This is a genomic window from Trinickia mobilis (genome assembly GCF_017315705.1).
GTDB lineage: Bacteria > Pseudomonadota > Gammaproteobacteria > Burkholderiales > Burkholderiaceae > Trinickia_A > Trinickia_A mobilis.
On record NZ_JAFLRF010000022.1, the window covers coordinates 1 to 56702 of the forward strand.

The following is a 56702-nucleotide window of genomic DNA, read 5'->3' on the forward strand; positions in this document are numbered from 1 at the left end:
TGAGGCCCTATGCACGGCAGTTGGGTACCACAGAGGAGTTGGCTCGCACATACCTGGAAAATATCCGCGACGGTCGCGATGCCGAAAACCATCTGGCGCAGAACTCGCCGCTCAGCACAAACGCTGTGCCGATCAACGACGACGGACTCGCAGTCGACGCTTCCCCAGAAGTTGTGGCCGCCGCATCAGCTGCAGTCACGGCTGCCGCAGAGGCAGCGTCAATCGAAGGTCTGATCCGGCAAGGTAAGTCGAAAGCCGAGTCTATCGATGCTGGTGATGGTGTGATCCGTCAGGCGTCGCCGCAGGAGCGCAAAACGGTTGAAGCGAAGCCGAAGTCGCTCCTCGGTGGTCAGTTCGTTGGCAACGAAAAAGGCGAGTACACGCGAGTGGGCGAGAAGCGCGTGGCGTTGTTTGACGACGGGTCGCAGATCCAGTTGAAGGATCGCGAGCTCGACACGTTCGCTGCCGGCGTGGAACTGGCCAAGGCCAAAGGCTGGACCGCAATCGAAGTCGAGGGTAGTGAGAAATTCCGCCGGGAGGCGTGGTTGACGGCCAGCGAGGCAGGCCTTGAGGTCCAAGGCTACGAGCCGAACCAGAAGGACAAGCAGGAGCTAGAAAAGCGGCTCGCCAAGCGCGGTGGCGAGGCTGCTGCAAAGACTGGCAGAAGTGCGGCTGCGAAGCCTGCCCCTGCTGGCGACGCCGCCGCCGCGGATGTGCAGTCGTCGCTGTCCGAGGCTCAGGATCAGGTGCTGGGTGCTTCGAAGAATTACGTCGCGCCGAATATGCAGTCGGGATTGTACGCGGGCAAGGTGTTGGCCGAAACGGCACACCACATTGTGGTCACTGTGGATGGGCGAGCAAATAGCGCTACGGCACTGGAGAAGTCCAAGCTAGGTGGCGTGCCGTTCAAATTGAACGAAACCTTGAAGATTCAGTTCAGGGACGGAATGGCGGTTGCCCCAAGCATCAAGAACCAACGTTCGAAGTCTATCTCGCGGTAATCGCGGATGGTCGGCGGCACTATGCCGACCATCCCGGATGCCGGGCACTTTCACCAGTGAAAAAATTAGGACGGAGTGGTAATGGCGATTCCTATCGAAGTTTTCTCGTCGCCTCGGGGAGTGTTCATTGCGGCGCCCGCTGATAGCGGGCTTTTTGACGTTCAGACCTTGTCGCTTAGTCGCCGGTCGCGCCAACTTCAGGGACATAAAGCGGATTCGGCCGAGCCCTTAAACATAGCAAAACTTCCCGTTGATGCTGTCGACCTTCTGGCTTCGGTTCCGGAGGTCCCGGTTGGGGCGTTTGATCTCGGCGGCGTATGTGCCGCAGCAACGCTGCCGTTGTCGCTGGTCGACTAATCTGGGGAGCGGGTATGAGCGAACTACACCAGGCTGAGTATCGACCGGAGATTGTCAGGCGCCTCGTTGATTTGCTGCAGCGTCGGCGCGCGCCGTGGCAGATCGCCGACGCGGCCAACCTTCCCACACCAATGGCACCCTATAACGCGGCAGGGGATTCCAGCCGGATATTTCGTGGTGCCAATGCGCTGTGGCTAGGGGCGCGCATGGTCGCACAAGGCTGGGAGGATCCCCGCTTCGTGACAGAGGATCAAGCGCGGGCGCATGGCTGGAAGGTGCGTGCAGGGGGAGGAACAGACCTTCAGTTCTGGAAGCTTGCGGAGACCCGCGAGCGCATGGACGGCGACACAGGTGAGATTACGCGGGAGCGGATCCCGCTCGATCGTCCGCAATCCTTCATTTTCCGCGTCTACAACGCTTCCGAAATTGATGGGCTTCCTGCGTTTGACCGAGCGATGGCGTTGCCGCACCAGTCCGAGGTTCTTTCCGCGTTGGTTCGAGCTACGGAACTGAGCGTCGGTGCGCCTCTGGACGTGAGGAACGCGGCTCACAGCGTGGCTCTCGCTCTTGCTGCGAAGACTTGGGCGGATCACGTCGACGGCGCGGATCGGAGCTTTCGAGCTGATCTTGCGGCCTATCTATTCGCACGTCAGGCGGGAATAGCGTTTTCGCCGGCCGGTGATGCACGGTCGCTGCTGCCATTGTCACAAGGTCTCAATGCGGATCCGGACGCTTTTTTTCGCGCGACACGGGACGCGCAGAGCCTGGCTGATCAAATGCTAGGTCTTGTTCGCGGCCAAAAAGCTGCCGTCGAAACTGCTGCTGAAAGTGTGAAGCCGCGTCGCTCGGCGTCGGCCGCCTCAAATAGCATCGGCACCGCTCAGAAGGCGGGCGCTGTGTCTGCTGCTCCAGGCGATCGGGTGTTTCTGGCGGTTCCGTTCAGGGACATTGGCAAGGCAAAAAAGCTGGGAGCTCGGTGGGACAAGGAGCTTGGGGTTTGGTGGGTAGACGGCAAGGCCGACCGCGCCGTATTTGCCGAATGGATGCTCAGTGATTCGGCACTGAAGGCTGCTGGTCTCGATACGGCTGACGTTCTGAACGAGTTCGCCGATGCCATGCAGTCGTATGGCTTGGCGCGGCAGACGCCTGTGGCAGACGGGAAGTGGCATAACGTGCCAACGCTTGACGCGAAAGGCAAGGAGAAAAAGGGCGCCTATATTCTCGATATGGCCGGCGTGCCGCACGGCTATATCAAGAACTTCCGCGGTCAGTCGGGTCCGTGGAGGTATGACGGCGCGAAGCTGAGCCCTGAGCAACGGGCTGCTCTGGAAGCGCAAGCGCGGGAAAAAGCGCTGGTGCGTGATAGGGAGGTGGCCGAGCAGCAGGCGGCTGTCGCGGCGCAGTCAAACGCTGTATTCGAGACATTGCCGGAAGCAGTTAATACGCACGGTTATCTGAGCAGGAAAGGTGTGGGTGCGTACGGCGTACGGATCGCCAAGGCCGGAGAGGCCGATCTTGCGACGCTGCTTAATCTTCCTGACTTCAAGGGCGGTAACGATACGTTCCTCATCGTGCCGGGGCGCGATCTTGACGGGAATCTGCTGACCGTTCAGGCGATCGGCGGGAAAGCTGGTGGTGCGAAGCTTTTCGTGCGGGATGCCAAGAAAAAGGGCGCCTTTCATCTTATTGGCTCGACTGGCGTCAAAGACCTTGCGTCGGCGCCGGCGGTGCTGTTTGCTGAAGGGTACGCGACTGCCGCGAGTCTGCATGAGGCGACAGGCCTGCCAGTGGTTGTGGCGTTTGATGCAGGAAATCTGGTCGAGGTGTGCAAGGCGATTTCAGCGGTTTTGCCCTCGTCTCAGCCAAAGATCATATGTGGAGACAACGATCAGTTCTTTGTCGAGAACGCGTTGGAGCGGATTGCCGCAATCGCAGATCGGGTCGACGTACCACGGAAGACCGTGCAGGTAGTAGCGGGAAATGAGGGGCTTCTGCGTGAGGTGCCGCTCGTCGGTGTGTCCGATGACGGTAAGTGGCACGAGACCCGCGCGGGCAAGTACAAGCTGGAATTGGAAAGCGTCAAGGGAGTCGTCCAGGGTGTGACGGCCGATATCGTTTGGAGAGACACGGAGAAGCATGTGCGCCTGGTTCTTCGTAATAAGGGGCTGGAATCGATGGCGGACGCAGCGCGAGCGATCAACGGAAAGATGGTGGTGCCGTCGTTCCAGTCGTTGGTCGGCAAGCCGACGGACTTCAACGATTTGTCGAAAAGCGAGGGGCATGCTCGGGTCGCATCGTTCGTGGCACCTTTGCTCGATTTTCCGCTGCCAAAACTTGCGGCAAATGTTTCTGTGTCGACTGGCGCCAGTCATCGGCGCGCAGGCGGCATCACAAGATAGGGAGCCTTGATGCAAAAAGTAGATCTAGCCAGTGTGCAGTCGATCCAGTCGGTACTTGATGCGCCGACGGTATCTATTTTCGTCGCAGGTCGTGAGGATTTGGCGTCGCGCGCGAGCCTTGCATTCGTTGCCGACCAGGCGAGAGATGCGAGCAGACCTGGTTTTGCGTTGGGCGAGGAACCGGAGAAGTTCATCGTGCGCGGCGGGCTTCATGTCGAGGAGGTCGATGCGCTCTTCCGAGCAGCTGCTGGCCGCCGCGCCGAGCATGCGGTGAGGATGGCTGTGCAAGGTTGGGCTCGCGGTGTCGCTCCAGACTCGGATACGAGAATTCCAGTTCCAATACACAGGGAAATGCAGGTTCCGGTGACAGTGTCCTCGCTTACAAAAGTGGCTGAGGGCCTTCGCGCCGGTGTCGTCCGAGCATATGGTGAAGCTTCGGGCGCGAGGCCTATCAGACAGTCGGTAGGCCGGCGGCTGTAAGCAGGCGCAGCCCTTTGTTGTTGAAAAACGAAGCACAAGGCGTCGCATATTGCATACGATATGGTATGTTTATGCGAGCTTGTGCTTCCTCCATTTGCGGGAACACGAATGAGCGATTTGCACGGACTTGGAATCGACGAATAGCAAGTCGTTCGCGCATCGATTAAACAAGTTGTGAAGGAGTTGGTTAGCTTGTTTCTCGGAAAAGCCGCTTCGGCGGACACAGGAAAAACGTCTGTTTAGGGTACTTTCAACCTTCAGGATGCGGCTAATGGCAGGAAACCTCAATACGTACGGCGACCATCGGATTCCGACGGACGGCAACTTCGGCGTCGATATCGCCAAGCAACGCGCTGACGACCTCGACAACATGGCGCTCGGTCGGCTATGTGCGCTCGAGGCTCCATCGCGCGCGCTCGACGTTGCCAGCGCAGCTGGCGGGCAAGCTCTCCGGATGGCCCGCGCGGGCGCGCACGTGACCGCGCTAGACATCGGCGACTATTCCGATGCGTTCCTGTCCGCGGCGCGCGCGGTTGCGTTGGACGACAAATGCGCTTTCGAGCGACAGGACATCACGAAGTTTGACGTTGCAACGAATCTCGGAAGCTACGACGTGATCGTTTGCCAGCGCATGATCCACTACGTGCCACACTCGACGGCGATCTCTATCATCTTGAACCTCAAGAACGCGCTCGCGAACAACGGACGCCTCTATATCTCAGCGTCCGGTTTGCATAGCGAACTGGGTAACGACTACGCCGCCGCCTTTGCGCCGATCGAAGGTCGTTACGAACCGCTCGCGGACCCAATGGCGGAGAAGCATGCGATCAAAGGCCCGGTGTGCCTTTACTCGGTCGCCGAGTTCGCCACCGTACTGGAGACCGCGGGATTGCGTGTGGAGCGTGTATTCGCCTCTTCGTTCGGTAATGTCAAAGCGGTCGCGAAATTATGAAGGTGCTTGTCGCGGGTTCTGCGCACCTGGACATCCTCGCGCGCCCACTCTTTAGCTCTCACCACAAGGACAGGATCGGCACTGTGTCGCTCGAGGCTGGTGGGACAGCGTGCAACGTTGCGTTTGGCTTGCGTCGCCTTGAACAGCAAGTTCGCCTTCTGACGGCTTGGGGTACCACACCCATGGAGCGGCTGATGGCAAGCCACGTTCAGTCGACTGGTGTTGAACTCTTCGCCGACGAAGTGCCTGGCATGCCGCTAGCCGCTTTCGCAGCGCAGTTGACCGCGTCCGGCGACCTCGAATGTGCGGTGTCGGCAACGCCTGTCGACACGCACCGTTTCACGGACACGCGAATTGCCGAGGCCGTTTCTGGCGTTGACTGCGTCATCCTGGACGCCAATCTGAACTCTGAAACCATGTGCGCGATCGCGGAGTGCGCACGTGAAAAGGGATTGCCAGTGTTTGCCCTCGCCGTCTCAGAGGACAAGGTAGAGCGCGTAAGTCCCGTGCTTCCTAAACTCAATGCCGTCTTTATGAATGCCGCTGAGTGCGAGCGACTGATGGCAGCTCGCGGGGCGGCAGACGCCTCGGAGATAGCGGACGCCGCCGGGACGACGCTGTTTGTGACGCGCGGTGAGCGGGGCGCCGTGGTGTATCTGCAGGACGGTGGGCGCGTCAGGATACAGCCGCCCGCCCTCGACGGCACGAAGACCCTGCTCGGTCTGGGTGATGCTTTCTCAGTCGGCGTGATCGACGGGCTGGTTCGCTTCGGCATGACATACGCTGACGCTGCCGCTCACGCGCACGTCCTGGTTAGGGAGATCGCGAAAGCTGACGCCTGCAACGCGTTCTCCCTGAATGCGCTTAACCGCATGCTCGGCGCGCTCTACGAGACCGCGCGCAACGACCAGTTGACCGGACTCATGAGACGGTCAGCCTTCGAGATCGAGTATCGCCGATTCCAGGAGGGCTGGCAGAACACACTGCTCGTCATCGACTGCGATCATTTCAAGAACGTCAACGACACCCACGGCCACCTTACCGGTGACGCGGTCCTCCAAGGCGTCGCGAACGTGATCAAGAGCAGTGTGCGCGGCGGCGACCTGCCATGTCGCTGGGGAGGTGACGAATTCGTTGTGCTCCTGCCACGTACGGACTTGCGCGACGGCCACGTTGTTGGGGAGCGAATTCGGAAGTCCGCTGAGCGCGCGCTGCTGCATGGCGTTACCCTTTCGCTGGGCGTCGCGACTGCCGTACGAGGCGAGCCGCTGGCCTCGATTGTCGAGCGAGCGGACGCCGCCATGTATGACGCCAAGCGAGGCGGTCGCAATGCGATCGCGCTTGCACAAATTCCGGCTCGCGCCTAATCATCGGAAAAGCACGGGCATCAGACGACAAATTGGCGACATTGTTCGCGTTGAGTACCAGAACTATGACGTGCCCTACGTGGCTCAGATTGTCGAGCACGGGCGTGGGACCGAACCGGACGATTGCATACTGACCTTCTTCCCGGTCGCCGGAAGCCCAGAAAGGTTGGGTCGGCGAAGCAACCATGGCGCGATACGGGAGCGTGCGAGGCGAAGCAGTCGTTCTGGACAGCATCATTGTCGTGTTTTATCGAGCACCGACAGCGTTCGGTCGAGCCGGGTTCTCGGCGCTGAAGGTCGATGGAAGCCACGGCGTGGAGGGCGGCTTGCCCGAGTGGCTTTCGGGTGAAGAGCTTATCGCAACCGACGCTTACGATTCTCTGCACGAATTCCCTTCGCGATTCGCTAATCTCTGGACGAAGCTCCAGACCAGTTGAGGCAAAGGAAAAGCGATTGGCAAGCCCTGCTAATACTGCCACGCACGCACGCGTTATACCAACCGTAGGTTTTCACTGGTGAAAACAGGGCGTTAGGGGTGCATTCAGTGCATACCGTGTGATAACATGCATTAAATATTGTTAGTGGTACATCCGTAACAACGACACCAAACCCGCACGTAACCAGACCGCAGCGATGGCGAAACAAAAAAGTCGATTGCCGACCTTCGAATCCGGACGAACGCCGCTGCAAAACAGCATGTTGGGCGTTCTGACCGCCTTTTTCTTCATGCTGGTCGCGTCGTCCATCGCCACGCAGGTTTTCGCATACCGGATGAACTTCTCGCCCTACCTGGGCGATGCCCTGTTCTCGACCCGGTCTTGGGCGTTTTACGTCCCGCTCCAATGGTTGACTTGGGGGTGGAGCTTCAGTGATCGGATCGGCGTAAAGCCATATACCGACGAGATGCTAGTAATCGCGCTCACGGGCTGCGCGGTGTCGGTCATTCTAGGTGTCGCGACCACTTTCTTCGCGTTCAAACGCGTGAAGGGGATGGATTCTTTGCATGGCGATGCGCACTGGTGCAGCGTCAAGGAAGTAGACGCGACCGGTTTGATGGGTTCAAAGAAACGTCAGGTGAGCGGCGCGTTCGTCGGATCGGTGATGCTGGACCACGAGGGTGAAACGGTGCATCCCGCGCACCCGGCCTACGAGCAGCGCTACATACCGCGCATTATCGGTGGTGAGCAGGCGCGTGATTCCGAGGGGCGGCCACTGGTGGACGTTTCCCCCGAAGTGGTTCGCGCCCTCGAATATCTGCGCGACAACGGGCCAACACACATTCTGGTGTTCGCGCCGACGCGCTCTGGTAAGGGTCGCGGCATTATTGTTCCGACCTTGTTCGGTTGGGCGGGCAGCGCTGTCGTCTCGGACCAAAAGGGGGAGAACTACGCGTTGACGTCCGAGATGCGTCGACGGGCAGGCCAGCGCGTCGGAAAGTTTGCCCCGACCTGCGAAGATGGGAGTGGCTGGAGTTGGAATCCGCTCGATGAAATTCGCAAGTTCACCCTGCGTGACGTGGCAGATGCGCAGAACATCTTTGCAATGATCGTCGATCCAGAAAACAAGGGGATGGAGGACCACTTTGTTTCGCGGTCGTGGGAGCTTCTGACAGGCCTTGGGTTGCACCACATATATGCGGAAGACGACGCATCGCTCACCGGAATGGCGTTGTTCCTGAGCGATCCCCGCTTCGAAAACGACTTGCAGATGTGGAATCGGATGCTCACGGCCGAGCATGATCCCGAAGGCAAGATGGGCTGGCTGGACACGGCAGGCAAGCCAACAAAGACTCACCCGGTCGTAGCGAGTGCCGCGAAGTCTATGTTGAACACCCCGGACGACGAGCGCGGCTCGGTGCTATCGAGTGCGAAGAAAGTCCTGACGCTGTTCACAGATCCGCTCGTCGCGATGAACACGCGTACCAGCGACTTCTTGACGCGCGACTTGATGACCCTCGATTCTCCGGTCTCGCTTTATTACGTGCCGACGGAAGAGGACAAGGATCGTCTGGTGCCTTTGACGCGCTTGTTCTTCGCGATGGTCATTCGGCGAAATGCGACCCAGATGCACGCAGAGAACGGTCGCATGAAGGCGAACTTCAAGCACCGTCTTCTGTTACTGATTGACGAGTTCCCCGCGTTGCGCAAGATGGAAATCATCCAGGACGGTCTTGCCTACGTTGCGGGATACGGTATCAAGATGATGCTGATCTGCCAGGATCTCAAGCAGCTGCGTGACGTCTATGGGGACAATGAAACGATCGTGGCAGGTTGCCACATCCGCATCTCGTATGGTCCGACCGACGAGACCACGGCCAAGCGCCTCGAGGAGATGGTTGGGCAAACAACCGTCGGAGAAGAGGAACACTCGGTATCCTCAAACCGCGTTGGTATGTCGGGGGGCAACGTCACAGTCTCGATGCGAAAAACCGCACGCCCTCTAATGACGCAGGGCGAGTTTATGAGCCTGTCGATGGAAGACATGGTCATCTTTGTGGCCAACAATCAGCCGATCTACGGACGGAAGATCAAGTACGACGAGATCCCCGAGTTCGATGCGTGGTCGCGGCTGCCGGCGCAAACGAAGAACGCACCGCTTCGCCAGCGTGTGGCCCGTCCTCAGCGGTCCGCTGCAACCTCCGCGCAATCCGCACCGTCCACACCTTCGGGTACTGCGGCCGCAGTGGCGCAGACGACGCCGCTGTCAGCCGAACAGCAAGTTGCCGTTGATGCACTGCTGGCCAAGGACTTCGCTATTCAGGAGATTGTGAAAGTGAGGGCGTTCTGAAATGATTTTCACCAGTGAAAGATTGTGTGCTAAATGTATGTTGCCCATAGCGCTATTTCTGTTTGCTTGGGCGAAACCCGCGTGTGCTGATCAGACGCAGATGGTTGAGTTGCTGCAACGGTGCGCGCCAAACGTGGCGCTCAGCACCATGTCGTCGATCGTGAAGGTCGAGTCTCGGGGCAACATGTACGCGCTTGCGGACGCGGGCCCGGTGAATCTGCCGTGGAGCGTGCGCAAGAATCTGGTCCGATCGTTTTATCCGGCCACACTTGAGGAAGCGTCAGGGCTCGCGCGTTCCTTGATCGCGCAGGGCCACACTGTGAGTCTGGGTCTGTCCCAGGTGAACGACCGCAATCTGAAACGCATGGGCCTGACGATAGAGCAGGTATTCGACCCATGCACGAACATCGCGACCGGCGCTCGCATTCTGACGGACTTCTACGATCGCGCGTCGAAGCAGTACGGGGCCGGTGAACGCGCCCTTCAGGCTGCAATTTCCGCGTACAACTCAGGCGACTTCGAGCGAGGTATCGAGAACGGCTACGTCGGACTCGTATATGCCGCAGCGGGTGCTGTTCCTACATTGTCTGCCGGCGCCGCGCTGCGCGCGTCTACGGGCGGACGCGGCAAGAAGAGGCAGCAATCGCCCGCAAATACCTGGTGGGCGTCGCGGGCCGAGTTGCTGAAGCAGGCGAGAGAGTCGCCCCTGTCTGATGTCGCCACGACAACCGAATAGATAACTATAGACGAAGGAAAGAACGGGATGAATACACGCAAGGGTCAACGTAGGGGGCGCGAGTCGGCGCTGTTCGGGGTTATGCGACGTTTTGGGCAGATCTTGCCCTTCGCTGACAAGGTGATCGCGTCGTTCCGAACGGAGTCCGCGGAGGCCGAACGCATTGCAGGCGTTCTGTTCACCCATGACGCGCGGATCCCCACAGTATTTGAGCGGCAGCATATCGGGGAACTAAGCAGTCTCCCCGGTGTAGGTGAGCAGGCGTTGGTTAAGGTGACGTGCCGCCCGTGGCTGGACGGTAACGGTCAACTCTCATTCATTGTGCGTGACTATCAGGTGCTGACAGACCAGGACGACAGCGCTCAGCGGCACGCCAGCATCGCGGATCAGCACGAGCTGGGCCGGTGCATCTCTTAGGCGAGGAAAGTGATGGATACCCGGACCTCTGTATTGGTAGTAGATGCCGACGCCAGTCTGGCGGCGAATCTGTGCCAGCAATTGCTTGATGCTGGATTCGACGCGGAAGCGCAGTCGAATGTAGATGCTGCGGCGGCCGCCTTTGCTGAGCGTCAGCACGCGATTGTGTTGATGCAGTATGCGATGACACGCGCTGACGGCGGGCGTCTTCTCTATCGAATCCGGACAGCGTCCGGGCTGCGATGGACGCCGATTATCTTTCTCGCCGACGGCGACGAGCTCGAGGTCGCGATCGACGCGATGGAGTACGACGGGGTCGACGTGTTACCCAAACCCGTTTCGGTTGGGCTTCTGAAGGCGAAGCTGCGGCACGTCGGCACGCTCATCAAGGCGAGTCGCGAATCAAACGCCAACGAGGAACAGTACAAGGCGATTCTCGACAACTCACTCGATGCAGTGGTGGTCGCCGATCAAGCCGGCCAGATTGTGCAGTTCAACGCGCGCGCCGAAGCGACGTTTGGTTGGGCAGCTACGGAAGCGATGGGGTGGTCAATCAGCGACTTCATGCCCCATGAGATCGTCGCCGTGCACGACGAGGTCTTCCGTGGCGAGCAGATCTCGCCGTTGTGGAACTCGCGGCGCATCAAGTTCACCGGCAAGGGTGGCGGTGTGCTCGTGATGGAAGTGCGGCTTGCCACGATCGATCTGCCGACGCGGCGCCTGTTTTCTGCGTCGATGCGCGACGTGTCGGAACAGGAGCGCCAGTCCGACGAGATTTCGAAGATGGCTCACTACGATAACTTGACCAGCCTGCCGAACCGCAATCTGTTTCAGGACAGGCTACAGCAGCTAATCTCGATCTCGAACCGGTACAACAAGCTCTTTGGAGTCCTGTTCGTCGACCTGGATCGTTTCAAGGAAATCAACGACACCCAAGGTCACGACGTTGGCGATAAGGTGTTGCAGGAAGTAGCGCGACGGCTGAAGGGTGGTATCCGTGACTCCGACACAGTCGCGCGTCTTGGCGGCGACGAATTTGTAGCGCTGCTTTACGACCTCCGCTGCAACGATGATGCGCGTATCGTTGCAGACCGGTTCCTCGCGTCGTGCCGGCAGCCGGTCATCGTGAACGATCGCGCATTCGAAGTCTCGGCGAGTATCGGGATCGCGATCTATCCCGACGGTGCGCGGGACCGTGACCTCCTCGTGAAGCAGGCCGATGAGGCGATGTACCACGCAAAGCAGAACGGTCGCGATCAGTACGCTTTCTATAGCGCAGAAATCAACAAGGTCGCGCAGCAGAAGCAGCAGATCGAACGGGGCCTGGAACGCGCGCTGCAGACGGACAGTTTCGTGCTGCACTACCAGCCGCAGGTCGACCTGCAGACACGACAGATCAACGGCGCAGAAGCGCTGGTTCGGTGGGAGGAAGGCGGTCAGCTGATTCCGCCGAGTATGTTCATTCCGATTGCCGAGGAGACAGGTTTGATTGTGCCGATCGGAGAATGGGTGTTACGCGAGGCCTGTCGGGAAGCCCGACGATGGCTCGATATGGGGCTGGGTCCGAATGGCGCCGGCATCTGCATCGGCGTGAATCTGTCCGTTCGGCAGTTCAATCTCAGGTTGCCGTCGATGGTGTTTCAGGTCCTGCACGAGACGGGGCTGCCGCCCCGACTACTCAATCTTGAGATCACCGAATCCTTCCTAATGCAGGACATTGACCAGGCTGCTCAGATCCTGTCGCAGCTATCGGACGCTGGCATACAACTGTCGGTAGACGATTTCGGCACCGGCTATTCCTGCCTTGCGTACCTGAAGCGGTTGCCGGTGAGCACAATCAAGGTCGATCGCAGCTTTGTGAAGGAGATTGTCGACGACGCGAGCGATCGATCAATTGTGTCGACTATTGTCGGCTTGGCGAAAAACCTGAACCTCCACACGCTCGCCGAAGGTGTTGAAGAGGAAGATCAGGTCGAATTGCTGCTGAGCATCGGATGCGACAGTTGCCAGGGCTTCTACTTTTCGCGCCCGGTCCGAAGCGAAGAATTCGTGGCGATGGTCAACAAGTCTCTGGCGGAAGCGGCATAGACCCAGCAACACATTAAAGGATGACTATGAAGCCGGCTCTTGCGGTGCCCGCTCAGCAGAGCGGAGGGAATCCATATGTGGGGAACGCGTTTTCGGAGCTATCAAAGGCCGCGAAGGTTCGCGCAGTAGTTGCGTGGGCGGAACCTGACAACCCGGTCGAATTGCTCGACCGTCTGTATTTCGCGGGTCACGCCGAGATCAGTCCTTTCTGGGTCAGTTTGGCGCAGCTGGTTCTGCTTGCGGTGATGGTGGAGGCTTCTGGCCAGTTGACCGAGGACGCGCTGCGCCGCGCGCTCGGTGATCTGACTGACGCGGAATTCGTCGTTGCCTATGGCGCGGGAGCGAGTATCCCGGCCCGCGGCGTGAAGTCGATGAGCGAGCGCATGCGGCACTCGCTGCGGGCGTATCTCGCCGTCCTGATGTTCGATTGATGGGGCATGCGGAATGAAACGATATCGTGGAAGGTCACTCGGCCGGATGTTGGAGCGGTGGCCGTGGTGGATCAGTGCTTCATTCGGGGTGGGCGCTTTCAGTGTTTTGCGCTTCCTGGGATACAGGGCTGCTGTCGGTCCGACAGGAGAGACCACAACGCGCAGCCTCGACAACGCGCACATGATCTGGTTTCTCGCATGGGTGGTGGTTGCGATCTGCCTTGGGTTGGCGGTGCGATCTGCGCTTGCGGCACACCGTCGCTCTGCATGGTTTGAGTCGTTCCGCAGCGTTTCCGCGATCAAGCGGATGGACTGGCAAGAGTTCGAGCGACTCGTCGCAGAAGCCTTCCGCCGTCAAGGTTTCAAGGTCGAATTGACCGGACAGGGGGGCGCAGACGGCGGGATTGATCTGGTCCTGCGCCGTGACCGGAAGGTGACGTTGGTCCAGTGCAAACGCTGGCAGAGCAATAGCGTCGGGGCTCCTATCGTGCGCGAGATGTTTGGCTTGATGGCTCACCATCGCGCTGACGCTGTAGCAATTGTCTGCACGGGCGGATTTACACGAGAAGCCGTGAAGTTCGCCGAAGGGAAACCAATTGACCTGATGGGCGGGGAAGAGTTGGTCGCGCTAATGCGGCTCGTACAGCGGGAACGGTGAGTGTTTTCGGGAGAAGGAAGATGCAAGGAACGTTGAGAAGCATGGCTCCGACCGGTGATATGTTGTCCGAACTTGCTGGGCGGATGTACGAGGGCCTGGACATTCTGATGGCCGTCGAAGACGGGAAGATTGGCACGGTCGAAGATCTTAAGAACTGGCTGCAGGAGAGCGTGGCCGGCCTGGATCGCACGATCCAGGCGGGCTTGAAGGGCGAGCCTGTCATGGTCGACGATGACTGCTGTGTGGTTTTTCGCGCGGCTGGCGACTCGGCCAGCGCGGTAGGCGGATGAGCAAGCGGGGCGGCAGGACTGCCTCGGTTGGCCGCGCAGTCAACAACGCGCACGCTCGCGCTAACAGTCAGGCTCGTTTAAGCGAAGCCCGACTACGTACGGTTGGCATTGCCTCCCACGTGGCGTTGACGTTATTGCACGACGGGCGGGGGCGAGACGCCGACATGCGACAGGTTGCATACGCGTTGAACATGGCGATGGTGCTTTGTGAGCGTGGACTTGGCCGTGAGTGGCTGGCGTTGGTTCAGCGCGCGCAGGAAGCATTAGTGCGTAGCGCGGCCGACAGCCACAAAGTCGGCAAGTGGGTGTTGGATGACGATGCCTATGCGCTCATCTGCGAGGCCTTGGAGATTCACGACCAGCAGGCCGAAGCTGCAACGACTGCGGCAATTCAAGCAGCTGAGAATGAAATCAACAGACGCGCAAGGCAAGCGAAGGTGCTCCATATATCGGATCACTTTTAGCGCCTGCCCGCCAGTACCGTAAAAAGCAGCGGTCTATCAATTTTTATGGAGTTTTTGATATGCAAATGATGAAACGTGTACGCCCGATCGTTGGGGTCCTCCGCGCGAGCCTGCCGTCCTTGTTGTCCGTCATAGAGTCTCTAGGTGGGTTTGTTGCAGCGAACGCGATCGTGCTCTTGGCGCTGGCATTCATCGTGACGTTGGGCAAGTCGGCGCCGGCAGTCGATAGCTTGCCTGCGACTGCGCGAATAACGTTTGAAGTCGCGGAGAGATTGGGCACTTTGGTGGTGACGCTGTGGATGGTGTGGCGGGGTCTGTTTCTGTTCTTTGCCTTCGGCGATCATCACGACACGAGGGCCTGGGACCTCGCGATCGGCATCGTGCAACGAGTTGTGCTATTCGTCGCTAGTCTGTTAGCCATCCGCTACTTCGGCTCGGTGATCGCGGACACGGTAGCTTATATGTTGGCCAATCCCGGAACGAGCGTCGCGACGCTGCTGGGTATTGCAGTGATCGCTGCGAGCTATTTCCTTGTACCAAAGGTCCAATCCCGCGAAGTGGTCGGTGTGGCGTACCGCGCCACGGGTGTTGCGGTCGCAGGCAGGCGGATGCCGCGACTGGCTGAAGACATTCGACGTACTGCTACGCACGAGGCCGGTCACGCTCTGCTTTATGCTGCTTTGCCTTCTCTGCCTGATGGCTTCAAGGTAAAGGTACTCGAGAGCGTGGCGCCATCGGATGAATACAGGGGATTTGTGCGCGTGGACAAATTTCCTTCTGCAGCGACCGAGGGCTTTTTGCGTTGGTGCATGTATCTCGACCTGGCCGGTATGGCTGCGGAGTTATTGGCTTGCGGCGATCGTGCAGACGGCGCTCGCGGTGATATGTCGAGATGGATAGCCGTCGCACGCGCATACCTCTTGGCAGGATTGGGAGAGTTGTTCTACGCGGACAGCGGGACGCCCGAACACGTTGCACACAACCGGCTTGTGCTGAACACACTGCGCGCCGAACACGAAGAGGCGTTGTTTGAGTTCTTCGATGCGAATCTGGACCTGCTGCGGGAGTTGCGAGACCGGCTGCTGGAGGCTCGCGAGCTTGGTGCCGACGAAGTTGCTCCGTATCTGGCACGCGTCACGTTCACTTCGACGGTTCGCAGACTTCGCGCCGAGGAGGTCTGAGGTGCGAATGCGTTGCGTTGAATCTTCGCTGCCGGCAGTGAAGGGCACAGCGGCTCTGCTATTGCGGCGAGGGCGGGGAGCTCGCGGCACGCCAGGGGTGGTCGTCGCGTCGGCTCTGCGATGCGCTCGCGCGGCTGGAGCGTCTGTGGTGTTACTCATCGATTTCAGAGCGGAAGAAGAACGGCGCATTGCTCGCCGACTGCGCGCGGCCGGAATCGCCGCGCGCGCGTGGGGTGAGCTTGCGGGGCTACGCGGCGCTCAAGAAATGGGGTCGTAGTGCCGTAAACATTGTGGATGTAGGCGGGCTCGGCGTGACTGCGCTGTTGTCGTCCTTCTCCCTAGCTGACTTTCACCAGTGAAAACGCATCGACGTTTCATGCAATTTGAGGAGGAGTTGAAAATTGGGCCAGGCCAAGCGTAGAGGAACCTATGAAGAGCGCGTTGTATCGGCACGCGGCCCGGCGACCTGGTTTCACGGTACGGCAGCAGAACCGTTTAGCGCATGGCAATTTCCGCCGCCTCCGCCGCCTTTCATGTCGCCGCATTCGGCAGTCTTTCTGTCGCCTGATCGTGAGTTTGCTGCGGACGCAGGGAACAGGGTCTGCTCCGCGTCGTTGCAGCCGGACGCGCGCGTGGTCAATGTGCTCTCTGATCGCGAAGCGTCGGAGTCGTTGCGTACTCAATTGGCCCGCTCGCGATTAGGTAGTCGGCATGCGTATGTCCGGGACCGTGCGGCGTGGCGCGAACGATGGGAAACGGGCGAAATCATGCGGTACGCGACCGATGATGTATCGATCCAGCGCCGTGTCGCGCAACGCTGGCCGGATGTGGAGCGCTATCGGGCGGGGGCGCGCGATGAGCAGGCGTCCGCCGCATGGCTCATGGTCCAAAACCTTACCCGTGACTGGATCGAGGAGATCGTAATTGCGGCGCGTGGTCAGGGCGTCGACGCATTGATTGGCTGGGAGGTCGATAGCGACCACCCGGCGGGAACCCGTGCCGTTCAGGTGTTGTTTGCACTTACGCCTCGTGCGCTCACAGCGCCGTACTGGGGCGAATGAAGTTGTCGTTGTTCCGTCTAACGCAATCTTAGGAGTGGATATGAAGAAAATCGTGGCCGTAGCGGCTTGTCTGATGTCGAGTGCCGCGTTTGCCGGTTCGGTGCAAGGCGCGAGCGGCGCGTCTGACTCGGTCGCATCCAGCGATCTGAGCGTGGAAGTCGTCAAGTCCAACGCACTGCTGATGCAACTGGTGGGTGAGGTTGCGCAACTGAAGAAGGCGGAAGAGGATGCTGGTCCAAATCCGCACAAGTTCTGTTACGCCGATGGCAAGCCCTTCTCGGTGGGCGCTAAGCACAACGATCAGGTCTGCGTGAAGACGGGTATTCAGATGTCCGCGCCGGATAAGGCCGACATGAGCGACCCGTTGCGCTGGATTCCGGCGAAGGTGGCCGCACAGGGGCACTACGATTAACGAGCAATGCCCGATCAGGGCGCTGGAGAAACAGGATGGTGAATTCTGTAGAGATCTATCCCGAGGCGAATACCATCGTTCTCGATAGCGTCACGTTCGCGCTCTCTTTCAAGGAAGCGCGCATCGAGGGTGGGCACCAGTCTGGGCCCGTCTTCGCACATGGTGCCGCACGGGCTGTCGTGAGCGTGGCTGATGCCAATAAGCTTGTTGCAGCGGGCGTGACGGATAACCGCTAGATGGCTATTCCGAGCACTCAGCTAGTCGATGCCCAATCGCGCTTCTTATGGCAGTACGGATCGCTATGCATGAGTGCGTCGGACGCGGCACTGAAGGAAAGATGCAGTGAAAGACCCGGGTCGGGTAATTGATCGAGTCGGCAAGATCTGTCGTCTCGCTTACGTACAAGAAGGATATCTATGACCATTCGAGTAACAGCGGCAGTGGTTGCATGCGCTATCGTCTTGGCCGCATGCGGTTCCAAGAAAGAGGCGTCGGAAAGCAACTTCTCGGAAGTTCTTGACAATCACTTTGCGCGTGCTTGCGTTCAGGTAGATCCGGGTAACCTGTTCGGATCTCACTCGTATCCAGCAAGCGTCGCGATGACTGAACCGGGGACGTTCTTCAGCAAGCAGGCGGCGGACGAGCAGAACGCGCGAGCGACGGCTCCGTTTAACGCACTAGTCTCGGCTGGCCTGCTGGCCGTCCGTGACGGGCAGACGCAGGCGCAGTTCGGTGCACCGGGAAAAATGGTTCCGGCTAAGATCTATTCGCTCACAGATGCGGGGTCGAAAGCTCTGGCCGACCAGCAAAATAAGAACGGCACGGGCTTTTGTGCGGGCCATTTCAAGGTGAAGTCTATCGTGCGGTTCACACCACCTTCCGATGCATTGGGACATACGATTTCCGAGGTGGTCTATTCCTACAACGCGGTCGACGTGCCTGCATGGGCCCAGTCGAAGGAAATTGCTGCGTCATTTCCGCGGGCAGGGAAGATGCTGTCGGGCGACTTGCAGGGCCAATCAACGCTCGTTCTCGCGAGTGACGGCTGGATCATGAGCGAGGATTTCTCGCGTCAATAGCCGCTCGCAAAGCCCACTTCAAACGTAGAGCGGCAATGCTAAATGCTAGGAAAGAGGGGGAGCGTTGGCTCCCCCTTTTGCTTATCGGCTCATCCCGCCTCGTTGCAGTTCGGTGCGCTCGATCGCAATGCCGTGGTTGTAGCGCACCGTCACACCTCGAAGGGAAGTCTGCGGGGCAGCGCGGATGAAGTCGCTTTTAAGGTGCGCGATGCACTGGTTGATGCCGATCTTCTGAAGCACGTACTCGCCAGCCTGCGCGATGACCGGGCCGTCGTACTCGCCCGACTGGCGATCTGCAGGCGTCGCGTGGAGGCCTAATGCTTCAGCCGCGCGGACGGCGACGCGGAACTCGGCGATTGCTTGTTCTGCTGCCGTTACCATACGTGGCGACGCGTAGTCTACGCCCGGATATTCCGTGACGGCCTGTGCCAATAGGGGATCGGTCCTCATGCGATCGACGAGCAGTTGATGAACTGCAGGCGCATCTTCCATTTTGAAAAGAGCTTCGTGGGCGGGACTCTCGTGAACCGTTGCTCCGAGCTCAGCATTTGCGGCTGCTGTGAGGTAGTCCTTTACTGCTTGGTCTGCGCGGCGGATGATCTCGGGCGCCGGCACGTCGGTGAACACGACTGGAGCAGCGAAGGTCGGGCCATGCAGCAGTGGTCCGGCCGCTTCGGGAATCGCAATTTCGGGTTCCAGTGGTTGTATCGCGGCGTGCGCTGCATTCGCCGGTTGCTGACTGAGCGGCACCCACGAAGAGACATAGTTGGGATCGGCCTGAACCTTTTTGAGTTCAGTCAGAACGTCGGCCGCGTCGCGGCGTAGCATTTCGAGTTGGGCCTGCTGAGGGAAGGGCTTTTTTAACTCGTCGCGCGCCCGCCCGTATTCCGCCTTTTCCGACTCGCGCCGCTCCTCGGCGTCGACGACGCGGGTGTCCAATTTTCCAAGAAAGTTGTCAATGCGGCTGAAAAAGCCCGACAGTTTGAAGTCGTCTTCGGGGCGGTATGTGAGGTTATCGGGCGAGTAGAGGTGATGGCCTTTAAGTTGGAATCGAATGGATCCGCGATCGCAGTATGTGCCGACCTCGAAGCCCCGGTATTGTCCGACCGGGAACGTCCGTATCTCCTCTGTCGAACCGCTCGACTTGCTTTCGATGGCCTGCTTCATTGAGGCTAGTACGAGACCGTGCACCTGGTTGTTTTGGTCTTTGCCGTAAGTCCGCCCGCCCGCAACGAAGCGGAATGCGTCGGTCGTATTTTTGTCGCGAATTGCGATCTCCATGCGGGCGTTCGCAATGGAGTTATCGGCGCGCTTATCGGCATCCGCGAGCCACGCGACCCGGCTTTCGAGGGCGTGCCGGCTGCGCTTGAAGTTTGAGTAGACAGCTTCGAGCTTTTTCAGATCTGCGGACAACTGCACCTGCTGGAAGATCAGCGGATTGCCGGTGGCCGCCGCCTTCATTTCAGCCGCGTTTGCTGATTCGCTTGCGACGTCTTCGATGACACGCTGCAGCGAGTCGCCACGACGGAACTGTTCGATTCCGGCTGCCTTGTATTCGATCGTCTGCCACATGCGTGAATCGTAGGTTTGCTTCGTCGCGTAGCGGTAGATCTCAATCTCGAAGCCGTCGGGGTCCTGTTCGTAGAACAGGTTGCCTTGCCGCTCGATACGTCCCTCTCGCTGCTCCAAGTCGCTCGGACGCCATGGCGCGTCGAGGTGGTGAAGGGCGACCAGGCGGCGCTGGACGTTTGTGCCCGCACCCATTTTCGAGGTCGATCCGAGCAACACGCGAACTTCGCCACGGTTCATTGCGGCGAACAGCTTCTGCTTTTTCGCGTCGGTGTCGGCTTCGTGAATGAACCGGATCTGATCGGCAGGAATGCCCCGCGCGATCAGCTTCTCCCGGATGTCGTTGTAGACGCTGAACTTGGCGCCGCGAGACAACAGTTCGTCCATCGAGACAGACGGCGTATCGTCCGGATCGTCATGTTCGACAGACGGGTCTTCTGCGTTGTCTGTGACCGCTTCAGGGCGGTTCGTCGCACCGCGGATATCTTTTGGAGTGCTGAGGTCGCAAAAGACAAGCTGGGTTCCTTTTCGCTCGTCCCAGCGCTCGTAGATGTCGATGATCCGATCGATGGCGGCGTTTGTCTTGCTGCCGGCGAAGTCCGGCGCGTCGGCGTCGACCAACCGGAAGTCCAGGCCGGCCTTGCGCGCGTCGTTCGTAATCTTGAGCGGATTGTCAATACGCGGGTCATCCGGCAGGTTCTCCATGCGGTGGATGATGCTGCCCGGGTTCCAGTCCATGACGTTCGTGCCATCTGCACGAATACGCTGCTGGCCGTCTTCGCCGAGCTGCGCCGACTGGATGCCCATGTATTGAGCCTGCATGGGCGATCGATCGACAATGACGTTTTGCGGCTTGCCGCCTTTGACCCTCGGCACCGGGAAGCGTGTGCCCTGCGCAGCAGCCTGCTCCTGCAGATCCGTTTTCGTGATGACGTCGGCGAAGCTGCGATAAAGATTGATGAGCTCGGGCACGTTCTGGAACTTTGCGAATCGACTGTTGAGCTTGTAGTTGACGCCAGTGGCGTCGAGCTCCCAACCGGTCACAACCTGACCAAATGTGCTGGCCCAAGCGTCGAAGTGGACGATGCCGCGACGTTTGAGCTCATCGTATTGCATGTATCGCTGAACGGTATAGAGCTCTGCGATCGTGTTCGAGATCGGCGTGCCAGTGGCAAAGAATACGCCGCGGCCATCATTCATCCGCTGGACGTATCGCGCCTTCACAAAAAGGTCAAAGGCTTTGTCACTGCCCGCGAGATTGCCGAGTCCGGAAACGCGGTTCATCGTCGTGTTGATGAACAGGTTTTTGAATTCGTGGCTCTCGTCGACGAGCAGGGCGTCGACGCCGAGGTCGGAGAAAGTCACGGCCTGATCTTTCAACCCCGTCTCTGCCGCACGCTCGAGCTTCGCTCGCATGCGGTCGCGGGCTTTCTCCATTTCCTTGACGGTGATCTTGTCGCCGCTTTCCGTCTTCAGCTTCGCGATGGACGTGGTGAGATCATTGATCTGCTCGTTAAGAATCTCGCCGAGCATTTCTTGCGGCATGCCGATCTTCTTGAACGACGAGTGCGCAACGATAACGGCGTCCCAGTTGCCGGTGGCGATCTTCGCGAAGAGGCGTTCGCGGTTCTCCTTTGCGAAATCGGCCTTTTCCGCGACGAGGATGTTGGCATTCGGATAGAGCTCGTAGAACGAGTCTTTCCACTGAAGCACGAGATGGTTGGGAACGACGACCATGGGCTTCTTCATCAGGCCCATGCGGCGGGACTCCATGATCGCGCCGATACACACGAAGGTTTTGCCAGCGCCGACGACGTGATCGAAGAGGGCGCTGCCTTCCTGTACGCCACGCCAGATTGCGTCCTTCTGGTGGGGGCGCGGAGTGATGCCGAGCGAAGAGCCGGGGAGGGTCAGGTGAGAACCGTCGTAGCGTGGTGCTACATTGGTGTTGAATCGGTCGTTATAGAGACGCGCGAGCGTTTCACGGCGAGTGCGATCCTCCCACACCCAATCTATGAACGCCTGCTTGATCTCATCGGCCTTTTGCGTTGCTGCCGCAGTCCTCGCTTCGTTGATTTGGTAGACGGGCCCTTTCTCGTCTATCCCAACCTGCTCACGGACCTGGATCGCGCGACCGGTCAGGATACTGGTGATGAGTTCGTTCGCCGGAATATCCTCCGTGCCCCAGCGTGCCCGCATTGTCGTGCGGTCGCTGGATGCCCCGATTCTGGCGACCCATTTGCCGAGGGATTCTTGGTACGAGATATTCCGGTTGACGTTGCCGAGAAGATGCGTGACAAAATCGCTGATGACATGCTCGGGCACCCAGGTGGAACTGAGGGCGACGCTGATGTCGACGGGCTCAATGTCGGGCGGAAGTACCTTCGTCAATGCCTCTACGTTCGTGAGGTATTTTGGATCGAGCTTGGCGGCGACCTTTGCTGCAGCCAGTTTGTCCTTGACGTTGCCCGAAAGGTATTGGTCCGCGGTTTCCCAGCGCCGTAGCAGTGGATTGCGGTAGATCAGGCCGGACAGTTCGCTGACAATCTCTTCCTCTGGCTTGCTGGCGAGTCGGGCCATCAGATCCATATCGACGCGGCCAACGTCGTTCATGCTGACCACGAGTGCGTCCTTGGCTGTCTCGACGTGCGTGATCTCGCGCCGCGGCGACATGACTCGCTGCGTGAAGATCGCTGCCTTCTTTGCGCTAGGCTCGCGAGGATCGGCGCCGGTCTTCTTGGCGACGTCCTTGGAGATGCCTCGGTCGTAGTCGCGCTCGAGCGCGTGCAGAAGCGGATATTCGGGGTCGTCAGAAAACGCCTGCTTGTTCGGCTGGGAACTAATATGACCGTGTCGCTTGACGAAACGGTCGTAGACGCGATTGAGTTGGGAGCGGTGCCGTTCCAACTCGATGTCGGTGGTGGACTCGAACTGTTCCGCAGCCATGAGCGTGCGGACCGCCGTGCGGATCTCGACCATGCCACGAATGCGCTCACCGGCGCGGTCGTTTTTCAATTCGACCCATTCGTACTGCGGATCTTCGAGAAGATCTGGTGTCCGTCGTGCTATGCGGCCGTCAGGCGCGACGAAGAACGCACCGACCTTTGTGGCGACCGGCACCTCGATTTGCTCGACGGGCTCGACGGCGACGGGATTCGTTGCGATCGAGCGCTGGTAGATGTTAGCCGGCAAGCTGTCGATCGCACGCGCGAGATCTGCGCCAAGATCGCTACCTGCGCGCTGAACCAGCGCGGCCTGGCCACCTCGGTACATGGTGCCGACAAGCGCCATCTCGCCGAGCATCATGTCCGGGCGTTCGGCGAAATAGCGGTTGAGTGGATATTCCTCGCCCGTCGCCTGGTCAAGTTGTGTGACGGTCTCGACCCAGCTTTTGTCGAGGTGTTCGCCTTCGGCAGCTTTCTGGAAAAAGACGATGTCGGTCGTGACTTCGGTAAGCGCGTTCTGCTTGAAGGCGTTGTTGGGCAAGCGGATTGCGCCCAAAAGCCTCGCGCGATCGGCGATGTGTTCGCGAGCCGGCGAGACTTTCGCGTCCATAAAGAAATTGCTGACGACAAATGCTGCGACGCCGCCCGTGCGTAGCTTGTCGAGTGATTTCGCGATGAAGTAGTTGTGGATCGAAAACTGGCTCAAATCCGTGTGCCGAGCGTCGTACACACTCTGGCTGCCGAAAGGCGGATTGCCGACGACCGCGTCGAAGTGCTCACCGGGGATCGTGACGTCCTGATAGCCCTTGTTGATTATTGAGGTCGAAGGGTAGAGGTGCTTCGCTATGCTCGCGGTAAGCGGATCCAGTTCGATAGCCGTGAATTTGCTGTCCTTCCGCAACTGTTCGGGGGCGAGGCCGATGAAGTGACCGACGCCTGCAGCGGGTTCAAGGATACGGCCACCGTCGAATCCGAAGCGATCGAGACCCCGGTAAATGCCCGAGATGATGGTGTCGGAAGTGTAGTGCGCGTCCTGCGTGGAGCGCCGAGCTGCGTCGAATTCGTCAGCCGTCAGCAATTCCGTGAGTTCACGGTGCTCCTTCGCCCAGTCATTGTTCTGTGTGTCGAATGCCTGGGGGATTCCGCCCCAACCAACGTAGCGGACCAGTTGGGCTTGCTCCGCTGGCGTGGCGGGACGGCTTTCAGCCTTGAGAAGCTTCAGCGTCCGGATCGCAGCGACGTTGTCCCGATACTTCGTTCGGGCGCCGCCTTCACCGAGACGGTCCGCAGGAGTGATCCGATAGTCGGTGGGAGCGACTACAACTCGGTGTTGATCTCCAGCGCCTGCAGGATCTCGTGGGGCATCGTTCCTGCTGCCTGCTGCTCCAGTGCCGCCGTCGTGCTGAGCGCCGACTGCTCCGTCTCCTGCTGCTCCAGAAGGCGTCCCAGCAGGACCACTTCGCCTTCCTTCTCGAGGTTCTTCAGAAGGTCCGGCGAATTGAAGGCCCAGCGATCCAGAATCGCCCAGCCGAAGCGGTTGTAGGGTGCCTTGTTCACCGAGCGGATCGTCTCCGGATCCAGAACCTTCTTCGCGATCTCCAGCGGTTGCGTTTTGCCCGTCAGCATTTGTTGCTCCTTGTCTTTGTGCAGTGGTGATTGACTCGTCGACGATGTCGATTTCGCTGTTGAGGCGTTCGATCGTTTCGAGCGTGTTCGTGAAATCAAAGTCGAAAGCGAGTTGATTATCGGATGCCGCCGACGCTTGGCGTTTCGTTTTCATGCGCGACCTTTATCGTAACCGCGAAGTTTGGTACCCTCCCGGTGCCGTGACGTCACAATGGCAGGGGAGCCTCGGCTTGATCACAGGTCGCATCTGTGATTGAGTGACCGATTCGTGTTAGCGCACGAGCCGGTCGCTCCTTTTCACCGCGGTTCGATAATAAAATATTTATTGCATATGTCTCAAATCAAAATAGGATTGATGGGAAAAATTCTGCTTATTGTCAGCAATATTCCGGCTGATTCATCGCCTCGAACGCTTCAATCACACCGAGCGTGAGGTATTTCCCATGACAGTCGATTTCCTTCAACCGGTCGGGCGATACCTGTTCGACATGCCATCGCTCAACTTCTTCATGGACGATGGTACTCAACACCGCATTCCGTTTCGGCTTGCGACTTGCGAACCGGGCGACCCGAAGCAACGGGCCGCGGACGCTGTTGCGTGGCAAAACGTCCACTACAACGGCCACCTGTTTCATTTGGACAAGAAACACGTGGTCACCAATGGTCGGCAGCGTCGCGTCAAGGTCTCGCAGACCGGCTTTGACGAACGGGAGTTCGCTCAAGGCAAGGTCGCACTTCTGCGGGTGGACGAGAGCGCCTTTCTCGCGTTTGAGCGCTTGGATCTGGGCAGTGACTGCCTCGCGGACCGAACACCCAGCAAATCGCTCGGCTGGGTCACCATGAAGGAAGAGGGACCGATACCCAGTCTCCGAGATGAACGGGTGTTCTAGACGAACTGCATGCAACTCAACGTGCCCATGAATAAAGGCCGGTTCGTAGACGACAACGGTGGGCATTCCGTCCACCTCGACATAAAACCGACCAGCTTGGCCCCACATCGGATCGTGTCCGTCTTGCGCTGCTACTGCAGCTTCGATTTGCGGGCCAGGGCTCGACTCATCGGCGTAGGAGCCGAAGTTCGTCCCTCCGTTCAGCGTGTCAACAAGCCTGTCATATGCAGTTGACGCGTCGTTTGCGGCGGCCGCATCGCCAGCGAGTACAGCTTCGTGATAGGCCACAACCAAGCACTTAGCCTGCTCAATGTCTTCTTTCGAGATGATCGTCATAGCGTCCTCCTGTGTGCAACATAGTATGCATGCAACATTGCAATGTCAAGAAGCAATTTTCACCAGTGAAAATGACAACGCATCATCTAATATGCAATAAACTATGCATAATGTTCAAAGGGGGCGAGATGGTTCTTCATTCAGCAGGGATTGGAGGTGACGCACTGATTGCGGCGCTCGGGCTTGCGATCGGTAGCTTTCTGAACGTGGTCGTATATCGTCTGCCACGCATTGTGCGTCTCAAGGCGTTGGGCCGGCGCCCGGAATTTTCCCTGGTGCGGCCGCGGTCAGGGTGCCCCAAGTGCGGTCATGATCTGGCCGCCTGGGAAAACGTGCCGGTGCTGAGTTTTGTCTTGCTGGGCGGCAAGTGTCGCGCTTGCGGCAACGCCATTTCGTGGCGTTACCCGATTATCGAGACAGGGACAGGGTTTGTTTTCCTTGGCGCATATGCGCTGTTCGGACTAACAGCACTGTGGCTGTGGGCCACGGTACTTGGGGCTCTTCTGATTCTCTGGGCGGGTCTGATCATCGAAGGCGAGGGCGTCCCGCTGAGTGTTCAGATGTCCTTCATGCTGGCTGGCGTTGCCTACAGTGTGCAGTCGGCTCGTGGTGCTTGGCCCTCTGCGCTGGCCTGCGCTGGCCTCTATCTCCTAGTACTAGCGGTATCGCGGCATATTGCCCGCGGGCAGGCGGCCGATTCGCTAGCTCGAGGAGCAATCTGGCCGTTGCTCATCTGCGCGGCGCCTTGGCTTGACCTTCATTGGATCGTCGCGGTCGGCGTGTTTCGTGTGGCGTTGTTTGTTTTGCGTCGGCTGATGCGGGGCAAAAGCGAGTTTGACCTGACGAAGGTGGCTGGGACGGTGGCCTGCGTGGCGATCCTTGGGTGCTTTGTCGCTATGAACGTCGACCTGCGGTCGCAATTTTGAGAGGGCTTATGAATCAGTTTCACTATGACGGCCGCTTGCAACCGACCATTGCGAGGGCAGCATGAAGGATCGAGGCTCTTTTCGAGCGTTAGCTCGGGTGATCATGCGTCGTTGCGCGCTCAGGCTTTTCCGTGTCGACGTCCAATACACTGCGTTGACTGTCGACGCGCTTGCGGCTGAAGCGTGCGTAGTTACCTGTAATCACGTGAGCTTGCTGGACGGTGTGATCGTTGCCCTGGCTTCTCCTGTGCCGCTAGCGTTTGCTGTGGACACTGATTTTGCCCGCCGTTCCAGGGGGGCGGTGATGGGCCTGAAGGCGCTTGCGTGGCTCGGGTTCGGGGTGGTCGTGCCGCTCGACAGCACCGCGCCCTTCGGCATGCGGGAGCTGATGCGGCGGTTGCGGCATGGCGAAAGCGTGATGGTTTTTCCCGAAGGCCGGATCTCCGTCAACGGCGAGCGGGGAACGGACGCACCGGGACTGCAATGGCTGATTGATCGCACTGGATCGAAGGTTGTGCCTCTGGAAATAAGAGGCGCCGAGCGCAGCATTCTGTTCGCCAAACGTGGGTGCCATTGGTGGCCGCGAATCAGCCTAATTTTCTAGGGCGGGTGGCAATGACCGGATGGCAGAAAGTGAATCAGTATTGCCTGCGGCACGAATCGGGGTCGTGGACGATATCGAAGTCTTTCGTGTTTGATGTGCCTCGCTACCTGCTGTGGCAGGGTGAAGAGATCATGGACGGTCCATTCGCCTCGGCCGAAGGTGCGGTGCGCCGATTCGAAGAATCCGCAACTAACGGTCTGCCCGACAACCCCGCACCACCTAACCTCGCGCTATCAGCCCCCGAGCACGCCGACGCCCAAGCAAGCAGCCAACAGCAGGGGGAAGCAATGCAGCGGAGTCGCCTTAACCTGGCGCCAAAAACAGTAGCAGCATTTCCGACGGCGCTCAAAGAGCGCGGCGCCCGAGAATACCGATGCGTACCCGTTCCTGCTGCAGCAGACAGCGTAGCGTCTCGAGTCCTACCAACTGGCTGCCCACGTCAGCCTTCCATACTCGGTCGATCGTCTGCCGCAATCGCTCTACTTCATCCAGTACATTTCGAAGGCGGACTATTTCCAGCAGCAGGCGATGAATGTCAGGGTCCGCCAATTCGTACCGGACCCACATGCGGCGCATCTCGTCAACTACCGGCGGCCTGAACTCGGGAAGTCTCTTCACGCAACTCACCTGATGCACTGTATAAATGTACAGTATAGGCTATGCGATGGCGCCGAGCCACTCAAGCGCCCAGTCGATGTTGGTAGTAGGGAGTAGCGCGGTCGTCGAGGATTGCGAGTTGGGAGGCAAGGTCGCCAGGATCCGGATTGAATGAGGACCCTACCGCGCGTGCAATTTTCGCTGGTGAAAATAGGTAGCGGTAGAGCCGGCGAAGAGATGCCGATCGCGGTTCTACGGTTTTTTACGCTGCCTGGGGGTGGTCAGAGGGCCGCGCGAACGTGGTTTAACGGTCGCCATGAGATCCGCGCGCAGGGCTGCGGCGTCAGATTGCGCGTCCTTCAGTTCCTGTCGGAGGGCGGACAACTCGCTGTCTTTGGCCTGTTCATGCCGCTTAGCTTCTTCTAGTCCCCGCTCGGCCGCCTGTCGGGCTTCGATCGACGCTTCAAGTTTGGCGATGGCCACAGCAGCGGACTGTTCCGCGTTCACCCGCGCCGTGCGCTCGGCTTCGAGTTCACGTCTAACGTCGCCGAGATCATTTTCCAGCCGCGGCATCGCTTCGAGACGAAGCAACGCCTTCGCGAGCTCGGTTCGCGCCGATTCCGCCGCCTGGCGTTCCGCCGCGGCGTCCTGACGCGCGGCGTCACGTTCTGCCTCCACCTGACCAAGACGTCCAGACAACTCGGCCTTTTCCCCATGCACAGCTTCAAGCGACGCGGTCAGGTTCTCTACAGTCAAGGCCTGCCGCTCGGACTCGAGAATGAGATCAGCGTTCGCTTGGTTGGCAATGTCGAGTTCAGCGCGCAACTCGGTCCGACTCCGATCGACCTCGGCCGCAACGAAGTCGAGCAGGCCCCGCTGTAGTGCCTGCGGAAGGACAACCGGGGGCTCCGCAGGCCTGACCTGCGCGTCTTGCCACGCCTGAAAGAACTTGAGCACCGTTGCCATCGATCCGGTGCCCAAGCGCTCGCGGATAGCGCGCGCGGTCGGCCGGCCGCCGGCGTCACGAATGCTTTCCGCTGCTTTGCTGACTTGGTCCTGGGTGATATTCGGTTCGCGAGCCATAACGTAACCTCGTTTTATTAATGTTACGTTATGATACGTTATGTTATGGGAAGCGCAACTGGATTTTGAGTGCTAAAGCGCTCAGGCGCCAAAGCGAGCCCGTGCTGCTCGACGGCGCGGCCGATCCGTGATGTGCGCATCGCGGAAACCATAGGCCAACATCATCAATCGCGGGTCGGCCCGTGACAGTACCCGTCTAGCGGCAAGCCGAAAGAGCACCACGTGTAGTAGGCGTCGCGGTGTTGCTGGAATTCGGCGCCGACACCGCATCATCAGCGACTCATCAGGATGTGCAATTTCCGGATGGTACTGTTTCAGCCGCCGACGCAACCCTTGGCGACGACCGCGCCCATCGTGCTGGGCTCGGGAGATGACGGGAGCAGCACTGGAAGTAAATCTCAGACAAGTATGCAAACAGGTCATGTCGAACAATTACTTGCCGAAATGTACCCAAAATTAGTTCGTGCGACTGGAGGGCGGGCTAGTTTAGGGACCGGCCCTATTTACTAGCTACTCTGATAATTCTTATTATCAGAGTAGTGCTTAATAGCTAAAATGCGGGGGTAGGGCCAGTCCACCAAGGAAAAACGGGCGCCGCTTACACTCAACACACCAAATCGGGGGCTTCTTGTCATCACTCTTTCCCGCGCGCGGCGCCGCAGCCGCGCTTGTCGACAAAATATCGAAGGGCTTGAACTGGTCGCTGAACCGACGGGTCACCCTGTTCTCCACACACGGCACCAGGCTGCGCTATTACCGGATGCTGAACTGGCGCGACGTGCTGGTGCCGCGCCTCGAGCGGCGATTCCAGGCTGTTCGGAGACGGGCGCGTCAGGAAGGATTCTGGGAGAACCTTTACGTCCACGTGGACCGTGACCACCGTGCCGTCTCGCTGTTTCTGGGCGTGCACCCAGTCGGCCTTTCGTTAAAGGTGCAGAACCCCAAGACCACAGCTACAGAAGGCGGCGCCTCGCTGGTGTTTTCCCAGGCCGTGACCGGCAACGTCGCCGTGTTCTTGTATCCGTACGACTCCGAGTTTATGCACCAGCCCGAAAAGCTCATTGTCTGGCGCGTGTTCTCCAGCCCAACCGATATCACGCGGCGCACGATTGACGCGGCGCTGGTCGACGCGTTCCGGTATTGGCGCGTGTCCAGCGTGCTTGACGGCGGGTCATGGTGGGATCGCAGGCGCATCGGCATGTTGCGGCGTCGCGACCGCTACGGGTCGGAAGATAAGGCGCTGACGACGCGGCCGAGCGTCATGCAACAGGTCGTGAGCGAATTCCTCGCCTGGTGGCCGGTCGCCGCGGTGCTCGCCTTCAGCGGCATCGTGACGATCGTGACCGGCTGGCACGACTTCACCGACAAAGTCGGTGGCACATTCCACGCGGTAGCCGGTGCAAAGAGCCCAGTCTCTGCGAACGCGCCGCAGACGCACGCAGCACCGGCTGTCCGCGCGAGCGCCGCAGCGATCAATCCGGCACAAGCGAACCATGGCTAATCAGCCTCAAATTCTCACGCATGAGCGGACATACAGCCGCAACGACTTCGCAGCACTGCGTGCGTTCGTGCAACGGGTACCCCCGACAACGATCGCCCGCCTGTATTTCACCGAGGACGAAAACGGCGACGAGCCGACCGCCGCGTGGGCCGAATCGTTTCTGCGGCGCATGCAGGCAGATCTCGTCGCCCTTGCAATTGAGCACGGTTCGGCGGTCCTGGCCGATCACCTGAAAGCCTCCGCTCGGCAGCACGGCAGCGCACGGCTGACCGCCGTGATTCTCAAGATGGTCGAGCAGGCTGCGCAGCTCGCCGCGGCAAAGCCTGCAGTCGGCCACGGGGTCGGCATGTGGTTCCGGCCCATCATTGCGCGGCACCTGAAGGCCGTCGGCATCGGCACGCTTGCCGATCTGATTGACTTCTGCAACCGGCGTGGTGGCAGTTGGTGGCGGGCGGTGCCGCGCATCGGCGCCGGGCGCGCCCGGCATGTGATTGCGTGGCTGTGCCGGCACGAACAAACGCTGGGTAAAAGGGTAGTCGTCGAGGTTGACCTCGCCGATCCGCTCAGGGCGCCGGACGACAAGCTGGTGCTGGTCGACATCGGCGGCACGGTGCTCGTACCGCTGGAGCGCATGCGGGTCGGTCAGGCGCTTTCAGGCGTCGACGGCGTGAATCGCGCCCAGACGTTCCCATACATCGCCGCGCGCCACGACCTGGACGCGGTGCTAGGGTACCTTCATCAATACCGCGATCAGCCGAAGACGCTGCGCGCCTATACCAAGGAACTCGAGCGTTTCCTTCTGTGGTGCATTCGTGTGCGCGGCAAGGCACTCAGTTCCATGCTTGTCGACGACTGCGAAGCGTACAAGGACTTCCTGTCCGCGCCGATACCGGCATTCGTGGGCCCGCGCGCTCAGCGCGCCTCGGGCCGCTGGCTTCCTTTTGCGTCCAGCAACCTGTCTGCCGAGAGCCGCCGGTACGCGGTGCGCGCACTTCGCGCGGCCTTCGCCTGGCTGGTAGATGTGCGCTATCTCGACGGGAATCCGTGGAAGGCGGTCAAAGATCCGCCGGTGGTCGAACGCGAGGTGCCGATTCAAGTGGGCCGGGCGATCCCCGGCGATCTGTGGGAGGAAATGCGTGCGCAGATCGACCGTGCAGCGTCAAAACCGGATGCAACGCGCTGGCGTACCGTCCGGGCGATGTTGTTGCTCATGGGCGACTCGGGGCTGCGTCGCGATGAGGCCGCTCGGGCCCGACGCGAGAGTCTTGTCGAGTCTCAATACGATAGCGAGGACGAGGACATACGGCTTTGGGAGTTGCAGATCGTTGGCAAGCGCAGCCGAGAGCGCACGGTTGCAGTGAGCCCCAACGCGATCGATGCGCTGCGCGCCCATTGGATAGACCGTGGCCGCGACTTCGACGCGCCCAATGCGCAGGGGCCACTGATCGCGCCGACTGTCATACCGCGAACACCCCAGGCGCTAAAGAAACATGGGCTAGACCCGGCGTCCGTTGCAGCCGCGGGCGGGACGAAGGGCATGACGACACCCGACGCGGACCTGCCGTATTCGACCGACGTTTTCAACCAGCTTGTCGACTGGGCAAGAGAGAAGTTGGTCGCCGAGATGTCAGATCTGCGTCCCGAGGTTGCACGACGACTGGCAGGGATCTCGCCGCACGCGTTCCGGCACACGTTCGGCACGCAGGCCGCTGCTAACAACGTCCCGGTCGACGTGATCCAGCGCGCGATGGGGCATGCCTCGCTGGGTACGACGACGATCTATACCCAGCCGGAAAAGAGGCGGATGATGCGCGAGCTGGGCCGTCTCTACTCGCGGCGCCGGGAAGATGGAGGCAGCAGCAACAACGGCGAATGAAGTGCCGTGCAGATTTTCGCCAGTGAAAATATGCACGTCTGTCGCGCAGTACTGTTGTAGGTTGTCAGAGAATTTGGCGAGATACCGGCGATCTCAACTGCAGCGCAAAAGTTGGCCTTGTTCACCGTGCGTCGCTCGGGGACGCATTTCGACCCACTGATTCACGTATCCGCCATCGTGAGGCGGCGGCTACAGAGTGCATTCCTGACGTTCGCTCGTCAGCAGCTGCGAGTGACAGCTCTCGCTGCAATCAGACTCAGTTGGAACGCCGGTAAGGTGAATTTGATCGGGATTGGGTACGAAGCTGGTTACGGATCAATAACGTCTTCGCTGGAAAAAGATGCTAATTTGAAGCAGGGCTATGCTCGCCCAGTACGTTTGCGGCGAGAAAGAAAATGGAGGCGGAAATGTAAAAACGGAGCAAACCCCCTATTGGAAGATTGCCCCGCTGGTGGGATCTGACGCTACCCGACTTCGACAATCGAAGTATCGTCAATCCCCCGCCTGCGGTCAAGTTTTTGCGCCCAAATTTTTCTAATCTCGCAAGTCGAGAGCTGCGGGTTGGGATGGTGACGCGACGCGACAAACTGGCTGTTGCTTCACCTCGGGCGCATGCTGGCGGCCAATACGCGAGTTCACCGCTCGCAGGAACATATGCGTTCTCTTCTACCCATGCTGAGAGACCCATTTTGGCCGTCCGTTCAAGCGTTGGACCCTGCGGCGCGAGTCGGGTGGACGGGTCTAAATGGTGGTCGCAAAAATCGCTGACGGTTAGTTGCGTCTAGCACGCTTGCGCAACGTGTTACATATATTAAAAAAATGAAATACTGTGACGGATTGCGGCCCGAGCCGTCACAGCAGATTTTCACTAGTGAAAACGCTCTCCCGCCGCGGCTACCCTCCTCGTCGACCGCGACGCTTGCGTTGCTCGCCACCGGATTCGCGCGGCGCCGTTGACGATCCGACCTGTGCATCGCGCGCCTTTGGTTTTCCTTGCGCGTATTCGATGACCAGAGACGCGCCCTGCTCCACTACCCTGCCCTGCACGGCCGCCCTTTCATGAAATATGTACGCTCCAGTGGCGCTGCGCTGCGCGATCCAATGCTCGTTTTGCGCGACAACGGTCCCATCGTAGCGAGCGTCAGGATCGGGCGCGACGATCACTGCGTCGGCGTCGTTCGCGGCGATGCTCAACGCGAGCGCCCTTCTCGCCTCGTCTGCGCGCTGCCGATGCGAACTCTCCGAAGTGCGGGAGTTGCGACGTGTGGACTTCTGCTGCGCATCGTATTTGTCCCACAGCGGCTTCAATTCCGGATTTTTCACCTTGATTCCGACTTCGGCTGCGGCTTTGACCATTCGCTCGGTAAAGGTCGCGTCGCTGCCAGTCAGGACGATTGATGGTCCCCATTTCTGCCGAGCATGCAGCAATGCCACGCGCAACTCTTCGTCGCTGACCGTGCGCCTGTCAAAGGTCAACTTATGACCCCGGTCAGTAAATAGCGGATCGCCCTCTGCTTTCTGGTATCTGACATTCCCGTTATTAGTGACAGACCATTGCATGCCGTGGATAAGCTTGAGCAGCACGTCGGCCTGGTGCGGGCGAATGACGTTTGAGGTCGCAGGCCGGATTGCGTCTTCTGAGCGCTCGTGTTGGAGAATCTGGCGCATCACTTCCTCGATGTCCTCTTCGGACATCTCGGTTTCGGACGCTGAGCTATCGCCGGGGGCGAGCTCCACTCCTGCCTCCTTTTTTGCCTCGCGCCTATCTTGATAGACCATGCCGCGCAATGCCTTTACTGCGGCCTCGTCACCGGAGCGCGCCTGTTCCTCAACCCATTTCCTCCATGCCGGCATTGGCGGAAGATCGGCGGTTAGCGATCGGCGACGGCGAGATCCTTCGGCGTCAATGGCAAGCCTTGCTTGCATTCGCTCCATAGCGAGAAGGCTGTACTGTTGCCGCTTGGCTGTGTCTGACAGCCGACCGTCGTTCTGGATAGCTGCGCGCCTTCCAGCGAAGTCGGTACGCAGAGCCTCCAATTGCGCGGCACGCCATGAGGCGATTTCTTTTCGTCCGTTGGCCAGTCCAGCTCGTGCCTTGGCTGCATCGTCGCGGGCGCTCCGAAAGCGCTCAATCAGCGCAGTGCGTTCTTCAGCCCGCTCCAGACGTCGCTGCTCACGCTTTGCGGGATCTCGCTTTGTGGTCCGCGCCGGCCGCCGTGACTCCGATTCGGCTTTTTCTAAAGGTGACGTTTTCCGACCCGGCGCGCGAAGTGGTGCGGTCGACGGCACGAAGTCCCCAAGCCGGTCCGGCAAGTCGTTCAACCGGAGCTTGCGAAGCGCCTTGCTCGCCGGCAATCGAACGATCTCCGCTGACTCGTTGACTGCCTCTAGTTGCCAACTGCTTGCGCCTGACTTTTTCAAGCGCATCCCATTGTCGGCCAGCACCTGATGGATTGAATCCCATGTCGGTTCGGATTTCAGCGCTGCTAATGCCTCATCCGCGACAACATCGCGACAGAAAGAGATGAGGCTTTTTTCGTCGCTCCATGTTTCCATCTGCGCGGCGCCGCCTTCGAGCTTTTCGTGGACGATTTCGTCGGATTCCACAAAGCCGTCGTTGGGCACAACAAACTTCCGCCGGTCTGGTGTTTGGCGAACGACAAACAAACCATTGTCGTGAAACCATTCTTTCTCGATCTCGATATACCGGGCCTCTCTGTGCAGCGTCTTGCGCACCCATGGAAGCGCCTGAGATTTAAAGGTCTTGGGGTGAACTCGATTAACCTCAATATGACAATGAATATTGTCTGTATCACCGTGGATCGCCATGATCGCCTGATGCTCGTCAAGCCGGATCGATTTCAGCAAACGGCGGCCGGCCCAGAAAATGTCTTCGTTCGACGGCCGCTCATGCTCGGGCCAGCTGACGATGATGTGCAGCACAGGTTCAACGACGCGCGTATTTTTTGCGGCAACTGCGTAGAGCTCGACAGCCGCCGTATCGAGGCTATTGATGTGCTGCAGGGAAACGGCGATACATTTATCGGCGCCTTGCTCGTTTTTCTCGCTCGCGACGTAGGTTGTCAAGTCGCCGAAGCCCGGTAGGTCGCGCACGTCGTCGTCCATGCCTTCCGTGATGTACTCGGTCAGCTTCTTGAAGTCGGACTTCTTGTCGCGCCGGCCCTTCGGAATTTTCACGATCATGGCGCTAGATCCGTTTCATCGCGTGAACAATCTCGCTCAGCACCGCGCGCACTTCATCGTCGGAGACCGCAGAACGTGGATCTGCATACAGGGCGCGGACCCGATCCGCGACGTCACGCAAGCCGAGGATGGCGTCGACGTCGTAGCGCGTATCGACGCGACGGCCGAGGGCGCAACGCCGCACGTAGTCGCTGAAAGACAGACAGGCTTTCGCTGCGCGCTCCTCGATTTCAAGTGCGTCCGTGGGCGTCAGCCGCAACTTTTTCGTGACGCTCGCGGTAGTAGCCTTTTTCCTGAATGTCATTCATACCTCATAGATCTATCCATCTGCGCCGACGGCAATGATGGCGATGGTTTTCGCGCAGCGGGGTCTCGGGGCGGAGCCCTGAGTTTCCCCCAGTAGGGGTGGGATGCGACGGGCGCGAAGCGACCTAGCATCTCACCCCGGTGGGGTCACAAACTTTAGTTTGTGGCCACAACTGGCATCCTGTCCGAGAAGTTGGTTTTTAGTTGTTGGTGGAATTGTGCAAGAGTTTACAATAAATACGTAGCAATGACGGATGCTGGACGGTCGGACGTTTTGTCCGGCTTTTCAGCATTGAGCGAAAGCGAACTGGATGAAAGCCCGCCGATCATCCCGTGGATGATCGGCGGGCGAATCTGCGAGGAAAACGGTGATGACGTCTTCGGCAAAAACGGGCGCCAGTTTGAAGCGTATTGGTGTAGTCGACCGCCAGGCGATTGAAGCCAGTTTGGAGGTGGCTGCACTAGCGCTGTTGCCGGACGAATACACACAACGCGATGTCTTTCGTGTATTGATGCCGAAGCTATACGTGATGCGAAAGCGTGGCTTCGGATTCAGGCAGATTACGAAGCTGCTGGAGCAGGCCGGGCTCGGCTTAGCGATTGGGACTGTACGCACGTACTACTACGAGTTCCTTGTTGAGATGCTCGAGGAGTGCGACCTGTATGCGAAAAAGGCGGAAAAGACGCTCCGCTCCGCATCAACCGCTTCCGGCTCTGCATCCAGCGAAGAGGCAGTCATGCAGGCACAGGCACAGGTCCGCAGCCAGATCGACGGCGCCGCGCAGACAAAGGCGTCAGCCGCAGTAGGACGATTGGTGGCAACGTCGACCGGCGAGGCCGGGGCCTGGATGGCCCCGGCGCCGAGCCCGGCGGCTGTAGATCAGCCGCCGGGCTCGGAAACGCCCGCTGCGCGGGGCTATGCAAAACCAACGACGCGCCCCTCCGGGGCGACCCCAAAAGCACCTCCAGCAAACCCGACCCCGCGCGCCGCTAGCGGCGCGCGGACCACGCCACCCGCCGCGCTCGCTGCGCGCCCGGTGGCCAACGGCTCGGTTCGTTGCCTCACCGAGCCCGGTCCAAAGGAGATCGAAGAGCCGTCCGGATTGCCAGAGGAGGCCTATTCAGACGCAACGCTGGAACACCCAGCAATTAACGGCCTCCAGCTGAACCGCGCGCAACGGTTTTACACGGCTCGCCTGCGATATGTGTCTGCCGCCGGCGAGACTGCCATGGAGAAAGGGTCGGAAATGGTCAGCCGTCGCTCATGGTCCGAACCCAAGGCGGTGGCGACGGGTCGGACCAGTGGAGATTTCGTCGAGATGAACTCGGCAATCCTAGGTAAGCGCCCGGAATCCAATTAACCAAGGAGAACACGATGCTGACGCTAAGCAATTACGAGGTTTATTGCACCCTGAAGTCGATCGCTGAGACGACGTACCCGGATCGGGTCGACAAGATGCGCAACTTTTCAGTCGAAGTGCTCGCGCAAGAGAGTCGAACGCGTCACGGCGACTACCATCCGTCAACGCGGAAGATTCGCATCTATAACTTGAGCCGCAAGACGGCATTTATCATCAAGACGACGATTCACGAGCTCGCGCATCACGTCGACTGCTGCTTCTACGGCAAGACAGCGCACGACTTGCAGTTCTATACAACCTACAAACACCTTCTTGAAACCGCCCACGTCATGGGCGTGATCAATATCGCCGACGTAACGGACGAGATCGACGCTCGGGACATACTGCAGCTTGAGAAAAAGGCGGGCCGTCTCGTCTACGACCAGCAAGTGGCCAAAGACGGCCTTTTGATCAAGGTCGATCGCGCCTTCGATATCCGTGATCTGTTGAAGGAACGCGGTTACCGGTACTCGGCAACAGAAAAGGTCTGGGTGCTTGAGTGCGACGATTCGATTCTCGAAGACGAGCAAGGATGGCTGCACGGCGTAACGGACGCGACGAACGTCAAAGTTGTACGCATTGCCGAGAACACCATCGAATCTGTGTATTTCTGCATTCTCGGAAAGAATGGCTTCTACGGTCGACAGGATGAACTGAAAGAATTGGGATTTCGATTCGACCAGAAGAAGGGTTGGCTCAAGCGCATTCCAGCAGCCGAGCAGGCAAGTCTCGCTCGTCAGGTCGAAAAACAATTCGGAGTGAAAGCCACCTTCCGCGGCAAGCTCTGATTTTCACTGGTGAAAATCAGCCTCGAATTAAAGAATTATTTTATATTGTCAAATACGCACAATGTGCATACAATATTTGTTGTTATGAATATTTCATTGAAAAGCTTGCGGGTGCTGATCTGAAGACCCGTCGTCACTGGGGAGAACATGCATACATCCGAATTTCACCGTAACAACGTCCGTTTCGCGTATCTGGCAAAGCTCAATGCAAAAAAATATGGTCGCGTGGCCTGGCAGGCTGGCCTTAACAGCCATGCCGGTGCGTGCGCTCGCGATGAGAAACGGGTCTGCGAACGTCTCTCCTACAAGTACGAACTGGAGGCAAGCGACGACTTTCATTTCTCGCCTGCGCTAGACCGGTTGGAGCACTACGCCCGCTGCGGGCGACGTATCCCTGCGGTCGTGCCACTCGAACTGGAGAGCAATGAGGGCAAACTCCGCGCGTGGTACCAGTGCTACCTGCTGCCTGGCGTGCGTAGTGAGCGCCGCTGGCGCTGGGTAGTGCAATCGGTGCAAACCGGCGGTGTCGTGCAAGTGGTCGAGCACCGCTGCCTGTGGACCCTCCGTGAAATTGCAGCGCACTACAGTCGCCTTGATACGCGCTGCTTGCGAGGGCATTGACGATGAGCAGCCCCTCCCAAGGATGGGCGCCACCTCCGACGCACATTCGCTCGGCGCGCCTAGCCGCCGGACTCTCACAATCAGCCGCGGCGTCAGTCATCTATCGAACGCTTCGCAACTGGCAACAGTGGGAACTCGGGGAGCGGCGGATGGATCGTGCGCTCTGGGAGCTATTTCTCATTAAAACCAACATCGGCCTCCAGTCATACGGTCCAGCCGATTTCGAGTCGCCTTCGGCAACAGGAGCTAACCGTGCTGACTGAGAAGTTGATTGATGACGCGATTGCCCGTGGAGCATCCGATGTTCACATTCTCCCTGGGAGCCATCCGGGTTTCCGCGAGAAAAATGGCGACATCGAGCTGGTCTCTACCTATCCAAACGTATCCGCTTCGGATATCGAGGGCGAAGTTGTTCGGATGCTGACCGAGCAGGGGCGACTACATCTGCAGCGCAATAGGCGCCATGACTCCGTTTTGGTATTGGCGAGTGGCCGGCGGGTCCGTCGCCACATATTTCGCCAAACCAATGGTCTTGCAATCGCGTGCCGACTGGTTGCATCCGAGATCCGACCGTACGATTCAATTGGTGGTCCGTCTGTCATACAGAACATTACCCAGAACCAGACCGGGCTCATTCTGCTCACCGGCCCGTCGAATTCCGGCAAGTCAACCACCTTGAATACCATGGTGGACGACATAAATCGCCACCAGAAACGCAACATCGTCACTGCAGAAGAACCAATTGAATTCGTGCACACACCGATCAAAAGTCTGATATCCCAGCGGGAAATCGGCGTCGACACCCCATCGTATGAAGATGCCATCTACGACTCGCTGCGCGAGGACGTGAACGTGCTAATGCTCGGCGAGCTCCGCGACGCGCGGGCAATCCGGGCTGCGGTCGCAGCCGCCGATACTGGCTTGCTTGTCGTGGCGTCGCTCCACTCACGCAACCCGCCTAGCGCCGTGCAACGAGTCATTGATGCCTTTCCGGCAAACGAACAGGATCTTGCGCGCTCTATGCTGGCCGACAGTCTGAGACTGATCGCGTCGCAAGCTTTGGTAAAAACGGCTGACGACAACGATCGCGTCGCCGCGTTTGAAACGCTCGTGAGTACATCGGCCGTCCGAAATCTGATTCGCACGGGAGAAATGAGCCAACTGAATTCAGTCATGCAGACTGGCGCGAATCATGGCATGTGCACCTTCAAGCAATCCGTCGACTCATTGGTCGCGCAAGGTCGTATTACTCGAGCAACTGGCGAGCTCGTTCTTCGCGGTCGAGGCCACGACTCGTAGCGAAGGCAACAGACTGGAATCCGTCACCTTTCGTAGATCGCCTACTTTCGCCAAAGGTGACAGATTCCGGCCCGAAGTCGAAAGCGCGGCGGCGTCCTTAGTTCGAAAGGTGACAATTTCCGGCCTAACACGGCGAGGATTGAACGGTGACGAATTCCGGCCCCAATCGTCGCAGCCGGCATTTGCGAAAAGTGACATTTTCCGGCCCGAGCGGGTATCCGACCGATCAGCAAAGGTGACGAATTCCGGCCCGGATTGGCTTATTGATTGACACTCTCGAAAGGTGACAGATTCCGGCCAGACCGCTCAGGAGAAATGTCCAAACATTTCAATGTCTTAGCGTTAAGGTGACGTTTTCCGGCCCATACGGTCGTTTCGCGATCATGGGTACCGTACGCGGCTCCGCGCGGGCATCGTGGGCTCAAGCGCATGCGAAATGTGACGTTATACGGCCAGTGCATCGCCCGAAAAGATCCTCATGGAATCCGGACGGCAGTTGGCATGGCCGAAAGGTGACGGATGGCGACCCGAATCAAGGGCTGACGCGCCCAAATGTGACGCCGAGCGGCCTTTCCCGTCGGTCTGACGACGACTATTGTCGACAAAACCAGCGGCGATTCCGGAAAGATGACGTGCGCCGGCCCTGCTTGCAGTGTGATGCTCTAGCTGGGCGACGGGTTTAGGGGTTGGGGGGTGTCTTTCAAGCTTCTTTATTTTTTTGAGCCTCTTTTATAAGACAGTTCGTAGAACCGTTTGTAAAACCTTTTGTAAACGTCTGTGGAAATCGTTGAAAGCGTTGCCCAGTAAGGCTTTGCGCCCGGTCGAAAACGTCGAAAAGTGACGTTTCCCGGTCTGGCGGTGACGTTTCCCGGACTATCGTGGACGGAATGTGGTCTGGATGTGACAGATTCCGACCGTTATCCACATCTATGACTTGCGCTGTTCGTGTCACCTTTTATAATAGGTGACACCAACGGAGGGTGTCACCTATAGGAGGATTGCGTGCAACAGAGCTTATCCGACGAAACACTGGCGGTTGCGGAACGTTCTGCGGAGGAGTTTTCCGCTATCCATGTTATCGAGTCCGTGCCGATCGAGATCACGGAGATCGAAGGCGATGTGTTGGAGGCAGACGGCCGCGTCAAAGGGACCGTTGCCATGAGCCGCGCACTCGTGAACGCCCAGCAGGGCCTGTCGCTCAACGAGAAGCGGTTGATGATGACTGCGCTGCGAAGCATCGATAGCAAGAAATCCCCATACCAGCACGGCAAGGCGGATGGGTATGTGACCGTGCGAGTCAGGGCTGACGAGTTCGCCGCCGTCGCGGCGCTCGCTCCCAGGTCTGGCGAGAAACAGGCGGCAGCGGCCTACCAGGGATTGAAGGAGGCATGCGCGAGCTTGATGGAGCGCAAACTCAATTACATGGACGGAAGAAAGCGCGTTCAGCTGCGGTGGGTGTGGAAGGCGACCTATCACGATGGTGAAGGCTGGGCTGAGATCTGTTTTTCGCCTGACTTGACCCCGCACATCTTCCTTCTGAAAAGTCGGTTTGTCAGTTACCAGCTTGAATTTGCCCGAGGCCTGCAGTCCATCTACTCCTGGCGGCTGCTGGAACTGCTGATGCGCGAGCGCGACCGTGGCATCCTGCTGATTACTGTGGAAGACCTTCGAGCCGTCTTGGAAATCCCGGAAACCTATCGGTTTGCGGACATCAAGCGCCGCGTCGTCGATATGGCGGTAACCGAGTTGAACACCAAAGCCGACCTGGTCATTCAATGGCAGGCAATCAAGCGGGGGCGGGCGGTGCATTCGCTGCGCTTCGAATTCGTCGAAAATCCGCAGGGTCGCCTCGGGCTCGATAGCTGATGGAAACCTGATTCGCGTGAATTCATTGCCGGTCAACCTATACAAGACTACAATAAACTGTGCATATTTCTCAATGGGGTGCAGCCGTGAACACTGAGGTGGCAACTGTTCAAGCAAAGGTGTTGGAGACGACGCGTCGCGACTGGCGAATTGTGACGGATTCCGACCCGGAGCATGATCGGGACGCCGCTCAAGTGAAGCCCCTGGAATCCACGATTTCCACTGGTGAAAATTCCAACGGTGAGCCTCAATGAAACCCGACCTGTTACTGCTGGTCGCAGCCGAATATGCGGGCGCGCCGGACGGCGCTCTGGCGAATGACGAACTCTACGCACGAATCGCCCCAAAAATCGGCATGCCTGAGAGCGAGCTTGGCCGTCGGGTGCCCGTTGGTAAGTCCGGTCAATTTCATTCGCCAGAAAAACGCCGAATCCGCTGGATACAGCAGACTTTGAAGCACATGGGTGTACTCTCGCGGGCAGCTGGATCGAGAGGCGTCTGGCAATTGGCCGAGGGAGCCGGCAAAGAACTGCATCGGGCGTGCAACGACGTTGCGCTCGTGGCGTTCTCGACGAACCTTGGCATTGCGGTTTGGGGGGCGTGCCGGACAGTCTTCAACGGCTTCAAGGACGAGATCACATTGGTATTTACGTCGCCGCCATTTCCGTTGGCAAAGCCGCGGGCATATGGCAACCCTACGGAGAAGGAGTACGTGGACTTCTTGTGTCGGGAGCTTGAGCCTCTTATTTGCAATCTCGTGCCTGGTGGCAGCGTTTGCATCAACGTCTCGAATGACTGTTTTCTAAGTGGAAGCCCAGCGCGCTCCCTTTATCGCGAGCGACTGGTGATCGCCCTATGTGAACGTCTCGGTCTCTACAAAATGGATGAGTTGATCTGGCACAACCGCGCAAAGGCGCCGGGGCCTGTTCAATGGGCAAGCAAAGCCCGCGTGCAGTTGAATGTTTCGTGGGAGCCCATTTACTGGTTCACGAACGACCCGATGCGGGTTAAGGCGGACAATCGCCGGGTGCTAGGACAGCATACGGAGCGGCATCTTCAACTGATGGCGCGTGGCGGCGAAGCGCGTTCGACTTCATATGGCGACGGAGCGTATCGAGTCCGACCGGGTTCGTTCGGTAAGCCGACACCGGGCGCAATCCCAAGGAATGTGCTGGAGCAGGGTCATCGCTGCTCAGACACGTTGCAGTACCGTCAGGACGCTATTCGGCTCGGCCTTCCTGTGCACGGGGCAATGATGCCCGTGTCGATTGCCCGATTTCTCGTCAATTTCCTTTCCGAGCCAAATGATCTCGTTGTTGACCTTTTCGGCGGTTCGCTGAAAACGGCCGTTGCAGCGCAGGAGCTCGGGCGCCGATGGCTTGTGACGGAATGGATTATTCAATATGTCCGGGCGGCTGCAGAGCGATTCAGAGGCTACCCCGATTTTTGGATGAATCCGAAGGTAGGCGATGCCTTTTGTTGAATGAAGGCATTTGACCAATTTGATGAGGTTTTCGATAGCGTGGCGTTCGGTTAGTCGTAGTCGCATTAAAGTAGTTTAATTTTTTCAATCAACAGGAGAAGGAAATGGCGAAGGCAAATACGGTCAAGGTGGACGAAGAGGGCGGGGTCGCTGCAGCGGTTATGGCGGCTGCACCGACAACGACGTTCGATCAAAGGGTTTTTCTGTTTCATGGCGACAAGGGTGGCGTCGGGAAGTCCTTCTCGCATCACGTCTTCGTCGATAGTGCGTTAGCGGCTGGCGTGCCGATGGCTGTGATCGAAGCGGACACGCGAAACCCCGACGTGATTCGCGTGTTTGAGGGGGTTACCGATTGCCAGATGATCAACCTGCGGCGCGACGATGGGTGGATGGATGTGATCGACTTCATCAAGGCGCATCCGGACCAACACATCGCGATCTCGTTACCGGCCGGGATCGGCGAGGCGATGCAAAAGGAGTTCGTGGATTTCTGCCGGTTCCTCAAACTTAAAGTGCCGGGTAAGCCCGAAGTCGTGATGTTCTGGACGATCAACCTGTTCGCCGACAGCGTGAACCTGCTATACGACACTTACAAAGCGCTGGGCGAGCATGTCTCGAAAATCGTCGTAGTGCGGAACTTAATCTTTGGTGACCCTTCGATGTTCTTTCTTTGGGACGAGTCCCCGTTGAAGGCAGATCTGGAATTGCGTGGTGTTGCATTGACCATCTCACTGCCGGCGCTGCACTTGCGGGTGACTTCGAAGTTGTTCGCGGATCCGACGGGCGTCATGCCGCTGAGCCGCGCTGTTCAGAATCCTCAGGCCTTCAATCTTCTCCCCAGCGAACAGTTCAAGTTGGAGACCTACGTGAATTTCGACGTCAAAGATTCGATGAAGGCCGTCCAGAAATTCGTCGGGCTTTAAACCGTCGTCAGTCGGGCATTTTCACCAGTGAAAGCGAGGAAGTCATGGTAGAGCAGCTTGGAAAATTGCTGACGTGGGTTGCCCATATGGGCGTCGCTGTGCGTCTCAGGAGTGCGTACAACCACGAGAGTCTTTACGATCCCGATGCGCCGCTGGATGTCATGTGGCTTTCTGATTCGCTGCATCACATGGACGGACTGGGCGAAGCAGTCGCTAACGATGATGCGAAGCGAGTCGCGGAGGAATGCGATCACCTGATTTCTATTTTCGAAGGGTACAGGCAGCCGACGACCGGGTTTAAGGGCAACTCGGCAGAGTCGTTCGCGCGAGCCTCCAAGATCGTTCGTCTGGATGACGGAATCGCAGTGCTGTATGAACTGCGGAGTGCTTGTCTTAAGCGGGTGGGCCATAGCATGACGCTGGGCGGTGTCGGTGCCGGAAAATCGGTGCTTGTTTTGAACTCGGGGTCGGCTTCGCGGCCATCCTAAGTCGATCTAGAAAGGAACGTCGATGCCTACGGTTTGGATGGTCTCAGGTAACAAGGGAGGCGTTGGAAAGAGCGCTGTCGCCCTTGGTTTGGCGCAGACCCTTCTCAACGAATGCGGTGAGAACGAGGTTTCGGTCATCGACGGCGACGGCCGGACCCCAGACGTGCAACGCCTTTGCATGCGCAAGATTCCGTCGAGGACGCTCGATTTCAGGCGGTTGCGTCCAGACAGCGCGCAGAGCATGACGGAGGACGAGTATTTCCGGGTCATTTTCAGTCACCTCAAAGTGACCGAGCACGTTGTGATCAATACGCCCGACGGCGCAGACGATCAACTGATGGGCTGGTTTGACAGTACGCTTCAGTGCACCGAGAGTTTGTCCACGGATCTCGAAGTGCAATTCAAGTTCGTCTTCGTGATGAGTCCGGTGGAAGATGGTTTGCAGTATCTGCCCGTTCTGGCGGAGCGGTTTCAAAAGCTGTATCCGGTTCGCAACCTGTATTTCGGAGGTGGCGATCGCTTCAAGGTGTTCAATGAACATTACGCGGACCAATACAACCAGGTAATTGATTTTCCCAATTTGTCCGCTGGCGAGCTCGACCGCATCAAGTGGCAAAAGGTTATGCCTCAGGACTACGTCGAACTGAAGTGGTCACGTGCCGATCGGGATGTCATTACGCCGCGAGCGCTGTCGCGTCAGCGCGTGCAGAACTGGCTGTGCGCCGTTCATGAGGCGTTCTACGGGGCCATCTACGAAGACGGCTCGAATCTAAAACAAGGAATCATTTAAATGGCGTCGCCTTCTACTCAGGCAGCTGCCGCCCCTGCTTCAGGTTCGGCGCCGGCACCTGCTCCACTGCATCCGGGCAGCGGTCTCGTCGCTGCCGTTGAGCGCCTTCTTGGTCGTTCGTTGACCAAAGATGAGGCTGTTCACTGGGAGAAGATCCAGGACACGTATGGCGTGTCCGACGACGATCCACTCGTCATGGTGATAGTTCTCCTGGCTGTCCATCAACACCTCTTCAACGACGTCCCAGCCAAGATCAACGAAGCAGTGGACAAGGCGATTGCCGTCCATCGAACGACGTTGGAAGACCAAGCCACGATTGTCGCCAAAGGGCTTATCTCGCAGTTGGCGCCTATGTTCATCCAGGCTGCTGGAGAGTCGCGTCCTGCGCCGGTGAACGAGGGCGGCACGCGACTGTCTGCCGGCTTCGTCGGCGCGTTGTGCGGTGTCGCGGTCGGCTGTTCGATTGTCGGAGCGTTTGTGTTTCACCTGTTGACTCGGTAGACCGGGTCGTTATTTATTGGAGATTTCATATGACCCATCAACTCGTCGATAGTTACCCAGACTACGCAGCAGTCTTGCATCGTACCGACAATCAACCGGCCAAGGACGAACGGTTCATTGTGCGCGCTTTTCTGACGTGCGGTTTCGAGGATCAGACGAGCAGCGACGACCTTGAGTTTCGCCACATCGAAAGCGGTACGCTGGTTACGTGCGATGGTGAAGCTCTTGCACTCCATCTTTCGGATGACGAGGCGCAACTGCGCGTTTCCTACAGCGACCTGTTCCTCGTATTGCGGAATCTCGAGTGGGAAACCGCATCGCTCTACTGCACGGGCGATGTCGAAGACAAGCTACACGAGTTCGCGAGCTTCATTCCGGCATCCTATGACCTGGAACTGTCCGCGGGAGTTACAGGCACCGAGGGAGAAGTAGAAGGGTTGCGCCAGGCTATTGCCGGCCACGCGGCTAGTGGTGCGGCTGCGGGCGACGAGCCGTCTGTTCGTATTTCGGATCTATCCAACAGTGCTTCCGAGACGAAAGCGGATGCGGCTGTCCCGTTGACTTCCGGTCCTGCTGTCAGCACCGACGCGGTCGCGCGGGCCTCTTTGGAAGATGCTCCCGCTCACGCTCGGTCCCACGCGGAGCCGGTTCGCGACGTTTTGGCGCCGGTTGCTGAGGCTAAAGCCTTGCCACCGCACGCAGAGGGCGCTCGCCACTTCGCGCCGTCGATCGCTGCGCCTGCTTCGCGGGATGGCTTGCCGGCGAACGGCAATGCGCTTGTTGATTTCCTTTTGCGCGCTAACGAGGACTACCGTACTCAGGTGTCGGAGCTGATCGCACTCGTTCGACAATTGACTGGAGGCGAACCCCAGATGAATCGCTTTGCTGCTGCTGTGTTACCTCTCGACGCCATCGTCATTGCTCACGTTGGTAACCGCAAGGCTGCGAAGCTCGCGGACCTCGGTTTTGCCCAGGACTATAACGTGATGGCGCACCAAGAATACGGTGTGGTCGTCGACGGCGCCTTCATCGTTTTTTCCAAAGACAATGCACCGCCCGAATGGACTGAAATGCTCATTGGGCGACTCGGTGGCGTGATTTCGAGACTTTGGCAAAGCGACGCAAGCGTTGTTGGCACCGTGCTCGAACAGTTTGTAGCGCCGAGTCCGAATGAGGTGATTGAACAAAGCGATGGCTCTTCGAAAGTAGTGGAACCGACGCCTGCTGGCGCGCCTGGAGCGGTCAGCGATGCAACGGCGGCGGAAAGTGAACCGGTGCAGCAAACCGGGGAGCGCGTGCGATCTTCGGGCAACCTGAGCGTCGATCAGGAGAAGATCCTCGACGGCTTCATGGCTCCACTGCGTTTCGCCCTGGAACAGGTCTTCGCTGTTCAGAACGAAGGGGCCGACCTGGAGCGACGGGTCGCTGAGATCGAGTCGAACGGCCTGACGGTGCAACCGGCTGGACTCTCGCATGCAGGGCGTCTGAATGGCACTCGCCATAGCGGGCTTCCTTCCTGAACTCACTTGAGGAGGTGGTTGACATGCAAATGACTGAGCAGCCAGCTGCGCTGTCCGAGGGGGTCGACATCGCGAGCATCGAGGTGGCCATCAACCGGTGCAATGAGGTGTTGGGTCGCGTAGCGGTGTCGGTGGCTTCAGATGTGGGTGCCGCGGCTTCAACAAGTTCAAAGGTTGCGCTGAGCGTCGACGCAAGCGAGATGGCCACTGTCTACGCCCTGATGATTCACACGAAGCGTCACCTGTGGGAGTTCTCCGAACTCACCAAGCAACAGCAAGAAGCCTTCGTTCGATGGCGCGTGCGAAGCGTACCGGTTGTAGCTGAGGAGTAGGCCGTGGCCTCGCTCGGTGGCATTGCCGGCGATGACGCGGTGATGTCCCTGCAGACCTGGCTTTCTGCCTTGACCCAATGTGAGACGTTGATGGGTGAAGGGGAAGGGGATCGCGCGGCGACGGGCGAGATCGAGTTATTGCGGATGACGCTCGCTGCTTGCAAGGCGGACATCGTGAGCCTGATGGCTGAAGCGAGCGAAGGTGATGGAACCTCGATGGCAGGGCAAGAAGTACTGCTGGCGTTCCTGCGGGCAGAGGTGGCGAGCCTCACTTCGCGGATTAAAAGCGTGGCTTCTGTGAAGCGGCGTGTACGCGTTCGATTGGAGAGTAAATGAAGCGGATGATTCTGCTGTTGGCTGGATCTGCCATTGCAGGTTTATGGGGATACGGCGGCACGCCGTGGGGCTTGGGCGCTGCAGTGCTCGTAGCAGTCAGTTGGGGGATGGCTGAGTCGCGCAGGGACGCCTTTCTTGCTATGGCGCTTTACTACCTTCTCGCGGGCAGGGGCCTTTTTCACGGCGGCGGCGTCTTTTTCGCCGGGGTGGATTCTGGCGCATCAAGGTCCCTCGGTTGGGGGGCCTTCATCTGGATCGCGCCGAGTCTCGTGCTGGCTTCTGTATGGGCGCTATGCTGGGGGCGCCGCCGGTTGAGTTTGCGTACCGTTATGGCGCTGCTGTTGGTAAGCCTCCCACCTGTTGGGCTCATTGGTTGGGCGAGCCCGATTGCCGGTGTCGGAGTGTTGTTCCCGGCGCTTGGCTGGGTCGGACTGGTGCTTACTGTGGTTGCATTCGTGGCTCTTGCTGTGGGCAGCAGGATGTTTTCGAGCTTCGCGCGATTGTTGGCGAGAGGGCGGCTGGCGGTCGCGTCGCTCGCGGGGTGTGCGGTAGTAAGTGTCACGGCGAATATAATTGCCTCGCCTGCACCGATGCCGGCAGGTTGGGTTGGGGTCGACACGCATGTGGGTCGCAGCGACGGATACGAGGCACTCGTCTCGTTACAAGATCTGACGTTCAAGGTTGCGCGTAAGGGAGCACAGGTGATCGTGCTTCCGGAAGCGGTTGGAGGGCCTTGGGATATCAACAAAAACTACTGGCTCCCTTACCAGGACCTACTGCGCAAACACGACGTGACGGTGCTTGTTGGCGCAGAACAGTCACTTGATGGGCGCAGACGCGTCAACGCTCTATTTTCAATTGGCCGGGATCAGGATCTCACGCTGGCAGAGCGCGTTCCCGTCCCGCTAGGTATGTGGCGTCCCTGGGCGTCGGATCGCCATATCGTCGCCGATTGGGGTGGCAGTGGAATTGCGTCAGTTCGCGGGCGGCGGGTTGCCTATCTGGTCTGCTATGAGCAGTTGCTTGTATGGCCGGTGGTAGTCAGTCTATTGCATGATCCGGACGTGCTAATCGGCGCATCAAACGTTTGGTGGGCTCAAGGCACGTCAATACCTGCAATCCAGCGGGCAACCTTCGCGTCATGGGGAAGGCTGTTTTCATTGCCTGTCGTTGATGCGACAAACGAGTGAGTTCGCGATAGCGGCGGAGACGACGACGGGTGTTGTGGCCCACTTCCGCAGGGCGGTTTTTCACTGGTGAAAACGGTTGGGTGCCTCACCTAGTACACGAAAAGTATGATTCGTCACGGAATGGCGGGAAGGCATTCCGATGCGTGATTTGTCACGTGGACGGTGCTCCGCAGTTTTTCCGAGGACCTGAGCCAGTTCGGGCGTTGGCGGGCAGCTTTGGCGAGATGCGCGCAAAACTGCATCAGAATGGGCCATCTAAAAGCGCCTATATTAGAGCGCGGGCACGGCGTCACGGCCCGGCCACAGGCGTATCGCGGGCTAGACGGCGTAGGTCCTCTGTTTCTCACGGCCGCCGGCACACACTTTCTGTTCACGCGTCGCCATACGTCGACCGGTAAGATCGGCTACTCGTGCGAAAGCCTGACGGCCATCATTCGCCATTTGCATCATCAGGCGGGGATCGAGAGCGGGTCGGCCAGCGCCGCCGCGCGCCGAACCTGCGCGGTTCAGTTGCGCCGCAACGGCACCGATCTGGACACGATCCGTCGATTGCTCGGCTTGAGTAGCTGTTGGCCGTCAAGCGCATCGTAGACAGCGATCCGGTGCGGCTCGGTGCGATCGTGACGCGCGTAATTTGAACAATTGGCGTTGCGCCACGGCTTGCGCCGCAATGCACTCAAACGTCTTCAATGACGGCCGCAGCGCGCGGCGGTTTGGGAGCCGGCTCCGCGGCCATACGCTCGGCCGAATAGAGCGTGAGCATCGAGCGGGCGACTTCGGGGTCGCTGGCGTTCAGCCACTCGTCGTAGTCGTCCGGCCGCACAATCACGACCGAGCGCTTCTCGTCGCCTGGCTTGTGCATGCGCCGCATCAACGGGTGCGAGTCGGCATTGACCGTGAGCATCGTGAACGAGATCGCCTCGCCCTCCGGACCCGGCCAAGCGCGCCACAATCCCGCGAGCGCGAACGGCTCGCCCGAGGCGAGCCCAATGCGGTAGCGGATGTGCTTGCCGGTTTCCCAGTTCGGCTCATACACGGCGTCGACCGCGATCAGACAGCGTTGCGCCTTCGCCCAGGCGCCGCGATAAGTCGGCTTCTCGCCAACCGTCTCCGCGCGCGCGTTCATCGTGCTGTAGTGCTTGCCCTGCGGCAACTTCCCCTTCGGCACCATGCCGAACGTCGCCGTGACAGCCTCACGCGCGCCGGCACCGGGGCGCACAATGGGCGCCAGGTAGTCCTGGTAGATCTCATCGGGCCACTCGGTGGTGGGCGGTTCGACGCCGAAATACTTGGCGAACGTCGCACGGCGCGCGGCGGCGTAGTTAGTACACAAGGCGGGCTCCGTTGGGAACAGTCATCACAGACGCGGACGCAACATCGATCGGCAAACGGATTTCCTTACCGGCCCAAGATGCCAAGGCGTACGCGCTCCTCCTGCAATCGGCAGCGTAGCACCTCGAGCCCTACAAGCTGGCCGTCAAACTCTTCTTTCCATGCGCGATCGATGGCTTGGCGCAGGCCCTCGATCTCCACCAGGACCTGGCGCAAATGCACGATCTCAAGCAGCAGGCGATGCACGTCGCTACCTGGGAGATGCGCGCGCCACAGGGCGCGCATCTCCTCATGGGTTGGCGGTCGAAAATCGGGAAGCCGGGACATCATTCGCCCGATAGCTGTATAAAAACACAGTATCCGGCAAAACGGAGGTGCGACGCAACCATCGATGTGCTTGTGCAGCAATCCAAGGCCCGATCAGCTGCTCGCCGGCCCCCGGCGAAACCACGTCCAGTCTAGGTCTTCGCAAAACAAAGTGAGATATTGCACCGCAATAGCAATCAGATACCAATTAGACCCTCTTAGGTCACGCATGGATCTCGTCGGCCGTTCGACGCAGGATAGCGGGCGCAAAAAGACGTACGGTCGGACCCCAGGATGCGCTATGATTTGGAACACCCATGTTCCATTTGCTGTGTAAATCCATGAAGGAAACCGACGTGCTTTATGGCGAAGACGCACAAGCGCTGCGCAAAAAGGCCGGTCTGAATCAAACCCAGCTTGCCGAGCGCTGGGGCCTTACGCGGCAGCAGATTGGCCGCTACGAAAAGACCGGCCAGGTGGTCCCGCCGAAAGAGGCAGACGCATATCGCGGGCTGGTTTCTTCCGTCCAATCAAATGCAACATAGGAGTTGCATTTGTAAGTGCGGGGAGATAGAATGAGTCATCCTCACGAGCTACCCAAATACCCCATGACAGCCATCGTTTTTGACACGCTCGCCTACGCCGAAAAGCTCGAAGCGTCCGGGTTCACACCCGAGCAAGCCAAGGGACAGACGCACGCGCTGCGTGAAATCATCGACAACCAGATCGCGACGAAGCAGGACGCGGCGGTGCTCGAAGCCAATTTGACGACCAAGCTCGCAGAAACGAAAGCGGACCTCATCAAGTGGTATATCGGCACGATGTTCGCCATGACTGCCCTTATTGTGGGTCTCGTCAAGTTCATTCACTGATCGAGAAAGGAATGACGATGTACGAAATTCGCGAGTACACGGAAGCGCTGTTCACCGTCCTGCACTACAAGCGTTCGGTCTACTGGGGAACGCGCGAGCGCTGCGAGCGCTATATCGCTTGCCACTCTTAACAACCGCGCCCGCTACGGTGGGCGCCAAGATAGCGGAACACGCTAGATGCTTGGGAGAGGCACAATGGCAACACGCATCGCATTTAAGTTCAAGAAGGTCGGCGAAGGTCGGTTCCAAATACTTCATCCCGACTCTGGGGTGGTTCTGGGCTTCGTGATCGGTACGAGTAACAATTGGGCAGCAGAGGCGATGGATGGTCATCTTGCGAATCAAGGATTCCCGACGAGGCAAGATGCGGCTCACGCCATCCGTGGGCGTATGAACTGCGTTTTAAGCTAATCGGTAAAGATCATGCCTGATTTGTATCTACTGCTTCCCTTGGGAGTGGCTTTTGCCGGGTGGGGATTCTCTGCGATTGACGTTCATGATTTGCTAGCAGGCCGATCCATTAGCGGTGCAGCTATCGGACTTATCGGGATAATCTTTCTCGGTATTTGCGTTTTCGATTTGGCACGATCTCTCTATAGGAATCAGGCAAGAAAACGCAACGAGCGCAGGATGGCGAACCAGATGGCCCGTGTAGCGATAGCGCGAGCTAACCGTAAGTAACGGTGCGGAACCAACGGAAAAGCTGCCATGGCGATTCGCGAGCTGATGAACACCGAATTCGAGGAAGGTGGCAAGCACGTCTCCATTGGAATCGACGAGAAAGGGCGTTTGTACGTCAACGGGGAGCGTGTGGTGACGGAACAGCCGCTGCGCTTGAATTGGTGGCTCAACGCTGCTGTCATCGCGGGCGGGGTCGGCGCGTTGGCGCAAGGCGTTTTCGCCGCGTTGACGTACTTCTGCAAATAGGACGGAAAAGCTATGGATCGTGCAGACACACGCTCATTTTCGCGCCGCTGGCTCGCGGCATCATTCGGTATGTGGATCAGGCTCGCTCCGGCTGTAGTTGCCGTCAGCGTGCTGCTAAAGCTCCTTTCGATCGGAACATGGCCTCCCCTGCAGTGGGTTTCGGTCGTGACGCTGCCCGCTCTAGGGGCAATCCCAACGGTTGTCTTGCTCGGCGGTTGGGTGGCTTTCATCACGCAGAACTGGAAACAAGGCAAAGCAACATGACGCGCACTTTCCCTGACCGTTATCGGGACGGTCTTGACCGTGTGCTGGCGGCAGTCCGCGATATTCAGGATCATCAGAGGTCCAGTCTGGCGAATCGAGACGCTGTAGCGAGGGAAGCGCGGCACCCGTTTGACGATCACATTCTCGCAACTGGCGTCAGTTTGCGTGACGTGGTTCGGGCCACGATTCAAACGACTTGGAACTGAACAGGAAAAGCTGGCCAGGCCGGCGCACAGGAACATCGTCATAAGGAAGCGTTGACATGAAATTCCGTCAGGTATCAGGTGTAGCGCACTGCATCGGCTGCGGCTGCCACGATTATCAAGCGTGCGAGTCCGGATGCTGGTGGTTACGAGTCGATTACGCGGCTGCTGTAGGCGTTTGCAGCGAGTGCGAAGAGCACCTGGAGCGTTGGGACGCCGGCGATCGCAGCCGCGCGGCGAAGTCGAATCCGACACCGGTGTAACGTCAAGGAAAACAGAAAACAGGAACGGAGCTGGATGATATGAGCGAAGCAAAGCTGCAAGAATTGGGGAGTCGGCCTGCCGGGCCGGAGCAGATCACCCGTGCACGCGAGATTTGCGGCAAGTCGGAAGCATTGAACGCAAAGCTCGATCAGTTCCTGGGCACAAAGCCTACTCGCGGCCAGATGGTTGAGTTCATGAACACCCTAAAGACCGCAGGCCGGCAGGAGGAAATGGAGGCCAGCATTCTGCGCATTTGCCGGTCTGTTGGCATCGAAGAACCGACGGGCACTGACAAGCTACTCGCGCTGCAAATCGGGCTTCTTCAGGAGCAGAATGACCTATTGGCCCGTTCTGCCGGTCGCCCGGTTCAAGTTGCTGAGCAAGGCTCCGGGTCGTTCTTCACGCCGTTTGTCGCAGGCGCTTTGCTCGGCACGGTGCTGTCCAAGTAACGATCGGAAAAGCGGCTCATGCCGCGCAACAAGACGAGAACAACGTGATGACGACAAATAGCCCCATCGAAATTGTCTCCCGGCCCGCTGACGGGACCGTAGTCGTGTCGGCCTATGCAGGCGAGTCGATCGAGGACGTTGCTCGCGCGGCCGTAGCTTTGGCGCAAGCAGAGCACGCAGTGGTGCTCTTTGAATTCAACGGCATGAATATCCGTGTGGAAGAAACCATGATCGCCGGTCTGGTTGTCGCGTCGTACAAAAATGAGGTCACGCGACGCGCGGAAGCATATCGTGCCAGTCCCGAAGGACAGGCTGCGGAAGTGGCTCGTGAGCAGCGTGAAGCCGCTGAAGCTCTCGCACTCCAAACGTTGTTAGCGGAGCTTCCCGCTCATATCGGCACTGAGTCCCGGCTTGTAGATTGGATCGGCCGCTTGGCATTGCTGGACCGGGGCGGGTTCGATATGCCCGCGGTCGCTGGCGAGAATCCGGCGCCTTCGAAATCGCAGATCGCGCGCTGGATCGTAGGTCAGGTGATCGACGCATTCCGACGAAACCATGCGGTTCATCCGGTATTTGCGCTGCACGCAGCGAAGTACACAGCTGCCAACGTCTGACGCAAGGAAAAAAACTATGGGGCAGGCAAAACAACGAGGATCACGCGAGCAACGTGTCGCGGAAGCGAAGGCAAAAGTGTGGACGCGCTGCGACCGGCAAATCTCGTATGCGGGTCGTGCAAGGCTTCAGTGGGTGAATTCGAGGTGGTGGATACACGCGGTATGCGTGGAATCAGCGCGGGATTCGCTGGAATTTGCCCGTCATGCGGTGATACGGTATTCGCATTAAGTGGTGAACCGGACGCCGTTGCAGAAGCAATGGTCACGCTAGAACACGCGATGGAAAGCGAGGGGAAAATCGGCATGCAATCCAGGGATGGGAAGCACATTCCTTTCGTCGAATAGGAAAAGCTGCCATGCCCGAATTGACCATTGCGGATGCGCTGCGACTCGCGATTAACGCTCTGCGGGACGTCGCGGAGTCACGCAAGATGCCCTCTGGTGTTGAGCTGGACGATGCAACGGCAGAGCTGCACGCGAGCGCAGCTGATGTGCTCGATGGTTCGCTTGAGCAGCTGCGCGGCCACGAATAGGAAAACGATGAGTATCACTGCCCACCTCTTTGTTTTGTTCAAAAGTCAGCCGTCTGCCGACAGGCTGGCTTCGATCGCCGAAATCCTTTCGAACAGGGTTGGTTTGCCTGCTAGTGATTTCACCGAAGGCCGCGAGAGACTGCGGCCAGTTGACGACGCAGATCTGATGGCGGACGTTCGCGACAACGGCGACTTGAACTACCGATCCAACGCGCGGACCAGCAAGCTGCTCGGCGCTCCCCAGCTCGATGGTCGTCTCTACGAAATCGGCTACCTCACGCGATATTGGAGTACGAGCTATTCCGGTGGCCCTGCCATGACTTACGCGTTTACGCAACTCGTTTTGCTCGCACAGGCCGATGTCGAAGGTGTCTGGTTATCTAACTCCTATTGCGAGGATGGGCTGACGATCCCGGCTTCGACCCACGAAACGGTCCATCGCATGATCGATGATTTTGTCTCGGTCGGAGAAACAACCGGGCACGAGCCAACGCGGTACATTCGCACCGAAGATGGTCTCGTGATCAACATCTAGGAAAAGCCAGCTGATGACGGCACACAGGATAACAAGATGAACGCACTCACAGTTTTCGTGAACGGCCGCACCTTGGTGGCGAAGCTCGAATCAGACGGGACCGTAGTAGCCATTTGCGAGGAAGGACGCGCGGATGCTCGATATTCTATCGCTCAGGCCGTCGTTGCTCTTGCCGAACGAAGGGGGCTAGGCGGAGTAATTAACTCGACGGTTCAGGAGTCGATCAAGGCTCTCGTTGACAAGCATGCCGCGCAGTAGGGCCGAAGGGAAAAGCGCGAGGCTCGACGTGTACGAAATTTGGATTATCGAGGCGAACGGTGAACGCGTTTTTGTGCGCAACGACGTGACGGATCAGCGGTTAGCGCGTGAGTTAGTCAGTCAAGCCAATCGCGGTGCGGCGATTCGAGGGGAGGCGCACCGCTACGTGGCCGTGCCGGACCCTGATGCCCCCAACACGGAACATCCGCAATAGGGAAAAGCACTTGGCGCGATCTGCGCCCCGCACGGCCGGTCGCCGGGGATAACAGCCAAAAGGAGCCGGGGGATGACAACGGAAGACAAACCAATTGCGGACACGGCAACGCGAGCACTGATCGTCAAAGTGGTAGAACGAGCGAATGCCGAAGAGCGACTGGCACTCGCTGAGTGGGCAAAGCAGCTAATTGCTATTCGGGATGGTGATTTGAGCCCAGCGGAGAAGATGAAGCACGCAATTGCGCTGACGCACCGCTCGAAGGCGATCCTGCCGTTCATCGCGGCGATAGGCTTCGAGATTAAGCGTCTCGGATGGGACGAAAGAAGCTGGGCCGCGAGGATTGGTCTGTCTGCTGCGTTAGCAACAGCGGCTGTAGTTGGGGGCGAAGGAGCAGGTATTGCGGCGCTCGGCGGGGCCATTGGTGTCCCGCTATGGATACTCTTCGGTGCAGGAGGCGTAGCAGCCGGGGCTCTTATTGACGAAGCGACCAAATCGCGTTCGTAGATCAACGGATCGGAAAAGCGTGAATACTTCCCCAAAAATCACTGAGACTGAATTCTGGAATTCGTCTCGCGACATCGTGCATTTTGTCGGCATTTGCGGCGCTGGCAAATCCACCTTGTCGAACCGCCTTGCTGCGCGCATTGCGACGCACGGCGGCAAGGTCATCGGTACCGTCGATTACGATCCGCATACCCCCGATACCGACCGGGCTGCTGAGCGTGCGTTTAGCCGTGATCTGGACCGGCGCAACATCGCGGCCGGATG

60 protein-coding genes (1 of these 60 running past the window's edge) are annotated in these 56702 nt (G+C 58.8%); 50 read left to right on the forward strand and 10 right to left on the reverse strand.

Annotated features, from left to right (window positions below; all coding sequences use genetic code 11):
- The 3 genes from J3489_RS24560 to J3489_RS24570 form a co-directional block, all read left to right on the forward strand.
- Positions 1-1001 (forward strand): LPD7 domain-containing protein (locus J3489_RS24560; protein WP_309491421.1); only part of this gene is annotated, 1001 nt, incomplete at its 5' end.
- An 81-nt stretch (positions 1002-1082) separates the two neighbouring features.
- On the forward strand, positions 1083-1358 hold the full coding sequence (locus J3489_RS24565; protein WP_207002537.1) for a hypothetical protein: 276 nt from the start codon (positions 1083-1085) through the stop codon (positions 1356-1358).
- 14 nt (positions 1359-1372) lie between these two features.
- Complete coding sequence (locus J3489_RS24570; protein WP_207002538.1) at positions 1373-3757, forward strand: DUF5710 domain-containing protein; 2385 nt, start codon at positions 1373-1375, stop codon at positions 3755-3757.
- Positions 3758-3781: 24 nt separating this feature from the next.
- Here J3489_RS24570 and J3489_RS24575 read toward each other — a convergent pair whose 3' ends face one another.
- Positions 3782-4045 carry a hypothetical protein gene (locus J3489_RS24575; protein ID WP_207002539.1) on the reverse strand — a complete coding sequence of 88 codons (264 nt, stop codon included), beginning with the start codon at positions 4043-4045 and terminating at the stop codon, positions 3782-3784.
- A 463-nt stretch (positions 4046-4508) separates the two neighbouring features.
- Between J3489_RS24575 and J3489_RS24580 the strand changes: the two genes are divergently transcribed.
- From J3489_RS24580 to J3489_RS24650, 15 genes are all read left to right on the forward strand, one after another.
- Positions 4509-5189 carry a class I SAM-dependent methyltransferase gene (locus tag J3489_RS24580; protein WP_207002540.1) on the forward strand — a complete coding sequence of 227 codons (681 nt, stop codon included), beginning with the start codon at positions 4509-4511 and terminating at the stop codon, positions 5187-5189.
- Complete coding sequence (locus J3489_RS24585; protein WP_207002541.1) at positions 5186-6556, forward strand: PfkB family carbohydrate kinase; 1371 nt, start codon at positions 5186-5188, stop codon at positions 6554-6556. The genes J3489_RS24580 and J3489_RS24585 overlap by 4 nt, the downstream gene beginning before the upstream one ends.
- 633 nt (positions 6557-7189) lie before the next feature.
- Positions 7190-9343 carry a type IV secretory system conjugative DNA transfer family protein gene (locus J3489_RS24590; RefSeq protein WP_207002542.1) on the forward strand — a complete coding sequence of 718 codons (2154 nt, stop codon included), beginning with the start codon at positions 7190-7192 and terminating at the stop codon, positions 9341-9343.
- 133 nt (positions 9344-9476) lie between these two features.
- Entirely contained in the window at positions 9477-10079 is a 603-nt protein-coding gene (locus J3489_RS24595) for a lytic transglycosylase domain-containing protein (RefSeq protein ID WP_207002543.1), read from the forward strand.
- 27 nt (positions 10080-10106) lie between these two features.
- Complete coding sequence (locus tag J3489_RS24600) at positions 10107-10496, forward strand: hypothetical protein (protein WP_207002544.1); 390 nt, start codon at positions 10107-10109, stop codon at positions 10494-10496.
- 12 nt (positions 10497-10508) lie between these two features.
- Complete coding sequence (locus J3489_RS24605; RefSeq protein WP_207002546.1) at positions 10509-12584, forward strand: putative bifunctional diguanylate cyclase/phosphodiesterase; 2076 nt, start codon at positions 10509-10511, stop codon at positions 12582-12584.
- Positions 12585-12745: 161 nt separating this feature from the next.
- Positions 12746-13015: a hypothetical protein gene (locus J3489_RS24610; RefSeq protein WP_207002547.1), complete on the forward strand. Its 270-nt coding sequence runs from the start codon at positions 12746-12748 to the stop codon at positions 13013-13015.
- 13 nt (positions 13016-13028) lie between these two features.
- The gene (locus J3489_RS24615) at positions 13029-13673 is read left to right on the forward strand and encodes a restriction endonuclease (RefSeq protein ID WP_207002548.1); all 645 of its coding nucleotides are present in this window, start codon (positions 13029-13031) and stop codon (positions 13671-13673) included.
- A 20-nt stretch (positions 13674-13693) separates the two neighbouring features.
- Positions 13694-13963: a hypothetical protein gene (locus tag J3489_RS24620; protein WP_207002549.1), complete on the forward strand. Its 270-nt coding sequence runs from the start codon at positions 13694-13696 to the stop codon at positions 13961-13963.
- A gap of 164 nt (positions 13964-14127) precedes the next feature.
- Positions 14128-14427, forward strand: coding sequence for a hypothetical protein (locus J3489_RS24625; RefSeq protein WP_207002550.1), 300 nt, complete (start codon positions 14128-14130; stop codon positions 14425-14427).
- A 59-nt stretch (positions 14428-14486) separates the two neighbouring features.
- A complete protein-coding gene (locus J3489_RS24630; protein WP_207002551.1) occupies positions 14487-15608 on the forward strand; it encodes a hypothetical protein in 1122 nt (373 codons plus the stop codon).
- 401 nt (positions 15609-16009) lie between these two features.
- Complete coding sequence (locus J3489_RS24635) at positions 16010-16669, forward strand: hypothetical protein (protein WP_207002552.1); 660 nt, start codon at positions 16010-16012, stop codon at positions 16667-16669.
- Positions 16670-16709: 40 nt separating this feature from the next.
- Positions 16710-17081, forward strand: a complete 372-nt coding sequence (locus J3489_RS24640) for a hypothetical protein (protein ID WP_207002553.1) — start codon at positions 16710-16712, stop codon at positions 17079-17081.
- 35 nt (positions 17082-17116) lie between these two features.
- Positions 17117-17317, forward strand: a complete 201-nt coding sequence (locus J3489_RS24645) for a hypothetical protein (protein WP_207002554.1) — start codon at positions 17117-17119, stop codon at positions 17315-17317.
- A 180-nt stretch (positions 17318-17497) separates the two neighbouring features.
- The gene (locus J3489_RS24650; protein WP_207002555.1) at positions 17498-18160 is read left to right on the forward strand and encodes an SEN1982 family lipoprotein; all 663 of its coding nucleotides are present in this window, start codon (positions 17498-17500) and stop codon (positions 18158-18160) included.
- 81 nt (positions 18161-18241) lie between these two features.
- Here the strand turns inward: J3489_RS24650 and J3489_RS24655 are convergent, their stop codons facing one another.
- The 3 genes from J3489_RS24655 to J3489_RS24660 form a co-directional block, all read right to left on the reverse strand.
- The gene (locus tag J3489_RS24655; protein WP_242540271.1) at positions 18242-23752 is read right to left on the reverse strand and encodes a helicase-like domain-containing protein; all 5511 of its coding nucleotides are present in this window, start codon (positions 23750-23752) and stop codon (positions 18242-18244) included.
- Positions 23753-23991: 239 nt separating this feature from the next.
- Positions 23992-24300: a hypothetical protein gene (locus tag J3489_RS37855; protein WP_242540272.1), complete on the reverse strand. Its 309-nt coding sequence runs from the start codon at positions 24298-24300 to the stop codon at positions 23992-23994.
- 377 nt (positions 24301-24677) lie between these two features.
- Positions 24678-25526 carry a hypothetical protein gene (locus J3489_RS24660; RefSeq protein WP_207002558.1) on the reverse strand — a complete coding sequence of 283 codons (849 nt, stop codon included), beginning with the start codon at positions 25524-25526 and terminating at the stop codon, positions 24678-24680.
- Between the two features lie 128 nt (positions 25527-25654).
- Between J3489_RS24660 and J3489_RS24665 the strand changes: the two genes are divergently transcribed.
- Positions 25655-26452, forward strand: a complete 798-nt coding sequence (locus J3489_RS24665) for a prepilin peptidase (protein WP_207002560.1) — start codon at positions 25655-25657, stop codon at positions 26450-26452.
- Between the two features lie 61 nt (positions 26453-26513).
- Complete coding sequence (locus J3489_RS24670) at positions 26514-27056, forward strand: 1-acyl-sn-glycerol-3-phosphate acyltransferase (protein WP_207002562.1); 543 nt, start codon at positions 26514-26516, stop codon at positions 27054-27056.
- 345 nt (positions 27057-27401) lie between these two features.
- On the opposite strand, the gene J3489_RS24675 is transcribed toward J3489_RS24670, so the two are convergent.
- Complete coding sequence (locus tag J3489_RS24675; RefSeq protein WP_207002564.1) at positions 27402-27674, reverse strand: hypothetical protein; 273 nt, start codon at positions 27672-27674, stop codon at positions 27402-27404.
- Between the two features lie 231 nt (positions 27675-27905).
- On the reverse strand, positions 27906-28736 hold the full coding sequence (locus J3489_RS24680) for a DNA-binding protein (protein WP_207002566.1): 831 nt from the start codon (positions 28734-28736) through the stop codon (positions 27906-27908).
- Positions 28737-29427: 691 nt separating this feature from the next.
- Here J3489_RS24680 and J3489_RS24685 point away from each other — a divergent pair.
- Together J3489_RS24685 and J3489_RS24690 are read left to right on the forward strand one after the other, a co-directional pair.
- Entirely contained in the window at positions 29428-30237 is an 810-nt protein-coding gene (locus J3489_RS24685) for a hypothetical protein (RefSeq protein ID WP_207002568.1), read from the forward strand.
- A gap of 169 nt (positions 30238-30406) precedes the next feature.
- The gene (locus J3489_RS24690) at positions 30407-32113 is read left to right on the forward strand and encodes a site-specific integrase (protein ID WP_309491422.1); all 1707 of its coding nucleotides are present in this window, start codon (positions 30407-30409) and stop codon (positions 32111-32113) included.
- Between the two features lie 894 nt (positions 32114-33007).
- Here J3489_RS24690 and traI read toward each other — a convergent pair.
- On the reverse strand, positions 33008-35317 hold the full coding sequence (gene traI, locus J3489_RS24695) for a TraI/MobA(P) family conjugative relaxase (RefSeq protein ID WP_207002571.1): 2310 nt from the start codon (positions 35315-35317) through the stop codon (positions 33008-33010).
- Between the two features lie 4 nt (positions 35318-35321).
- The gene (locus J3489_RS24700) at positions 35322-35621 is read right to left on the reverse strand and encodes a plasmid mobilization protein (RefSeq protein WP_374193487.1); all 300 of its coding nucleotides are present in this window, start codon (positions 35619-35621) and stop codon (positions 35322-35324) included.
- Positions 35622-35994: 373 nt separating this feature from the next.
- Here J3489_RS24700 and J3489_RS24705 point away from each other — a divergent pair, with 373 nt between their 5' ends.
- The 14 genes from J3489_RS24705 (at position 35995) to J3489_RS24770 (ending at position 49160) form a co-directional block, all read left to right on the forward strand.
- A complete protein-coding gene (locus tag J3489_RS24705) occupies positions 35995-36984 on the forward strand; it encodes a hypothetical protein (protein WP_207002573.1) in 990 nt (329 codons plus the stop codon).
- A 14-nt stretch (positions 36985-36998) separates the two neighbouring features.
- Entirely contained in the window at positions 36999-37811 is an 813-nt protein-coding gene (locus J3489_RS24710) for a hypothetical protein (protein WP_207002574.1), read from the forward strand.
- Between the two features lie 147 nt (positions 37812-37958).
- Positions 37959-38432, forward strand: coding sequence for a hypothetical protein (locus tag J3489_RS24715; RefSeq protein ID WP_207002575.1), 474 nt, complete (start codon positions 37959-37961; stop codon positions 38430-38432).
- Between the two features lie 252 nt (positions 38433-38684).
- Complete coding sequence (locus J3489_RS24720) at positions 38685-39731, forward strand: type IV pilus twitching motility protein PilT (protein WP_207002576.1); 1047 nt, start codon at positions 38685-38687, stop codon at positions 39729-39731.
- A gap of 1002 nt (positions 39732-40733) precedes the next feature.
- The gene (locus tag J3489_RS24725) at positions 40734-41597 is read left to right on the forward strand and encodes a replication initiation protein (protein ID WP_309491423.1); all 864 of its coding nucleotides are present in this window, start codon (positions 40734-40736) and stop codon (positions 41595-41597) included.
- 250 nt (positions 41598-41847) lie between these two features.
- A complete protein-coding gene (locus J3489_RS24730) occupies positions 41848-43080 on the forward strand; it encodes a site-specific DNA-methyltransferase (RefSeq protein ID WP_207002577.1) in 1233 nt (410 codons plus the stop codon).
- 104 nt (positions 43081-43184) lie between these two features.
- Complete coding sequence (locus J3489_RS24735; protein ID WP_207002578.1) at positions 43185-44003, forward strand: hypothetical protein; 819 nt, start codon at positions 43185-43187, stop codon at positions 44001-44003.
- Positions 44004-44047: 44 nt separating this feature from the next.
- The gene (locus J3489_RS24740) at positions 44048-44491 is read left to right on the forward strand and encodes a hypothetical protein (protein WP_207002579.1); all 444 of its coding nucleotides are present in this window, start codon (positions 44048-44050) and stop codon (positions 44489-44491) included.
- A 22-nt stretch (positions 44492-44513) separates the two neighbouring features.
- The gene (locus J3489_RS24745; RefSeq protein WP_207002581.1) at positions 44514-45281 is read left to right on the forward strand and encodes a hypothetical protein; all 768 of its coding nucleotides are present in this window, start codon (positions 44514-44516) and stop codon (positions 45279-45281) included.
- Positions 45282-45782, forward strand: coding sequence for a hypothetical protein (locus J3489_RS24750; protein ID WP_207002583.1), 501 nt, complete (start codon positions 45282-45284; stop codon positions 45780-45782).
- A gap of 29 nt (positions 45783-45811) precedes the next feature.
- Complete coding sequence (locus J3489_RS24755) at positions 45812-47302, forward strand: hypothetical protein (RefSeq protein ID WP_207002585.1); 1491 nt, start codon at positions 45812-45814, stop codon at positions 47300-47302.
- Positions 47303-47325: 23 nt separating this feature from the next.
- On the forward strand, positions 47326-47634 hold the full coding sequence (locus tag J3489_RS24760; RefSeq protein ID WP_207002587.1) for a DUF3717 domain-containing protein: 309 nt from the start codon (positions 47326-47328) through the stop codon (positions 47632-47634).
- Between the two features lie 3 nt (positions 47635-47637).
- Positions 47638-47970 (forward strand): hypothetical protein, encoded by a 333-nt coding sequence (locus J3489_RS24765; protein WP_207002589.1) that lies wholly within the window; start codon positions 47638-47640, stop codon positions 47968-47970.
- Positions 47967-49160 (forward strand): carbon-nitrogen hydrolase family protein, encoded by a 1194-nt coding sequence (locus J3489_RS24770; RefSeq protein ID WP_207002591.1) that lies wholly within the window; start codon positions 47967-47969, stop codon positions 49158-49160. The genes J3489_RS24765 and J3489_RS24770 overlap by 4 nt, the downstream gene beginning before the upstream one ends.
- A gap of 676 nt (positions 49161-49836) precedes the next feature.
- Here the strand turns inward: J3489_RS24770 and J3489_RS24775 are convergent.
- Positions 49837-50493, reverse strand: a complete 657-nt coding sequence (locus J3489_RS24775) for an SOS response-associated peptidase (RefSeq protein ID WP_207002593.1) — start codon at positions 50491-50493, stop codon at positions 49837-49839.
- A 65-nt stretch (positions 50494-50558) separates the two neighbouring features.
- Complete coding sequence (locus J3489_RS24780) at positions 50559-50900, reverse strand: hypothetical protein (RefSeq protein ID WP_207002595.1); 342 nt, start codon at positions 50898-50900, stop codon at positions 50559-50561.
- A 215-nt stretch (positions 50901-51115) separates the two neighbouring features.
- On the opposite strand from J3489_RS24780, the gene J3489_RS24785 reads away from it, so the two are divergent.
- The 14 genes from J3489_RS24785 to J3489_RS24850 form a co-directional block, all read left to right on the forward strand.
- The gene (locus tag J3489_RS24785) at positions 51116-51343 is read left to right on the forward strand and encodes a helix-turn-helix domain-containing protein (protein ID WP_242540274.1); all 228 of its coding nucleotides are present in this window, start codon (positions 51116-51118) and stop codon (positions 51341-51343) included.
- A 30-nt stretch (positions 51344-51373) separates the two neighbouring features.
- Positions 51374-51670, forward strand: a complete 297-nt coding sequence (locus J3489_RS24790) for a hypothetical protein (RefSeq protein WP_207002597.1) — start codon at positions 51374-51376, stop codon at positions 51668-51670.
- A 195-nt stretch (positions 51671-51865) separates the two neighbouring features.
- Positions 51866-52081, forward strand: coding sequence for a hypothetical protein (locus J3489_RS24795; RefSeq protein WP_207002599.1), 216 nt, complete (start codon positions 51866-51868; stop codon positions 52079-52081).
- A gap of 297 nt (positions 52082-52378) precedes the next feature.
- On the forward strand, positions 52379-52597 hold the full coding sequence (locus J3489_RS24800; RefSeq protein WP_207002600.1) for a hypothetical protein: 219 nt from the start codon (positions 52379-52381) through the stop codon (positions 52595-52597).
- A gap of 12 nt (positions 52598-52609) precedes the next feature.
- Positions 52610-52861 (forward strand): hypothetical protein, encoded by a 252-nt coding sequence (locus J3489_RS24805; RefSeq protein ID WP_207002602.1) that lies wholly within the window; start codon positions 52610-52612, stop codon positions 52859-52861.
- Positions 52862-53366: 505 nt separating this feature from the next.
- A complete protein-coding gene (locus J3489_RS24810; protein ID WP_207002604.1) occupies positions 53367-53777 on the forward strand; it encodes a hypothetical protein in 411 nt (136 codons plus the stop codon).
- Between the two features lie 44 nt (positions 53778-53821).
- Complete coding sequence (locus J3489_RS24815) at positions 53822-54391, forward strand: hypothetical protein (protein WP_207002605.1); 570 nt, start codon at positions 53822-53824, stop codon at positions 54389-54391.
- A 129-nt stretch (positions 54392-54520) separates the two neighbouring features.
- Entirely contained in the window at positions 54521-54736 is a 216-nt protein-coding gene (locus J3489_RS24820) for a hypothetical protein (RefSeq protein ID WP_242540275.1), read from the forward strand.
- Between the two features lie 11 nt (positions 54737-54747).
- Positions 54748-54924, forward strand: a complete 177-nt coding sequence (locus tag J3489_RS24825; RefSeq protein WP_207002606.1) for a hypothetical protein — start codon at positions 54748-54750, stop codon at positions 54922-54924.
- A 7-nt stretch (positions 54925-54931) separates the two neighbouring features.
- Positions 54932-55459, forward strand: a complete 528-nt coding sequence (locus tag J3489_RS24830; protein ID WP_207002607.1) for a hypothetical protein — start codon at positions 54932-54934, stop codon at positions 55457-55459.
- A 36-nt stretch (positions 55460-55495) separates the two neighbouring features.
- Positions 55496-55717 (forward strand): hypothetical protein, encoded by a 222-nt coding sequence (locus J3489_RS24835; RefSeq protein WP_207002608.1) that lies wholly within the window; start codon positions 55496-55498, stop codon positions 55715-55717.
- Between the two features lie 28 nt (positions 55718-55745).
- Positions 55746-55931 carry a hypothetical protein gene (locus J3489_RS24840; RefSeq protein WP_207002609.1) on the forward strand — a complete coding sequence of 62 codons (186 nt, stop codon included), beginning with the start codon at positions 55746-55748 and terminating at the stop codon, positions 55929-55931.
- A 72-nt stretch (positions 55932-56003) separates the two neighbouring features.
- Positions 56004-56438, forward strand: a complete 435-nt coding sequence (locus J3489_RS24845) for a hypothetical protein (protein WP_207002610.1) — start codon at positions 56004-56006, stop codon at positions 56436-56438.
- Between the two features lie 19 nt (positions 56439-56457).
- Positions 56458-56702 carry the 5' end (the start) of a P-loop NTPase family protein gene (locus tag J3489_RS24850; RefSeq protein ID WP_207002611.1) on the forward strand. It continues 541 nt past the right edge of the window, so only the first 245 of its 786 coding nucleotides appear in the window; its start codon is at positions 56458-56460; its stop codon lies off the right edge, out of view.

What these genes read in the sequence shown, in the direction of transcription:
- J3489_RS24600 (WP_207002544.1), top strand. Translation starts at nt 10,107, where the DNA reads ATGAATACACGCAAGGGTCAACGTAGGGGGCGCGAGTCGGCGCTGTTC.
- J3489_RS24615 (WP_207002548.1), top strand. Translation starts at nt 13,029, where the DNA reads ATGAAACGATATCGTGGAAGGTCACTCGGCCGGATGTTGGAGCGGTGG.
- J3489_RS24785 (WP_242540274.1), top strand. Translation starts at nt 51,116, where the DNA reads ATGTTCCATTTGCTGTGTAAATCCATGAAGGAAACCGACGTGCTTTAT.
- J3489_RS24670 (WP_207002562.1), top strand. Translation starts at nt 26,514, where the DNA reads ATGAAGGATCGAGGCTCTTTTCGAGCGTTAGCTCGGGTGATCATGCGT.
- J3489_RS24845 (WP_207002610.1), top strand. Translation starts at nt 56,004, where the DNA reads ATGACAACGGAAGACAAACCAATTGCGGACACGGCAACGCGAGCACTG.
- J3489_RS24625 (WP_207002550.1), top strand. Translation starts at nt 14,128, where the DNA reads ATGCGACAGGTTGCATACGCGTTGAACATGGCGATGGTGCTTTGTGAG.
- J3489_RS24735 (WP_207002578.1), top strand. Translation starts at nt 43,185, where the DNA reads ATGGCGAAGGCAAATACGGTCAAGGTGGACGAAGAGGGCGGGGTCGCT.
- J3489_RS24715 (WP_207002575.1), top strand. Translation starts at nt 37,959, where the DNA reads ATGCATACATCCGAATTTCACCGTAACAACGTCCGTTTCGCGTATCTG.
- J3489_RS24700 (WP_374193487.1), bottom strand. Translation starts at nt 35,621, where the DNA reads ATGACATTCAGGAAAAAGGCTACTACCGCGAGCGTCACGAAAAAGTTG.
- J3489_RS24705 (WP_207002573.1), top strand. Translation starts at nt 35,995, where the DNA reads ATGACGTCTTCGGCAAAAACGGGCGCCAGTTTGAAGCGTATTGGTGTA.
- J3489_RS24740 (WP_207002579.1), top strand. Translation starts at nt 44,048, where the DNA reads ATGGTAGAGCAGCTTGGAAAATTGCTGACGTGGGTTGCCCATATGGGC.
- J3489_RS24760 (WP_207002587.1), top strand. Translation starts at nt 47,326, where the DNA reads ATGCAAATGACTGAGCAGCCAGCTGCGCTGTCCGAGGGGGTCGACATC.
- J3489_RS24665 (WP_207002560.1), top strand. Translation starts at nt 25,655, where the DNA reads ATGGTTCTTCATTCAGCAGGGATTGGAGGTGACGCACTGATTGCGGCG.
- J3489_RS24565 (WP_207002537.1), top strand. Translation starts at nt 1,083, where the DNA reads ATGGCGATTCCTATCGAAGTTTTCTCGTCGCCTCGGGGAGTGTTCATT.
- J3489_RS24710 (WP_207002574.1), top strand. Translation starts at nt 36,999, where the DNA reads ATGCTGACGCTAAGCAATTACGAGGTTTATTGCACCCTGAAGTCGATC.
- J3489_RS24645 (WP_207002554.1), top strand. Translation starts at nt 17,117, where the DNA reads ATGGTGAATTCTGTAGAGATCTATCCCGAGGCGAATACCATCGTTCTC.
- J3489_RS24835 (WP_207002608.1), top strand. Translation starts at nt 55,496, where the DNA reads ATGAACGCACTCACAGTTTTCGTGAACGGCCGCACCTTGGTGGCGAAG.
- J3489_RS24745 (WP_207002581.1), top strand. Translation starts at nt 44,514, where the DNA reads ATGCCTACGGTTTGGATGGTCTCAGGTAACAAGGGAGGCGTTGGAAAG.
- J3489_RS24640 (WP_207002553.1), top strand. Translation starts at nt 16,710, where the DNA reads ATGAAGAAAATCGTGGCCGTAGCGGCTTGTCTGATGTCGAGTGCCGCG.
- J3489_RS24755 (WP_207002585.1), top strand. Translation starts at nt 45,812, where the DNA reads ATGACCCATCAACTCGTCGATAGTTACCCAGACTACGCAGCAGTCTTG.
- J3489_RS24730 (WP_207002577.1), top strand. Translation starts at nt 41,848, where the DNA reads ATGAAACCCGACCTGTTACTGCTGGTCGCAGCCGAATATGCGGGCGCG.
- J3489_RS24605 (WP_207002546.1), top strand. Translation starts at nt 10,509, where the DNA reads ATGGATACCCGGACCTCTGTATTGGTAGTAGATGCCGACGCCAGTCTG.
- J3489_RS24790 (WP_207002597.1), top strand. Translation starts at nt 51,374, where the DNA reads ATGAGTCATCCTCACGAGCTACCCAAATACCCCATGACAGCCATCGTT.
- J3489_RS24630 (WP_207002551.1), top strand. Translation starts at nt 14,487, where the DNA reads ATGCAAATGATGAAACGTGTACGCCCGATCGTTGGGGTCCTCCGCGCG.
- J3489_RS24680 (WP_207002566.1), bottom strand. Translation starts at nt 28,736, where the DNA reads ATGGCTCGCGAACCGAATATCACCCAGGACCAAGTCAGCAAAGCAGCG.
- J3489_RS24825 (WP_207002606.1), top strand. Translation starts at nt 54,748, where the DNA reads ATGCCCGAATTGACCATTGCGGATGCGCTGCGACTCGCGATTAACGCT.
- J3489_RS24810 (WP_207002604.1), top strand. Translation starts at nt 53,367, where the DNA reads ATGAGCGAAGCAAAGCTGCAAGAATTGGGGAGTCGGCCTGCCGGGCCG.
- J3489_RS24580 (WP_207002540.1), top strand. Translation starts at nt 4,509, where the DNA reads ATGGCAGGAAACCTCAATACGTACGGCGACCATCGGATTCCGACGGAC.
- J3489_RS24690 (WP_309491422.1), top strand. Translation starts at nt 30,407, where the DNA reads ATGCAGGCAGATCTCGTCGCCCTTGCAATTGAGCACGGTTCGGCGGTC.
- J3489_RS24770 (WP_207002591.1), top strand. Translation starts at nt 47,967, where the DNA reads ATGAAGCGGATGATTCTGCTGTTGGCTGGATCTGCCATTGCAGGTTTA.
- J3489_RS24570 (WP_207002538.1), top strand. Translation starts at nt 1,373, where the DNA reads ATGAGCGAACTACACCAGGCTGAGTATCGACCGGAGATTGTCAGGCGC.
- J3489_RS24660 (WP_207002558.1), bottom strand. Translation starts at nt 25,526, where the DNA reads ATGACGATCATCTCGAAAGAAGACATTGAGCAGGCTAAGTGCTTGGTT.
- J3489_RS24590 (WP_207002542.1), top strand. Translation starts at nt 7,190, where the DNA reads ATGGCGAAACAAAAAAGTCGATTGCCGACCTTCGAATCCGGACGAACG.
- J3489_RS24805 (WP_207002602.1), top strand. Translation starts at nt 52,610, where the DNA reads ATGGATCGTGCAGACACACGCTCATTTTCGCGCCGCTGGCTCGCGGCA.
- J3489_RS24830 (WP_207002607.1), top strand. Translation starts at nt 54,932, where the DNA reads ATGAGTATCACTGCCCACCTCTTTGTTTTGTTCAAAAGTCAGCCGTCT.
- traI (WP_207002571.1), bottom strand. Translation starts at nt 35,317, where the DNA reads ATGATCGTGAAAATTCCGAAGGGCCGGCGCGACAAGAAGTCCGACTTC.
- J3489_RS24620 (WP_207002549.1), top strand. Translation starts at nt 13,694, where the DNA reads ATGCAAGGAACGTTGAGAAGCATGGCTCCGACCGGTGATATGTTGTCC.
- J3489_RS37855 (WP_242540272.1), bottom strand. Translation starts at nt 24,300, where the DNA reads ATGCTGACGGGCAAAACGCAACCGCTGGAGATCGCGAAGAAGGTTCTG.
- J3489_RS24650 (WP_207002555.1), top strand. Translation starts at nt 17,498, where the DNA reads ATGACCATTCGAGTAACAGCGGCAGTGGTTGCATGCGCTATCGTCTTG.
- J3489_RS24800 (WP_207002600.1), top strand. Translation starts at nt 52,379, where the DNA reads ATGGCGATTCGCGAGCTGATGAACACCGAATTCGAGGAAGGTGGCAAG.
- J3489_RS24585 (WP_207002541.1), top strand. Translation starts at nt 5,186, where the DNA reads ATGAAGGTGCTTGTCGCGGGTTCTGCGCACCTGGACATCCTCGCGCGC.
- J3489_RS24750 (WP_207002583.1), top strand. Translation starts at nt 45,282, where the DNA reads ATGGCGTCGCCTTCTACTCAGGCAGCTGCCGCCCCTGCTTCAGGTTCG.
- J3489_RS24795 (WP_207002599.1), top strand. Translation starts at nt 51,866, where the DNA reads ATGGCAACACGCATCGCATTTAAGTTCAAGAAGGTCGGCGAAGGTCGG.